Annotated in this window: 50 protein-coding genes, 1 tRNA gene and 1 other RNA gene; 46 read left to right on the top strand and 6 right to left on the bottom strand. The window is 35.4% G+C overall.

Annotated elements, in window-relative coordinates:
• Positions 1–227: 227 nt before the first annotated feature.
• The 8 genes from ACH6CY_RS10400 to ACH6CY_RS10365 all read left to right on the top strand — a co-directional run bounded on the left by ACH6CY_RS10400 (position 228) and on the right by ACH6CY_RS10365 (position 10,018).
• Positions 228–1,094 carry a YitT family protein gene (locus ACH6CY_RS10400; protein WP_374067271.1) on the top strand — a complete coding sequence of 289 codons (867 nt, stop codon included), beginning with the start codon at positions 228–230 and terminating at the stop codon, positions 1,092–1,094.
• Between the two features lie 847 nt (positions 1,095–1,941).
• Entirely contained in the window at positions 1,942–2,628 is a 687-nt protein-coding gene (gene ftsE / locus ACH6CY_RS10395; RefSeq protein ID WP_374067270.1) for a cell division ATP-binding protein FtsE, read from the top strand.
• The gene (gene ftsX, locus ACH6CY_RS10390; protein ID WP_374067269.1) at positions 2,618–3,511 is read left to right on the top strand and encodes a permease-like cell division protein FtsX; all 894 of its coding nucleotides are present in this window, start codon (positions 2,618–2,620) and stop codon (positions 3,509–3,511) included. Before ftsE ends, ftsX begins: the two co-directional genes overlap by 11 nt.
• 82 nt (positions 3,512–3,593) lie before the next feature.
• Positions 3,594–4,910, top strand: a complete 1,317-nt coding sequence (locus ACH6CY_RS10385) for a murein hydrolase activator EnvC family protein (protein WP_374067268.1) — start codon at positions 3,594–3,596, stop codon at positions 4,908–4,910.
• 135 nt (positions 4,911–5,045) lie between these two features.
• Positions 5,046–6,521 carry a S41 family peptidase gene (locus tag ACH6CY_RS10380; RefSeq protein WP_374067267.1) on the top strand — a complete coding sequence of 492 codons (1,476 nt, stop codon included), beginning with the start codon at positions 5,046–5,048 and terminating at the stop codon, positions 6,519–6,521.
• A gap of 98 nt (positions 6,522–6,619) precedes the next feature.
• Positions 6,620–7,837, top strand: coding sequence for a PDZ domain-containing protein (locus ACH6CY_RS10375; protein WP_374067266.1), 1,218 nt, complete (start codon positions 6,620–6,622; stop codon positions 7,835–7,837).
• 118 nt (positions 7,838–7,955) lie between these two features.
• Entirely contained in the window at positions 7,956–8,597 is a 642-nt protein-coding gene (locus ACH6CY_RS10370; protein ID WP_374067265.1) for a GTP pyrophosphokinase, read from the top strand.
• A 539-nt stretch (positions 8,598–9,136) separates the two neighbouring features.
• Positions 9,137–10,018: a diacylglycerol/lipid kinase family protein gene (locus ACH6CY_RS10365; RefSeq protein WP_374067264.1), complete on the top strand. Its 882-nt coding sequence runs from the start codon at positions 9,137–9,139 to the stop codon at positions 10,016–10,018.
• A 199-nt stretch (positions 10,019–10,217) separates the two neighbouring features.
• On the opposite strand, the gene ACH6CY_RS10360 is transcribed toward ACH6CY_RS10365, so the two are convergent.
• Entirely contained in the window at positions 10,218–13,427 is a 3,210-nt protein-coding gene (locus ACH6CY_RS10360; RefSeq protein WP_374067263.1) for an SNF2 helicase associated domain-containing protein, read from the bottom strand.
• Positions 13,428–13,715: 288 nt separating this feature from the next.
• On the opposite strand from ACH6CY_RS10360, the gene ACH6CY_RS10355 reads away from it, so the two are divergent.
• From ACH6CY_RS10355 to whiA, 19 genes are all read left to right on the top strand, one after another.
• A complete protein-coding gene (locus ACH6CY_RS10355; protein ID WP_374067262.1) occupies positions 13,716–15,302 on the top strand; it encodes a peptide chain release factor 3 in 1,587 nt (528 codons plus the stop codon).
• Positions 15,303–15,594: 292 nt separating this feature from the next.
• Entirely contained in the window at positions 15,595–17,574 is a 1,980-nt protein-coding gene (gene uvrB / locus ACH6CY_RS10350) for an excinuclease ABC subunit UvrB (protein ID WP_374067261.1), read from the top strand.
• A 6-nt stretch (positions 17,575–17,580) separates the two neighbouring features.
• On the top strand, positions 17,581–20,457 hold the full coding sequence (gene uvrA, locus ACH6CY_RS10345) for an excinuclease ABC subunit UvrA (protein WP_374067260.1): 2,877 nt from the start codon (positions 17,581–17,583) through the stop codon (positions 20,455–20,457).
• Positions 20,458–20,558: 101 nt separating this feature from the next.
• Positions 20,559–20,912, top strand: coding sequence for a YojF family protein (locus ACH6CY_RS10340; RefSeq protein ID WP_374067259.1), 354 nt, complete (start codon positions 20,559–20,561; stop codon positions 20,910–20,912).
• Between the two features lie 28 nt (positions 20,913–20,940).
• Positions 20,941–21,597, top strand: a complete 657-nt coding sequence (gene bshB2, locus ACH6CY_RS10335; RefSeq protein WP_374067258.1) for a bacillithiol biosynthesis deacetylase BshB2 — start codon at positions 20,941–20,943, stop codon at positions 21,595–21,597.
• Between the two features lie 100 nt (positions 21,598–21,697).
• Positions 21,698–21,898, top strand: a complete 201-nt coding sequence (locus ACH6CY_RS10330) for a PspC domain-containing protein (protein ID WP_374067257.1) — start codon at positions 21,698–21,700, stop codon at positions 21,896–21,898.
• Positions 21,898–22,251: a phage holin family protein gene (locus ACH6CY_RS10325; protein WP_374067256.1), complete on the top strand. Its 354-nt coding sequence runs from the start codon at positions 21,898–21,900 to the stop codon at positions 22,249–22,251. Before ACH6CY_RS10330 ends, ACH6CY_RS10325 begins: the two co-directional genes overlap by 1 nt.
• Before the next feature lie 145 nt (positions 22,252–22,396).
• Positions 22,397–24,133, top strand: coding sequence for an aminodeoxychorismate synthase component I (gene pabB, locus ACH6CY_RS10320; RefSeq protein WP_374067255.1), 1,737 nt, complete (start codon positions 22,397–22,399; stop codon positions 24,131–24,133).
• Positions 24,134–24,231: 98 nt separating this feature from the next.
• Positions 24,232–25,185: an HPr(Ser) kinase/phosphatase gene (gene hprK, locus ACH6CY_RS10315; protein ID WP_374067254.1), complete on the top strand. Its 954-nt coding sequence runs from the start codon at positions 24,232–24,234 to the stop codon at positions 25,183–25,185.
• 24 nt (positions 25,186–25,209) lie between these two features.
• On the top strand, positions 25,210–26,043 hold the full coding sequence (lgt, locus tag ACH6CY_RS10310; protein WP_374067253.1) for a prolipoprotein diacylglyceryl transferase: 834 nt from the start codon (positions 25,210–25,212) through the stop codon (positions 26,041–26,043).
• Between the two features lie 550 nt (positions 26,044–26,593).
• The gene (ppaX, locus tag ACH6CY_RS10305) at positions 26,594–27,232 is read left to right on the top strand and encodes a pyrophosphatase PpaX (RefSeq protein WP_374067252.1); all 639 of its coding nucleotides are present in this window, start codon (positions 26,594–26,596) and stop codon (positions 27,230–27,232) included.
• Between the two features lie 3 nt (positions 27,233–27,235).
• A complete protein-coding gene (locus tag ACH6CY_RS10300) occupies positions 27,236–27,748 on the top strand; it encodes an acyltransferase (protein ID WP_374067251.1) in 513 nt (170 codons plus the stop codon).
• A gap of 76 nt (positions 27,749–27,824) precedes the next feature.
• Positions 27,825–29,471 carry a glycerol-3-phosphate dehydrogenase/oxidase gene (locus ACH6CY_RS10295; protein ID WP_374067250.1) on the top strand — a complete coding sequence of 549 codons (1,647 nt, stop codon included), beginning with the start codon at positions 27,825–27,827 and terminating at the stop codon, positions 29,469–29,471.
• A 415-nt stretch (positions 29,472–29,886) separates the two neighbouring features.
• Positions 29,887–30,885 (top strand): tetratricopeptide repeat protein, encoded by a 999-nt coding sequence (locus ACH6CY_RS10290; protein ID WP_374067249.1) that lies wholly within the window; start codon positions 29,887–29,889, stop codon positions 30,883–30,885.
• 209 nt (positions 30,886–31,094) lie between these two features.
• The gene (gene trxB / locus ACH6CY_RS10285; RefSeq protein ID WP_374067248.1) at positions 31,095–32,045 is read left to right on the top strand and encodes a thioredoxin-disulfide reductase; all 951 of its coding nucleotides are present in this window, start codon (positions 31,095–31,097) and stop codon (positions 32,043–32,045) included.
• Positions 32,046–32,295: 250 nt separating this feature from the next.
• On the top strand, positions 32,296–32,745 hold the full coding sequence (locus ACH6CY_RS10280) for an 8-oxo-dGTP diphosphatase (RefSeq protein ID WP_374067247.1): 450 nt from the start codon (positions 32,296–32,298) through the stop codon (positions 32,743–32,745).
• 23 nt (positions 32,746–32,768) lie between these two features.
• Positions 32,769–33,650 carry an RNase adapter RapZ gene (gene rapZ / locus ACH6CY_RS10275; RefSeq protein ID WP_374067246.1) on the top strand — a complete coding sequence of 294 codons (882 nt, stop codon included), beginning with the start codon at positions 32,769–32,771 and terminating at the stop codon, positions 33,648–33,650.
• Positions 33,651–33,655: 5 nt separating this feature from the next.
• Complete coding sequence (locus ACH6CY_RS10270) at positions 33,656–34,603, top strand: gluconeogenesis factor YvcK family protein (RefSeq protein WP_374067245.1); 948 nt, start codon at positions 33,656–33,658, stop codon at positions 34,601–34,603.
• Between the two features lie 35 nt (positions 34,604–34,638).
• On the top strand, positions 34,639–35,583 hold the full coding sequence (gene whiA, locus ACH6CY_RS10265; RefSeq protein WP_374067244.1) for a DNA-binding protein WhiA: 945 nt from the start codon (positions 34,639–34,641) through the stop codon (positions 35,581–35,583).
• A gap of 285 nt (positions 35,584–35,868) precedes the next feature.
• On the opposite strand, the gene ACH6CY_RS10260 is transcribed toward whiA, so the two are convergent.
• Positions 35,869–35,941: transfer RNA gene (locus ACH6CY_RS10260), tRNA-Arg, on the bottom strand.
• Between the two features lie 365 nt (positions 35,942–36,306).
• Here ACH6CY_RS10260 and clpP point away from each other — a divergent pair.
• The 14 genes from clpP to eno all read left to right on the top strand — a co-directional run bounded on the left by clpP (position 36,307) and on the right by eno (position 48,444).
• Positions 36,307–36,897, top strand: a complete 591-nt coding sequence (gene clpP / locus ACH6CY_RS10255; RefSeq protein WP_374067243.1) for an ATP-dependent Clp endopeptidase proteolytic subunit ClpP — start codon at positions 36,307–36,309, stop codon at positions 36,895–36,897.
• Positions 36,898–37,609: 712 nt separating this feature from the next.
• On the top strand, positions 37,610–37,858 hold the full coding sequence (locus ACH6CY_RS10250; RefSeq protein WP_374067242.1) for a hypothetical protein: 249 nt from the start codon (positions 37,610–37,612) through the stop codon (positions 37,856–37,858).
• Positions 37,859–38,011: 153 nt separating this feature from the next.
• Entirely contained in the window at positions 38,012–38,572 is a 561-nt protein-coding gene (locus ACH6CY_RS10245) for a maltose acetyltransferase domain-containing protein (RefSeq protein WP_374067241.1), read from the top strand.
• A gap of 59 nt (positions 38,573–38,631) precedes the next feature.
• Entirely contained in the window at positions 38,632–38,973 is a 342-nt protein-coding gene (locus ACH6CY_RS10240; protein ID WP_374067240.1) for a hypothetical protein, read from the top strand.
• Positions 38,974–39,039: 66 nt separating this feature from the next.
• Positions 39,040–39,192 (top strand): small acid-soluble spore protein O, encoded by a 153-nt coding sequence (gene sspO / locus ACH6CY_RS10235; RefSeq protein WP_374067239.1) that lies wholly within the window; start codon positions 39,040–39,042, stop codon positions 39,190–39,192.
• Positions 39,193–39,365: 173 nt separating this feature from the next.
• The gene (locus ACH6CY_RS10230) at positions 39,366–39,554 is read left to right on the top strand and encodes a hypothetical protein (protein ID WP_374067238.1); all 189 of its coding nucleotides are present in this window, start codon (positions 39,366–39,368) and stop codon (positions 39,552–39,554) included.
• Positions 39,555–39,729: 175 nt separating this feature from the next.
• Positions 39,730–39,921 carry a hypothetical protein gene (locus ACH6CY_RS10225; protein ID WP_374067237.1) on the top strand — a complete coding sequence of 64 codons (192 nt, stop codon included), beginning with the start codon at positions 39,730–39,732 and terminating at the stop codon, positions 39,919–39,921.
• Between the two features lie 231 nt (positions 39,922–40,152).
• A complete protein-coding gene (locus tag ACH6CY_RS10220; RefSeq protein WP_374067236.1) occupies positions 40,153–41,115 on the top strand; it encodes an L-lactate dehydrogenase in 963 nt (320 codons plus the stop codon).
• A 243-nt stretch (positions 41,116–41,358) separates the two neighbouring features.
• Positions 41,359–42,387 carry a sugar-binding transcriptional regulator gene (locus tag ACH6CY_RS10215; protein WP_374067235.1) on the top strand — a complete coding sequence of 343 codons (1,029 nt, stop codon included), beginning with the start codon at positions 41,359–41,361 and terminating at the stop codon, positions 42,385–42,387.
• A 33-nt stretch (positions 42,388–42,420) separates the two neighbouring features.
• The gene (gap, locus tag ACH6CY_RS10210; protein WP_374067234.1) at positions 42,421–43,422 is read left to right on the top strand and encodes a type I glyceraldehyde-3-phosphate dehydrogenase; all 1,002 of its coding nucleotides are present in this window, start codon (positions 42,421–42,423) and stop codon (positions 43,420–43,422) included.
• Positions 43,423–43,602: 180 nt separating this feature from the next.
• Positions 43,603–44,793 carry a phosphoglycerate kinase gene (locus ACH6CY_RS10205; protein ID WP_374067233.1) on the top strand — a complete coding sequence of 397 codons (1,191 nt, stop codon included), beginning with the start codon at positions 43,603–43,605 and terminating at the stop codon, positions 44,791–44,793.
• Positions 44,794–44,829: 36 nt separating this feature from the next.
• Positions 44,830–45,588: a triose-phosphate isomerase gene (gene tpiA / locus ACH6CY_RS10200; protein ID WP_374067232.1), complete on the top strand. Its 759-nt coding sequence runs from the start codon at positions 44,830–44,832 to the stop codon at positions 45,586–45,588.
• Positions 45,585–47,123: a 2,3-bisphosphoglycerate-independent phosphoglycerate mutase gene (gene gpmI, locus ACH6CY_RS10195; RefSeq protein ID WP_374067231.1), complete on the top strand. Its 1,539-nt coding sequence runs from the start codon at positions 45,585–45,587 to the stop codon at positions 47,121–47,123. Before tpiA ends, gpmI begins: the two co-directional genes overlap by 4 nt.
• 34 nt (positions 47,124–47,157) lie before the next feature.
• A complete protein-coding gene (eno, locus tag ACH6CY_RS10190; RefSeq protein ID WP_374067230.1) occupies positions 47,158–48,444 on the top strand; it encodes a phosphopyruvate hydratase in 1,287 nt (428 codons plus the stop codon).
• A gap of 102 nt (positions 48,445–48,546) precedes the next feature.
• Here eno and ptsP read toward each other — a convergent pair whose 3' ends face one another.
• Together ptsP and ACH6CY_RS10180 are read right to left on the bottom strand one after the other, a co-directional pair.
• A complete protein-coding gene (gene ptsP, locus ACH6CY_RS10185) occupies positions 48,547–50,262 on the bottom strand; it encodes a phosphoenolpyruvate--protein phosphotransferase (protein ID WP_374067229.1) in 1,716 nt (571 codons plus the stop codon).
• A gap of 6 nt (positions 50,263–50,268) precedes the next feature.
• The gene (locus ACH6CY_RS10180) at positions 50,269–50,538 is read right to left on the bottom strand and encodes a phosphocarrier protein HPr (RefSeq protein ID WP_374067228.1); all 270 of its coding nucleotides are present in this window, start codon (positions 50,536–50,538) and stop codon (positions 50,269–50,271) included.
• Positions 50,539–51,026: 488 nt separating this feature from the next.
• Here ACH6CY_RS10180 and secG point away from each other — a divergent pair, with 488 nt between their 5' ends.
• The 3 genes from secG (at position 51,027) to rnr (ending at position 54,457) form a co-directional block, all read left to right on the top strand.
• Positions 51,027–51,257, top strand: coding sequence for a preprotein translocase subunit SecG (gene secG / locus ACH6CY_RS10175; RefSeq protein ID WP_374067227.1), 231 nt, complete (start codon positions 51,027–51,029; stop codon positions 51,255–51,257).
• A gap of 132 nt (positions 51,258–51,389) precedes the next feature.
• Positions 51,390–52,133: an alpha/beta hydrolase gene (locus ACH6CY_RS10170; protein ID WP_374067226.1), complete on the top strand. Its 744-nt coding sequence runs from the start codon at positions 51,390–51,392 to the stop codon at positions 52,131–52,133.
• A 44-nt stretch (positions 52,134–52,177) separates the two neighbouring features.
• Positions 52,178–54,457: a ribonuclease R gene (gene rnr / locus ACH6CY_RS10165; protein ID WP_374067225.1), complete on the top strand. Its 2,280-nt coding sequence runs from the start codon at positions 52,178–52,180 to the stop codon at positions 54,455–54,457.
• 51 nt (positions 54,458–54,508) lie between these two features.
• Here rnr and ACH6CY_RS10160 read toward each other — a convergent pair whose 3' ends face one another.
• Entirely contained in the window at positions 54,509–55,378 is an 870-nt protein-coding gene (locus ACH6CY_RS10160; RefSeq protein ID WP_374067224.1) for a GNAT family N-acetyltransferase, read from the bottom strand.
• Between the two features lie 145 nt (positions 55,379–55,523).
• Here ACH6CY_RS10160 and smpB point away from each other — a divergent pair, with 145 nt between their 5' ends.
• Positions 55,524–55,988, top strand: a complete 465-nt coding sequence (gene smpB / locus ACH6CY_RS10155; RefSeq protein WP_374067223.1) for an SsrA-binding protein SmpB — start codon at positions 55,524–55,526, stop codon at positions 55,986–55,988.
• Here smpB and ACH6CY_RS10150 read toward each other — a convergent pair.
• Positions 55,972–56,541, bottom strand: a complete 570-nt coding sequence (locus ACH6CY_RS10150; protein WP_374067222.1) for a DUF6944 family repetitive protein — start codon at positions 56,539–56,541, stop codon at positions 55,972–55,974. The genes smpB and ACH6CY_RS10150 overlap by 17 nt on opposite strands.
• A 212-nt stretch (positions 56,542–56,753) precedes the next feature.
• On the opposite strand from ACH6CY_RS10150, the gene ssrA reads away from it, so the two are divergent.
• Positions 56,754–57,115, top strand: a transfer-messenger RNA (tmRNA) gene (gene ssrA / locus ACH6CY_RS10145).
• The last annotated feature ends 170 nt before the right edge of the window (positions 57,116–57,285 follow it).

Raw genomic sequence — 57,285 nt, 5'->3', positions numbered from 1 at the left:
ATAGATATTCAAATAAAAACTATATCATCACTTAGAACATGAATTTAAAAATGACGTTTGTGAGTTTTTTTACTCACCAACGTCATTTATTGTACAACCAATTTTATAAGGAGATACAGGATTTTTTCACTGCACTGCAATACAGTGGTAAACACAGTTGTCGTAACTAGTCAAATAATGATATACTCCATAAGGTTGATACAGTACAATATTAGGAGTGTATAGCAATGATTGCAAAATACAGAAGACAACCTGCTCCAACAGGTTTAATCCTTACGATAGAATATAGTCTTGTTTTAATTGGTTCCTTTTTTGTAGCGATTGGATTTAATTTATTTTTATTACCGAATGAAGTCGCCTCAGGTGGCGCTTCAGGAATCAGTACAATTACAAAGGCTTTATTTGATTGGGAGCCTTCGGTTGTTCAGTGGGCATTAAACATTCCTTTATTCATTGCGGGTGTATTAATCCTCGGTCGAAAGTTTGGTGCGAAGACATTACTTGGAACGGTTGTCTTACCTTTTTATGTTTTTCTTACCAGTGATTGGGCGCCGCTAACTGCTGACCCATTATTAGGTTCTATATTCGGTGGGATGTGTACAGGACTTGGTATTGGCATTGTTTTTCGCGGGAAAGGTTCAACTGGTGGAATGGCTTTAGCGGCGCAAATATTACATAAATTTGTACCATTATCGTTAGGTGTATGTGTTGCTTTCTTTGATGGCTTGATTGTGTTAGCGGCTGCTTATGTCTTTTCTGTTGAACAAGGATTATATGCATTAATTGGCTTATTTGTTACAAGTCGAACAATTGATTTTGTTCAGGTCGGATTTAATCGTTCTAAAAATGTGATGATCATAACAGAATATGCTGACCAAGTGCAAAAGTCCTTATTAGAAGATGTGGATCGAGGAGTAACCGTTTGGAATGGTGAAGGTGGTTATACGAACGAACATCGACGGATTCTCATGTGTGTTGTGGCACAAAATGAATTTAATAAAGTTACACATATGGTAAAGCAGATAGACCCAGGCGCGTTCGTTGTTGCAATGAATGCTAGCGAAGTATTAGGTGAAGGATTTAAAAAAGCATAATTCAAAAAGACATTTCTCTGTAGAGAGTGTCTTTTTATTTGTAAGTACAACGCAAATCTATCAATGCTTCTTTTTCCTATTCTATGTGCTGTTGCATCTTTAATATAAACATCATAAAACGGAAACCTAGTTCTGTCGATATTTTAGCAAGACCAATAAAAAGTACCATGAGTGATAGCTTTGTTTCGAACGTTTTTCTATATATCTTAGTTCGAATGTACGATAAACACGGTTTAATGAACACTTCGATTGTATTTTATAGGATAAATGTACGGTGAAGATGACTTCATGTACACGTTAGGTTCGTTTTTTGTCAGATATGTACGATATATGCTTTTCAATGTACATTTCCGTTGTGTTTCCTTTGAAAAGTGGTTGATAAGCCTCACTCTAATTTCTATAATGACCTGAGTCAATCTAAGTATCAATTCCTGGTAACAAAGTAACGATGTTTAGCTGACCGAATTCATGTAAGCTGTCGTCTCGATACCAGAATTATTATTCTCCATAAGGAACAAAATTATATTTTTGAGCTACTTTGACATTATTATTTATACGAGGCCTACGCTTATTTTTAATACGTTAATATGTTTAGAATACGAACTTCCTAATATTAACAATTTTTCACATAATACTTACTATAAACTATAAAAATAGGACTTATATGCGCAATTTATCTTTTTTTGTAAAAATTAACAGGGATTGAAATATAAATGTAATATAATTTGTCTAAAAAAAATGAATTTAGATGTTATAATAAGTATGTTAATTGAAATATGTAAATAAATATCGAATACATGTTTTTTAAAAAAGAAAGATTAATAACTTGAGTAAAGGTGATCAGATTATGATAGAAATGCAAGATATATATAAAACTTACCCAAATGGCGTAACAGCTCTAAATGGCATTAATGTTAACATTGACCAAGGGGAGTTCGTCTATATAGTTGGACCAAGCGGAGCTGGGAAATCCACATTTATTAAATTAATCTTCCAAGAAGTAAAACCTTCAAAAGGAACAATAATGGTGAACAATAAAGATTTGACCACACTTAAATCAAAGAACATACCTTTTCTTCGAAGAGATATTGGCGTTGTCTATCAAGATTTTAAACTCCTACCTAAATTTACGGTCTATGAAAATGTTGCATTTGCATTAGAAGTGCTAGAAGAGACGCCGCGAACGATTCGTAAGCGGGTAATGGAAGTGTTAGACCAAGTAGGATTAAAAAATAAAGCACGATTCATACCGGATGAGCTTTCTGGCGGAGAGCAACAACGTGTGTCTATCGCACGAGCAATTGCAAATCACCCTAAGCTACTAATTGCAGATGAACCGACTGGAAACCTAGATCCTGAAACATCATGGGAAATTATGAGAGTGTTAGAAGGAATTAACGCAACGGGTACGACCATATTAATGGCGACTCACAGTAAAGAAATTGTTAACACGATAAAAAAACGAGTCATAGCAATTGAAGACGGATTAATTGTACGTGATGAACACCGAGGTGAATATGGCTATGAAATTTAGAACATTGAAACGACACTTTCGTGAAGGGTCAAAAAATATATGGCGTAATAGTTGGATGACGATTGCCTCAATTGGTGCTGTAACTACCACACTGATTTTAGTAGGTGCTTTTCTAGCATTGATGCTCAACTTAAACCATGTTGCTGATAATTTAGAAGAAGATGTTCAAATAAAAGCATTAGTCGAATTAACGGCGGCTGATAGTGAAGTAGAAGCTGTTGGTGAGCAAATTAAAGAAATATCCGAAGTAGAAACAGTAGAGTTTTCCACTAAAGAAGAAGAATTGAAAAGCTTAGTTGATAGCATGGGGGAAGAAGGCGGTGCTTGGGAACTTTACGAACAAGACAATCCACTAAACAATGCCTATATTGTAAAAACAACTGATCCCCAAGATACGATGGCAATTGCTTCTGAAATTGAGAAGATAGATAACATTGAAAAAGTAAATTATGGACAAGATGTTGTACAAAATCTATTTCAATTTAATGAATATGCTAGAAACATAGGTCTAGTCCTAATTTTTGCTCTTGTATTTACAGCGATTTTCTTAATCTCTAATACGATAAAAATTACGATTATGGCACGTAGTAAAGAAATTGGAATTATGAAACTAGTAGGTGCGACGAACTGGTTCATTCGATGGCCGTTTTTCGTTGAAGGATTGTTATTAGGGGTATTGGGAAGTATTCTACCAATCATTATTCTATTAACAGGCTATTACTATTTAGTTAATAACACAACCGCATTGGATCAATTTAGTTTTATGACATTGCTAGATTTTCATCCATTCGCATGGCAATTAGCAGCGATTGTACTTCTCATTGGTGCAGCCATTGGTGTATGGGGAAGCGTGATGAGTGTTCGGAAGTTTTTAAAAGTATAAGTCTTATTTACAAGACTTATACTTTTACATACTATGATAGCTATACTTTAAAAATTTATTAAAACGGGGAGGATTTTCAACTATGAAAAAAGTTATTTCTTACATAACGATTGTAACCGTCATAATGGGGATTATGTTATCAAGTCTATCATCTGTAACTGCAGAAAGCCTTGCCGATTTGGAGAAAAGATTAGATGAAGTTGAACAGAAGAAAAACAACGCCTCGAGTAAGAAAAAGTCTACCGATAAAAAAATTGCTGAAAATGAGGCCGAGCAAGCAGAAACAGCAGATGATATTGACGGTATCACGGCTCAATTAGAAGATACACAAGCAAAATTAAATGGTAAGAAAGCAGAAATTGCTCAAAACAATAATAAAATAACGGAAACAGAAAACCACATTAAAAAAACAGAAGCTGAAATTAAACAGTTGAAAACAGAAATTAAAGAATTAGAGGAACAGATTAAAGAACGGGAAAAACTATTAAAAAACAGATTGCGTTCGATTCAACAAAACGGTGGCGATATTAATTATTTATCTGTTTTAATGGGCGCACAAAATTTTGGCGATTTTATTAATCGCGCTACAGTAGTTACAAAGATTATGGATCAAGATAAAGGGATCATGGAAGCTCATCAACAGGATAAGGTAGATTTAGAAGAAAAGAAAACAGCAGTCGAAGATAAACAAAAACAATTGGAAGATGATAAAGCATCATTAGAAGAAACAAAAGCAACTTTAATTATCCAAAAAGAAGAGTTGGATGCGATCCAAGGACAGCTAGATAAACAGATGGCTAAAAAAGAAGAATTGTTAGAAGAGTTAGAAGAAGAGCATAATCATTTAGAAGAATATAAAATGAGTTTAGCAGAACAGCAAGAAACCTTGGCAAACCAAGCAGCAGTGATTGAGAAAGCAAAGAGAGAGGCAGAAGCAAGCAAGAATCAATCGAATGGAGGAAATGGTAGTTCTGCAAATAATAATAAACCTGCTTCTGGAGGAGGAAATGGTAAATTAATTTGGCCAGCAAACGGAAGGTTTTCCTCTGGATATGGTTATCGCACATTTAATGGCGGTAGTTTTCATTACGGAATAGATATTGCAAACGGTACTGGCACACCAATAAAGGCGGCAGCAAGTGGTGTGGTGACTCGCTCTAATTATTCAGATAGCTATGGTAATGTTGTATACATTTATCACCCTTCATTAAACATAACTACTGTTTATGCACATATGAATAGCTTAGGTGTTTCTCGCGAACAAAATGTAAGCCAAGGCCAAACAATTGGAACGATGGGTAACACAGGGGATTCATATGGAAGTCACTTGCATTTTGAAGTTCATAATGGTGGATGGAGTCATAAAGGTGGAATTAATCCGATGGGTTATCTTCCATAAGCAAGCATTATTTTTTAAAAACAACATATAATAATAAAAACAAAGGCATCGCACGTTACGTTGTGGTGCCTTTTTGTGCCATACATATGATACACTATAACAAGATAAAAGATAATTGGGGTGGAATACGTGCAAATGAAAAAAAGTTATCTCGCAATGATACTTGTTGCGACATTATTAATTGGTGCTGCGTCTACCTATCTAACGATGCATTGGCTTATGTCAGAAGAAACAGAACAATCAGATCAAGATGTGAAGAACTTTGCTGATTTGTCTGAAGAAGAAAAAGAAGCGATCATGAATGATGCTAGTAATTCATCAACTTTATCAAAAGTGATGCAAGCATATAGTTTGATTCAAGATAATTATTTAGAAGATGTGGACAAGCATACATTGATTGACGGTGCTGTTCAAGGAATGCTTGATACATTAGAAGATCCGTATAGTGTCTATATGGATGCGGAAACAGTTGAGGAATTTAATCAACAGATTGAGTCTTCTTTTGAGGGGATTGGTGCAGAGGTCAGTATGGTTGATGGGAAAGTGACCATTGTTGCTCCGATCAAAGATTCTCCAGCAGAACGCGCAGGGTTAAAACCAAATGACCAAATCTTAAAAATAGATGGCAATAGCATTGAAGGGCTAGATTTATATGAAGCTGTCTCGAAAATCCGTGGCAAGCAAGGGACAACAGTGACGTTAGAAATTGATCGTCCTGGTGTATCAACATCATTATCAGTAGATCTTGTACGAGATGATATTCCGCTGGAAACCGTTTATAGTGAAATAAAAGAAGTAAAAGGAAAGAAGCAAGGCATTATTGAAATTACTTCATTCTCTGAAGATACGGCAGACCGTTTTCAAGAAGAGTTAACAACTCTAGAGGATCAAGGCATTCAAGGATTACTTATTGATGTGAGGGGAAATCCGGGTGGTTTGCTAGATTCAATCGAAGGCATTCTCAAGCACTTTGTTACCAAGGATAAACCGTATTTACAAATTGAATATGGTGATGGAAAAAAAGAACGCCATGTGTCTAGCTTGAAAAAAGGAAAAGATTATCCGATTGCAGTCCTTATTAATGAAGGAAGTGCTTCCGCATCAGAAATATTGGCGGTAGCATTAAAGGAAGCTGCTAACGCAGAAGTGGTTGGTGTGACAAGCTACGGAAAAGGTACTGTTCAACAAACAATTCCGATGGGGGATGGAAGCACAATAAAGCTAACATTGTATAAATGGCTGTCTCCTGAGGGGAACTGGATTCATGAAAAAGGGGTTGAACCAACAATTAAAGTGGAGCAACCTGATTACTTTTATGCTAATCCGATTCAAGTAGAAGAAACGTTTACGTATAATGATAGTGATGAAAATATCAAAAATGCTCAAGTCATTTTAAAAGGATTAGGTTATGATCCCGGACGAGTAGATGGTTATTTCAATGAACAAACGAAGGTAGCCATCAAGAATTATCAAAATGACAATGACTTAAAAGCTTCGGGAGAATTGACCAATGAAACGGCAGAAAAATTGCAAGCAAGTGTGATTGAAAAAATTCGAAGCGGAAAAGATGATCATCAAAAAGATGCTGCACTTCAATCATTGGTAGATTAAGGGGAAACACAAATTGATCCACAACCTGCTGTGGATCAATTTGTTTAGTCCTGTCATATAAGCAGGAAATGTTGTTAAAGAGATCGAATATAGTATTTATGTATGAAATAGAAGGCGAGTGGATGAAAATGGATATGTGGTTAACAGAAATAGTCAATGGAATCGGAAGGTTTTTTTTAAATCCACTTTTTTATCTGTTTTTTATTATTGTATTTTTTTCATCATTAAAGCGAATAAAAAAAGAGCGAAACATGTTCGGTTCAAAAATATATGATGTATTGGATGAAATTCGATATACATGGAAATCTTCCTTACTTTTTAGTTTAATCATTTCCTTAGTATCAGTTGGGTTTGGGGTTTCTTTTTCTTATATCATTGTTGGGGCATTGTCAGTTACTACGCTTTTGTTATTGTTAACAAATAAATTCAGTTGGTTATCTGCCCCCTATACTTTTGGCTTTTCATATTTGCTTTTATTATTAGCACCTTATTATATTGACTATCTTCCTTTTCAAGTAGATGTAGCAATAACAACTAACGAAAGGGTTGCATTTACGATACTTATGGGGATTTTCCTATTGTATGAATCATACATGCTATTAAAGGTACAGCAAAATGAAACTTTTCCAGAACGTATGCAAGGAACACGGGGGAAAGTTATTGGCCAACATCGCTTGAAAAAAGTATCTTTGATTCCAATAGTTACCTTATTTCCAATTGGTGAACTAACCTCTTTTGCAGAGTGGTGGCCAGTTATACCAATAGGTGATCAAAAATTTGGGTTGATCTTTTTCCCAATAATTATTGGTGTTGAACAAGTTATACGTGGGGCGTTACCTAAAAAAGCATTAAATAGTTTAGCTCAATCTTTACTCATATTAAGCTTTGTTGTCATTGGAGCCGCAATTACTGGCTATTTTTTACCTGTTTTCACACTACTTAGTGTTGTTATCGCATTGATTGGTCGAGAGTGGCTGGCGATACGTTTTAAAATGAAAGATCGTCAAAAACGCCCTTTTTTCAGTCTAGAGCAAGATGGTCTCAGAATCTTAGCAATTATACCAGCTACACCTGCTGCTGAAATCGGCTTACAAGTAGGTGAAAAAATCGTTAAAGTAAATGGTTGTATAGTTCATTCAGAACAAACATTTTATGAAGCACTGCAATTAAATCGTGCCTATTGTAAGCTAGATGTTATAGACGATCGTGGCGAAATTAGATTCGTGCAACGAGCGTTATATGAAGGTGAACACCATGAACTTGGTATCGTTTTCTGCACACAATCACCTCAGATTGATTTATCTGAGGCAAAATAGTTACATAGCTAAAGGTAATATATTACTTTACAATAATTACACATAACTGCCAAACATTTATTCTTTGATCATGATATACTTAGTATAAGTTATTAGCTATATCAGAAAGGTGAAGCAGATGAACTTACTTGAAAAAGAGTTTCATGAGTGGAAAAAAGAATTTGTTGTCTATAAATTTGCACTAGATGAAATGAATACGAAGTTAAATATTTTGAATGAAGAATTTGAGTTCATTCACAATCATAATCCAATGGAGCATATAAAATCGAGATTAAAAGACCCCAATAGTGTAATCAAGAAATTGAAACGAAAAGGCTTAGATATAACAATAGAAAATGCAAAACGCTATGTCCGTGACATAGCTGGTGTTCGAGTAACATGCTCGTTTGTTGCTGACATATATAAAATACATGCGATGCTCTGCCAACAAGATGACATTCATGTGCTAAAGGTAAAAGATTATATTGTAACCCCTAAACCAAATGGATATCGTAGTTTTCACTTAATCATCGAAGTACCTGTATTCTTAGCTAATCAGACTGTAAATGTCCCTGTAGAGATACAGATTCGAACGATTGCAATGGATACATGGGCTAGCTTAGAGCATAAAATTTATTATAAATTTGAGCAGGAAATTCCCGAAGCATTTTTAGTTGAACTAAAACAAGCAGCAGATACAGTAAAAGCACTAGACGATAAGATGGCGTACATTCATCAAGCAGTAGAAAAAGTTAAAGATCGAAAAAAACTAAGTGTTTAGAACAACAGCCAAGGTATTCGCCTTGGCTGATTATTTTTTTGTGTAAAAAATAAATTTTGTTTTAGCATTCCATTCAATAAGCAAGCGATGCATATGATTTAGTTATGGACAATTATATATTAATTTCTAATTGTATAGATTAGTTTAGCAACTTGTCGATTTGGTGTACGTGAATACATGCAATTTAAAGTGAGTGTATTAGCTTTTCAAAATCGAACATTCATCAGTACAGTTAAATAAAATGATTCAAGTTAGTGTGCCTATGATTATGAAGAGATTCTATAGTCAAAGGCGTTTTTTGTGTAGCTAATTAAAGCTTATCATGCAATTAACTTGTGAAAAATCGATTGTCAAGCAGTCTAATGTTGACGGTTTTCGGATTATTTCCCCGGAAATAATCGACTGGTTTATTTAATAATAATTAGGGGAATGTTTGATAACATAACAATAATTGCATCATCAAGAAGACTAAAGAAATACGTGTAGGTGAATATTTTTTCTCCATTCAAAAAATATATAATGGAAATGAGGTAGTGGAGATGGAACGTGTTGCTGTTATTTTTAACCCTGCAGCCGGTAACGGAAAATTAGGTGAATTGCAAAATGAAATACAAGAAACACTTGAAACAACCTTCTCTACAGTCATGATCTATCAAACAAATCGACCAGGTGATGGAGCTGATTTAGTTCAACGGGTAGCTAATGACGTTGATTTAATTATTGCGGCAGGTGGAGATGGAACAGTGCACGAAGTTATTAATGCATTGGCTCCTCTTACTTCAAGACCGGCTTTTGCAATTATACCAGGTGGGACAAGTAATGACTTTTCTAGAGAAATTGGAATGATACAAGATTCATTAAAGGCAGCAGAACAAATTTCTTGTAAAAAGACAAAATGGATTGATATCGGCCAGAGTGATCAGCATTATTTTCTTAATTTTTGGGGGATAGGATTGATTACACAGGTGTCAGAAACTGTTGATCTCGAATCAAAACAAAATATAGGGAGATTAGCGTATTATCTAAAAACGATTCAATCTATTGGAAAAGTTAATGCGTTTCATTTTAAAATAGAAACGGAAAAAGAAACAATAACAGACAATGCAGTAATGGTCATTATTGGGAACGGAACATATATTGGTGGCATTCGAGCATTTTTTCCTGAAGGTGACATTCAAGATGGATTATTTGATATTTTAATTATTAAAGAAGCATCTGTACAAGCCTTCTTTTCTATGTTTCAATCGAAAGTTGGAATACAAACTCAAAATATGGAAGGAATTATTCCTTTACAAGCAAAAAATGTTAAAATAGAAACAATGCCATATCAGAAAATTGATTGTGATGGAGAAAGAAAAAGTGAAACACCATCAACGATAAAAGTTTTACCTAAACATATCGAGATAGTAATTGGTTTATAATAAGTGGAATGGTTTTAAATATGGAGTTGCTTGTATTAAATGGGACAGAAAAGCACCGTTCTATCGAATGGTGTATTGATAGCAAGTCTATGTTGTAGGTGTCACGTGAAAAATGGATAGCGTTATATAGAAATTTCAACGAATCCATTTAAAAAATCACTAAATAAAAAGTGCCGAGATGCTTCGGCACTTTTCTTCTTTATCGATCGAACTTTAATAATTCCTGTATTTCTGATTCGGATAGCTTGGATAACATTGTTTCGCCAGGTTGGATAATTTGATCAACTAGCGCTCGTTTTTCCTTTTGTAATTGAAATATCCGTTCCTCAATAGTTCCTTCTGTAATTAATCGAATGACTTGCACAACATTTTTTTGACCAATGCGATGTGCTCTACCTGCTGCCTGCGATTCAATTGCAGGGTTCCACCATAAATCAAATAGAATTACTGTATCTGCACCGGTTAAATTCAAACCAGTGCCGCCCGCTTTTAAAGAGATTAGGAAAATATCTTTATCTCCTTCATTAAAGGCATCCGCCATGTTGACTCGTTCCTCAGATGGGGTGGTTCCATCTAGATAGTGAAAGGAATAGCCATCTTTTTTCAATCTTTCACCGATTAGCTGAAGCATACTAGAAAATTGGGAAAAGATTAATAAACGCTTTCCTGTAGCTCTTAAATCGTTGACTAATTCACTTAAGTACTCTAGCTTTCCAGATTTACCATGATAATTGTCTAAAAATAAGCTTGGATGGCAGCAAATTTGCCGTAAGCGAGTTATACCAGCTAATATTTCTAACTTTCCTTTTTTAAATCCTTTTGTTGCAATTGTTTCAGAAATTTTTGTTTGCATCTTTTCTACATATACTAAGTATACTTGTTTTTGTAATTTTGTTAACTCGGCATATTGTTCTGTCTCAATCTTTTCTGGTAACTCACTTAACACATCTTGCTTTAATCGACGCAAAATAAATGGTCGTGTAATGGAAGCAATGTAGTCTGTATCTAATTGTGAAAATTGCTTTTTTGACCCAAGAAATCCAGGTGTTAATGTTGCGAAAATAGACCATAATTCATCAAGTGCATTTTCAATTGGTGTACCACTTAACGCAAATCGATTGCTGGCCTTAATCGCACGAGTTGCTTTCGCAGTTAAAGTTAAGTGATTTTTAATTGCTTGCGCCTCATCAAGAATTAAAGCATCAAACTCGACTTGTTCGTATAATTCAATATCTTTTCTAATTAGTGGATAAGAAGTAATGTAAACATCTGTATTATCTCGTTCCTCTACTAGAATTCTCCGTTCCTCTTTAGAGCCTATAATAATTTTTGACCGAAGTGTAGGTGCGAATTTATCTATTTCTTTTTTCCAATTGTATACTAATGAGGCAGGAGCAATAACTAACGATTGGTAATTAGTTTCCTTTTCTTCTTTCTCACTTAGTAAATAGCTAATTGTTTGAACGGTTTTACCAAGGCCCATATCATCTGCTAAAATGCCGCCAAGCTTGTAATAGGATAGTGTTTTGAACCATTGAAAACCGATATATTGATAATCCCGTAATTCAGCTTGTAACGTATTAGGCAGTGAAAATTGAAGTTTTTCTGGTTGTTTCAATGCTTCAAGCAATTGATGGAATGTTTCATCATAATGAACTAATTGTTTGTGAAAAGCTTCTTCTAGTTGAAAACTTTTCGCTGCTGAAACTTGCACATGTCGATGATGTATATCTTTTTTTGAAAGTTGTAATCGATCAACAAATGATTGAAAAGAAAGGAACGACTCTTTTTCTAAAGAAACGAGCGGTCCATCAGGTAATCGCACATAGCGTTTTTTTTCCACCATTGCATCTAATAATAATGTAATATCTTTTTCCGAGATTCCTTCGATATCAAAAGAAATATCGAGCATTCCAAGTCGTTTGTTTAATGCAATATTTGTAGTGATGTGCGGTTCTTTTTCAATAAATAATGCTTTACTTACATCAGAAAATGTGATAGTTGCATATTTTTGTAATTCTAATACTTTTTCATTTAAAAATTGATATATTCGCTCAGTATTAAAAAGTTTAAACAAGCCATTCATAAAGTAAAATCCAGCATGTTCTAACAATTTTAGTATGTGCTGCTCTTTTTCAATATCCCGTTTAATTACTAGATCATTACTAGCATATTTTTCGTATGGATATAATTTATACTTACCATAGTAAAAAGCAACACTAGCATGTAACACATCTTTTGCTTCATCTATATGTATTGTTGCTTGAAGCGGATGATCCTCTAGCATTGCTGTTGCTTTTGTTGAGTAATTGATGGTACCTATTTCAGCTAACTGTGGTAATACATAAGATACGAAAGATTCCATGTGTTCTTGTGCAATACGATACACATATTGCTTTCGGTATGGTAATAAAGTATAGATTTGATCAATGATTTGTTGTTGTTCTATTGTTAAAGGATAGAAGCAATGCCTGTTAACTAATAGTCCATATTGTTTCATATATGTATATTGAAACAATGCTTTCATATTGATTGAAAAACTAATTTCACTATCGATATCAATTGGAAAATCAAGCTTTGGTAAGTTATCTTTTATCATATAATGTGTTACTTGTTCTTTTGATTCTGTAACAAAAACGTGGTTACGCTCACTAATTTTTTGTAAAAGAGCTAATGAAAGATTAGGTGCTATTTTAATCGCACGTTTGTCAAACATGGAATAATCAGTTTCAAATAGGCTTTCGTTTCGTTGGCACAATATTAATTGTTGCAAAATGTGTAAATCATGATGATCAAAATAATGTGATGACGGTTCATATTTGAAAGTGCTTGTAATTGAATAAGATTGTTGATTTTTTACGTGTGTTAAAAATTCGCGAATGTCTTTAATAATAAATGGTTTTTTTGTTCCAACACGTAATTCAACATCTAGAAAATCTGGTTTATTTGATAGATGTTTTTTATGACTAACTGTATATTCTATTTGTATCATTTCTTGTTCTAATGCATGTGCTTTATTTGTTTGATTAAATGTATGAATTAATCGTAATGTAAACGGATCACTAAGAATAGGCTCTTCCATACTTTTATGATGAAATTGTCCATTTACATGTGTTTGCTGACTCCCGTTTTGTGAAATAGATAATAACACAGCAGCAATATGTTTACAGGTGAAATGTGTATGATATGCTGGGCAATTACATTTTCCTTCTAATTCAGCATTCTCAAAGAAAAAAATTCGTACGGAATAAGTATTGGCACCTCGTACTTGAGCAGTCCATGTATCAATGGTTTGATTATAAGTTAACCCAACGACTTTTCCTCTTCTAAAGTAATCATATCCTCTTTTATAAAATCGTTGGCCAGTAATCTTGATAATATCTTGCTTGTCTAAAAAAAAGGTTTGCATATGGGATACCTCGCATTTTGCTAATAAAATAATGATATCTTTCCATTATACCAAAAAAATGTATATAAAAAACATTACATTTTATTGTTTTTATCATCATGCTTGTAGGTAAATAGCCCAAAGATTATGCGAATAGTAGTTGACTTCCTGTGAATAATCATGCTATTTTTACTATCGTAACTATAGAAAATTTGATGCTAATCTATTAAAGGAGCTTCATGCCGATGTAAAAGATCCCTTATAACAATTGAATGAAATGAAACTTTTACAAAGAAAGGGATTTATCTAATGACTATTTTAGAAGAAGTAAATAAAAGAAAAACGTTTGCAATTATTTCGCACCCGGATGCTGGTAAGACGACATTAACAGAAAAACTTTTGTTGTCTGGAAATCTTATTCGATCAGCAGGAACGGTTAAAGGAAAGAAATCAGGGAAATTCGCTACATCAGATTGGATGGAAATTGAGAAACAACGGGGTATATCTGTTACATCTAGTGTAATGAACTTTCCGTATAAAGATTATAAAGTTAATATTTTAGATACACCGGGTCACGAAGATTTTAGTGAAGATACGTATCGTACGTTAACCGCTGTAGATAGTGTTGTCATGATTATCGATGCTACTAAAGGTATTGAAGCTCAGACAATTAAACTGTTTAAAGTATGTAAAATGCGAGGGATTCCTATTTTCACTTTCATTAATAAAATGGATCGTGAAGGACGTGAACCATTAGCCTTATTGGAGCAAATTGAAGAAGTATTGGATATCGAGACATATCCAATGAATTGGCCAGTAGGTATGGGAAAACGTTTCTTAGGTATTTTTGATCGATTCCATAAACAATTCGTTAGGTTTAACGGTAATGAAGAGGAAACATATATCCCTTACGATCAATTAGAAGATGAAGCACATGCATCGCTTGTGCAAAATCCAACTTTTCAAGAAACAGAAGAAGAACTCGAATTATTAGATGAAGCAGGAGATGCCTTTTCTTTAGAGACAGTATTGCAAGGAGATCAAACACCAGTGTTCTTTGGAAGTGCATTGGCTCCATTCGGTGTGCAGACGTTTTTTGACACGTTTATTGAAATGGCACCGAGTCCAAATCCGAGAAAGTCCACGGAAGGTTTAGTTCAACCAGACAAAGAAACATTTTCAGGTTTTATTTTTAAAATACAAGCCAACATGAACCCAGCACATCGTGATCGTGTAGCGTTCTTGCGTGTCTGTTCCGGAAAATTCGAACGTGGAATGAGTGTTACTTTGGAGCGGACAGGGAAAACAATTAAGCTTTCACAAACCCAGCAATTTGTTGCATCATCAAGAGATACGATTGAGGAAGCCTACCCTGGTGATATCGTCGGTATTTATGATCCGAATGTATACCGTATTGGTGATACGTTAATTCAAGGAAAAGATATGTTTGCTTATGAAGAACTTCCGCAGTTTCCACCTGAGTTATTTAAAAGAGTGACTGCGAAGAATGTGATGAAATCAAAACAGTTCAAAAAAGGGTTAGAACAGTTAGTACAAGAAGGTGCAATTCAACTGTTTACAACTTATCCGATGGAAAGCTATATCATCGGGGCAGTCGGAGAATTACAGTATCAAGTATTTGAACATCGCATGAAAAATGAGTACAATGTTGATGTTGTTCTTGAATCTATGGGTGAACGAATCCCTAGATGGTTAGAAGAAGAAAAGGTTGATACGACTTTGTTTGATGAGCGAAATTTACTTGTGAAGGATCGAGAAGGGTCATCCTTAGTGTTATTTAAAAATGATTTTGCGCTTCGCTGGTTCCAAGATAAGCATAAAGAGATTAAATTGATAGATTTATTAGAAGTAAACAAATACGATCAAACATATTAAATAATGAAGTAATTTATAAGGTTTGGGAATGATAATTCAGGTTCTACGTTAAACGACGTTGGTGAGTCAGAATAGTCAACTGAATTATTATTCGTTCACGTCCTAAAGCAGTCAAGCTGCTTTAGGACGTGTTTTGTTTTTTATTCGTTTACTTGTTGTTTGTTCTATTGGTTTGTATTTAAAGTGTATGTGAATAAAAAAACACAAACAACGAATATTTGTTCGCTTTTTGTTTGATTTGTAGTATAATGTGGTAAACTAGATTAGGTGAAAGAAGAACGGAGGATCGATCATGGCTGAAACCTTTGACTTAGTTTCTAAATATAGTCCTCAAGGGGACCAACCACAAGCAATCAAAGAGTTAGTGAACGGAATTACATCAGGCAGACGCGCACAGACATTGCTAGGGGCTACTGGTACAGGTAAGACATTCACCATGTCCAATGTAATTAAAGAAGTGAATAAGCCAACATTAGTAATTGCCCATAACAAAACCTTAGCAGGGCAATTATATAGTGAATTTAAAGAGTTTTTCCCAAATAATGCTGTAGAGTATTTTGTTAGTTATTATGACTATTATCAACCAGAAGCTTATGTTCCCTCTACAGATACATTTATTGAAAAGGATGCAAGTATAAATGATGAAATAGATAAATTACGACACTCAGCAACCTCATCTTTGTTTGAAAGAAATGATGTGCTTATTGTTGCTAGTGTGTCATGTATATACGGTTTAGGATCACCAGAAGAATATCGGAATCAAGTATTATCTGTTCGTGTCGGAATGGAAAAAGATCGAGATGCATTATTGCGTGAGTTAGTGAGCATTCAATATGCTCGAAATGACATCGATTTTCAACGCGGTACATTCCGTGTTCGAGGCGATTCTGTAGAAATTATCCCAGCATCAAGAGAGGAACATTGTGTACGAGTGGAATTCTTTGGAGATGAAATTGATCGGATTCGTGAAGTAGACGCTTTAACAGGTGAAATTATAGGTGAGCGTGAGCATATTGCTATTTTCCCTGCTTCACACTTTGTTACTGGAGAAGAAAAATTAAAGATCGCCATGAAAAATATTGAAAAAGAATTAGAAGAACAGCTGAACTATTTTCGTGAAAATAATAAATTATTAGAAGCACAACGAATTGAACAACGAACACGTTATGATCTAGAAATGATGGGAGAAATGGGTTTTTGTTCAGGAATTGAGAACTATTCTAGACATTTGACATTAAGAGAGCCTGGATCAACACCTTATACGCTTATCGATTATTTTCCTGATGACTTCATGATCGTTATAGATGAATCACACGTAACACTCCCGCAAGTACGTGGGATGTTTAATGGAGATAAAGCCCGTAAGCAAGTATTAGTAGATCACGGTTTTCGTTTACCTTCTGCACTTGATAACCGTCCACTTACATTTGAAGAGTTTGAACAAAAAGCGAATCAATTTGTTTTTGTATCAGCGACACCAGGACCTTATGAATTAGAGCATACACCACAAATGACTGAGCAAATTATTAGACCAACTGGCTTGCTTGATCCGAAAGTAGAAGTTCGTCCAATTGATGGTCAAATTGATGATCTCATTGGTCAAATTAATAAGCGGATTGAACGAAAGGAACGTGTATTAGTCACAACATTAACGAAAAAAATGTCAGAGGATTTAACGGATTATTTAAAAGAAATTGGTATGAAAGTGGCTTATCTACATTCTGAGATAAAAACGTTAGAACGTATTGAAATTATTCGAGATTTACGTGTAGGAAAGTATGATGTACTTATTGGAATTAACTTATTGAGAGAAGGATTAGATATTCCAGAAGTGTCACTTGTAGCTATATTGGATGCAGATAAAGAAGGGTTTTTACGCTCTGATCGTTCCCTAATTCAAACGATGGGACGAGCTGCACGGAATGAAAGTGGACAAGTAATAATGTATGCCGACCGCATCACTGATTCAATGCGACGAGCGATAGATGAAACCGAAAGGCGACGTGAAAAACAACAGGCATATAATGAAAAGCATGGTATAACACCTACGACAATTAAAAAGGATGTACGTGATGTCATACGAGCAACAATGGCAGCAGAGACAACTGAAACGTATGCCGAAGCACCTAAGCTAAGTAAGATGACGAAGAAAGAGAAAGACAAGATGATTGAACAAATGGAGAAAGAAATGAAACAGGCAGCTCGGGAATTGAATTTCGAAAAAGCTGCCGAATTACGTGATTTAGTATTGGAACTTAAGGCGGAAGGATGAAGGTGAATGGTGAAAAAAGCAATAATGATTCAAGGTGCTCGTGCACATAATTTAAAAAATGTGGACATTGATATACCGAAAGAGAAATTAGTCGTGTTAACCGGTTTATCAGGTTCAGGGAAATCTTCACTTGCATTTGACACCATTTATGCTGAAGGGCAACGAAGATATGTGGAATCACTTTCTGCTTATGCTCGCCAGTTTTTAGGACAAATGGATAAACCAGATGTTGATGCAATTGAAGGGTTGTCACCGGCGATTTCTATTGATCAAAAAACGACTAGTAAAAATCCTCGGTCAACGGTTGGAACTGTAACAGAGATTTATGATTATATGCGTTTGTTATTTGCAAGAATAGGTCATCCTACATGCCCCAAGCACGGGATTGAAATCACTTCACAAACCGTGCAACAAATGGTTGATCGTATTTTAGAATATCCTGAACGCACGAAGCTTCAAATATTAGCACCAGTAATTAGCGGTCGAAAAGGTGAACATACAAAAGTGTTAGAGAATCTACAGCAAGAAGGCTATGTTCGACTTCGCGTCGATGGTGACATGCGAGAAGTAAGTGAAGACATTAAATTAGAAAAAAACAAAAAACATAATATTGAAGTAGTGATCGATCGAATTGTTGTAAAAGATGGAATTTCTGGTCGTTTGACAGATTCATTAGAAACAGCACTTCGCCTGGGTGAGGGCAAAGTAATCGTTGACGTAATAGGTGAAGAAGAGTTGTTATTCAGTGAACACCATGCGTGTCCAATCTGTGGCTTTTCCATTGGCGAATTAGAGCCAAGATTGTTTTCCTTTAATAGTCCGTTTGGCGCATGTGAACGGTGTGACGGTTTGGGCACGCAATTAGAGGTGGATGTTGATTTAGTCATTCCAAATAAAGAACTTTCATTAAAAGAAGGAGCGATCATCGCTTGGGAGCCGACTAGTTCACAATACTATCCGAAATTACTCAAAAGTGTTTGTGAGCATTATGGGATAGATATGGAAATTCCGGTAAGTCAATTACCTAATGATCAATTAGATAAAATATTACATGGAAGTGGAAAAGAGCACATACGCTTCAAATATGAAAATGATTATGGCATGACAAGAGATACTGATATTCTGTTTGAAGGAGTTTTATCAAATATTGCTCGTCGATATCGAGAAACTTCGTCAGATTATATACGAGAGCAAATGGAGAAATATATGGCGCAGAATAACTGCCCAACTTGTAAAGGATATCGATTGAAGAAAGAAGCAATGTCTGTATTAATTAATGGGTATCATGTAGGTCAAGTGACGGAACAATCCGTAACAGAAGTAAATCAATTTATTTCTGTATTAACACTTAGTGAAAAAGAAGCACAAATTGCAAAGATGATTGTCAAAGAAATTCAAGATCGTTTAACATTTTTAACAAACGTAGGATTGGATTATCTTACATTATCTCGCTCAGCTGGGACATTGTCTGGTGGAGAAGCACAACGTATTCGTTTAGCTACGCAAATTGGCTCAGCTTTAACAGGTGTACTATATGTGCTTGATGAACCTTCTATTGGCTTACATCAACGAGATAATGATCGGTTAATTTCAACGTTACAACAAATGCGTGATTTAGGGAATACATTGATTGTAGTAGAGCATGATGAAGACACGATGCTTGCTGCCGATTGGTTAATTGATATTGGGCCAGGAGCTGGAGAACATGGTGGTTCGATTGTTGCAAGCGGTACGCCAAAGCAAGTGATGAGGAAGAAGCAATCGCTAACAGGACAATATCTTTCTGGACAAAAGTTTATTCCATTGCCAATAGAACGTAGAAAACCTGATGGACGATTTATCGAAATAATTGGTGCGAAAGAAAATAACTTAAAAGACGTGAACGTTACGATTCCAGTTGGGTTATTAACGACTGTCACAGGTGTATCCGGATCTGGAAAAAGTACGTTAATTAATGAAATTTTACACAAAAGCTTGGCAATGACATTAAATCGCGCAAAACAAAAGCCAGGAAAACATAAGGCAATCAAAGGCAGTGACTATTTAGAAAAAGTAATTGATATTGATCAGTCGCCGATAGGTAGAACACCTCGATCAAATCCTGCTACATATACAGGTGTATTTGATGATATTCGTGATGTGTTTGCTCAAACAAATGAAGCGAAAGTACGTGGTTATAAAAAAGGCAGGTTTAGTTTTAACGTAAAAGGTGGTCGTTGCGAGGCTTGTCGTGGTGATGGAATTATAAAAATAGAAATGCATTTCTTACCAGATGTTTATGTCCCTTGCGAGATTTGTCATGGTAAACGATATAACCGTGAAACATTAGAAGTAAAATATAAAGGGAAAAACATTGCTGATATTCTTAATATGACGATTGAAAATGCACTACACTTTTTTGAAAATATCCCTAAAATTAAACGAAAGCTACAAACAGTATACGATGTAGGGCTTGGTTATATCCGTCTTGGACAACCAGCAACTACGTTATCTGGTGGAGAAGCACAACGAGTGAAATTAGCTAGTGAATTGCATCGTCGCTCTAATGGAAAATCATTATATATTTTAGATGAACCAACAACTGGACTTCATGTCGATGATATATATCGACTCTTAGAGGTGCTACAGAGATTGGTGGAGAATGGTGATTCTGTTTTAATAATTGAACATAACCTAGATGTAATTAAAACAGCTGATTACATTATTGACTTAGGTCCAGAAGGTGGTGATCGAGGTGGTCAAATTGTTGCTACTGGATCACCTGAAGAAGTTGCAGAATATGAGCAATCTTATACTGGAAAGTATTTAAAGCCAATCTTAGAACGTGACCGAGAACGAATGAACGAAAGATTAAAAGCACAAGAGACAGTCAGTCAATCTTAGTGCATTAAATATAAAAATAAGCTGTGACGGTACTTCATTTTGACGGATAAACCAAAATGAAGTACCGTGTAATAGAAAAAATGAGAGGGGGAGCTTATCAATTGAAGGCCATAGATATTTTAACTGTGCAATCTAAGTTAGAACAATTAGCTAACCAGGACGTTTATGTGCACATAGAAACAACCAATGGAGCGTATGCTAGCCATCATAATGCTGATGCATATAATGTTGGTATATTTATGCGTAACGCTAACATTCGCTATCACCAAGCAAAGATCATTGGCGACGATACCGGCTATCGTGTAGGATTGAAAACAGAAAAAGGATGGATTTATGCTGAAGGTGTACGCGAATATGAGATAGATACTGTTGATCGATTATTACTAGCAGGCCATGATCGAGAAGGACGTTTGATGGTTGCCTTGCAGATCAGTAAAACACCATTTAAAGAATAAGTTCGGATGCAAAGGAGCTAAAGAATAAATGGAAAGTCATGTAGTCGTTATATTTCCTCACCCTGATGATGAAGCATTTGGTGCAGCAGGTACAATTGCACATTTTAGAGAGCAAGGTGTTCCAGTTACTTATTTGTGTGGAACATTAGGTGAAATGGGAAGAAATATGGGGAATCCTATTTTTGCAACACGAGAAAGTTTGCCGAATCACCGTAAAAAAGAGCTTATTGCAGCGTGTAAAGTATTAGATATTAATTTACACATGCTCGGTTATCGTGACAAAACACTAGAATTTGAATCAAGAAATGAAATAGCGGAGCATCTACTTACTTACTTAGAAGATATACAACCCAGTTTAATAATCACCCATTATCCTGGTCATGCCGTGCATCCAGACCATAATGCATTTGGTGCTGCAGCAATTGAAGCAGTTCAACGTATGAAACATTTAAAACGCCCAAAAGTCTGGGCGCAAGCTATTACGAATACTCGTATACAAGATTTAGGTGAGCCCGATATTTCATTAGACATCACGCCTCATTTTGCGAAAAAATTTGACACCATTTTAGCGCATCAATCTCAAGCTGCAGGTGTATTAGGGGATATGGATCCATCGTTAGAAAAGTTGGCTGACATTGTTAAAAATAAGTTATCGACTGAACAATTCTATCTGTGGAATTTTTGAGCTCATCTGTTTTAAAAATGAATATTGAGGAATACAAAGTATAGATTAAATGATGATAAGGTGAATTAATTACAGCATAATATATTTGAGGAGGTACTCCATGAAAAAAAGATTATATCGATCAAGTAATAATAAAATGGTATCTGGTGTGATTGGGGGAATTGCAGCATACTTTAATATAGACGCAACGATTTTACGCCTGATTTTTGTTGTTGCACTTCCATTTTCCGCATTTTTCCCACTGTTATTTATTTATATTGCGGCCTCAATCATTATGCCAATTGACAACGGTATAGATTAATGACGCGTTGGTTTGTATCTTTATTATTAAATGCGCTTGCGTTAACGCTCGTTTCACAGCTTTTTGATGCCTTCTATTTAGACGGGGTAGGCACTGCGTTATTTGCAAGTGTTATTTTGTCCGTTTTAAATGTGATCGTAAAACCGATTCTTGTAATACTAACATTACCAATCACAATCGTATCGTTGGGGCTCTTTCTGTTTGTCATTAATGCAATTACTTTAATGCTGACGCAAGCACTGTTAGGTAATTCATTTGTGATTGATGGCTTTGGAGTTGCGATAATCGCTGCCATTGTACTAGCATTAATCAACTTGATTCTTAATCGTTTGATTAAAGACCGTATCACTTAAATGCATTCATTGGATAGAAGTACCTAGTAGATACTAAAGCATTACCTACTAGGTATTTTTATGTATAATTAAGCTATTCTGTTTTTAGCTATAGCACTTTTACGTTATAATGTGATCAATCAGCAAAGAAGGAGTAATGAAAAGCATGAATCAGCCGTTTTTTCAATTTTCTTTTCAAACCGATCGAGAGAATCAGCAGCCCATTACTTTTACTAATCCTGTAGCGGTCTATCAAACGACAGACATGAATCAAGTGATCCCTATGCTAGAAAAAGTAGAGAAAGCATTAAATAATGGATATTATGCAGCAGGTTTTTTATCCTATGAAGCTGCACCAGCTTTTGATTCTAATTACAAAATCATTCATACAAACACAGCGTTTCCGTTAATATATTTTGCTATATTCCATGAGCCAAACCAATTACTTCCTGTTAGTGAAAAGGGTGTTTATAATATTTCAGACTGGTCATTTGTTACTAATTATACTGATTATCAAACTGGAATGAAGGCAATCAAACAAGCGATTAAAAATGGTGATACGTATCAAGTAAATTATACAACGCAAATGCAAGCAGAGTTTTCTGGTGATCCCTATGCGTTGTATCAACAATTAAAAGCAAATCAAAAGTCTTCTTATAGTGCATATATACAAATTGAAAACTATCAAATATTATCTGCTTCCCCTGAATTATTTTTTCAAGTAAGTAATGGGAAAATAACAACGAAACCGATGAAAGGAACTTCTCATAGAGGAAGATCTTTTCAAGAGGATCAACAGTTGAAGCAGCAATTATACAACTCAGAAAAAGAGCGAGCAGAAAATTTAATGATAGTGGATTTACTTCGCAATGATTTAGGGAAAATAGCCAAGCTGGGATCTGTAAAAGTGACGAAACAATTAGAGATTGAAACTTATCCAACCGTTCATCAAATGACCTCAACAATAACGGCTGATCTAACGACGAATCGCGTGATTGACTGGTTTCAAGCGCTATTTCCGTGTGGCTCAATCACTGGTGCTCCAAAAATCAAAACGATGGAATATATTGCTTCACTAGAGCAGGCACCTCGAGGGGTGTATTGTGGTGCGATTGGTTATTTCACACCTAGAAAGGAAGCGATTTTCAATGTTCCAATACGCACGGTCGTTATAAATAAAACTAATCATAAAGCAACATATGGTGTTGGAAGTGGTGTAACCTGGGATTCTAAAGTGAAAAATGAGTATGAGGAATTGAAAACGAAAGCTAAGTTATTGACAGACAAAAAACCACCATTTCAATTAATTGAAACGATATTATTAGACCGAGGTAATTACCCATTGAAAACCTATCACATCAAGCGCTTAGCTGAATCTGCAGCATATTTTCAAATCCCTTTTTCAAAAGAAAAGGTTGATCAAGCATTAAAAGAAGTAGAGCATCAAGAAGAAGAAGGAAGATTCAAAGTAAGGATATTGTTAGATGAAACTGGCGCAATACATAAATCAATTGAGCAGTTAGGCGATACGCCAACGTATGCGGTATGTGTTTTAGCTAACTCTCCAATAGATAAAACAAATGTATTCCATTATCATAAAACAACGAATCGTTCGATTTATCAAAAACATGTTTCTGCTAGTTCCGGAGCTTTTTCTACATTACTTTGGAATGAAAAAGGTGAGATTACAGAATTTACATTTGGTAATATTGTTGTTGAAATAGACGGGGATTTCTTTACCCCTCCAATAACATCTGGTGTATTGCCTGGTACCTATCGTGAATATTTATTGAAACATAATAGGATTAAAGAACGTATTATTATGAAAAATGAGTTAATAGATGCTGATAAACTTTGGTTTATCAATGGGTTACGAGGATGGGTTTCGGTGCAACTAAAATGATCACTGCATGATTAAATTGGTGATTATCCAAACAAAAAATGCTACAATAAACATACATCTTATTATAGAAAGTAATAAGTTAATGGCGTGATGGAGGGATGAAGTTGACGAAAGTTTATACACAAGATTTACTAGAACAGTTTAAATTTGATTTAGTTGCTGGTAGTAACGGGGTTAATAGAGAAATTATTATGAGCGATATTTCACGACCAGGTATTGAGTTAACAGGATATTTCCGCTATTATCCGAAAAAAAGATTACAATTATTAGGGAAGACAGAACTTTCTTATTATAAAGATTTGACTTCTGACCAACGAACTGATCGTGCTAAAAAAATGTGTACGAATGTAACGCCTGGAATTGTCATTTCAAGAGGGATGGATATTCCGAATGAATTAATTCAAGCATGTGACGAGGCCGATGTCCCATTACTTCGATCTCCCTATAAAACAACACGTGTAGTCAGCAGGTTAACTAATTTCTTAGAAGCAAGATTTGCACCACTTACTGCTATGCATGGTGTACTAGTGGACATATACGGTGTAGGTGTATTGATTACAGGGCAAAGTGGTGTAGGTAAAAGTGAAACTGCACTTGAATTAGTTAAGAGAGGGCATCGTCTTGTTGCAGATGATAGTGTTGAAATTAGACAAGAAGATTATGATCGCTTAATCGGTTCTTCCCCACCACTAATTGAGCATCTGTTAGAAATTCGAGGATTAGGTATTATTAATGTGATGACATTGTTTGGTGCTGGATCTGTACGCTCACATAAAAAAATATCGTATGTGATCAATTTAGAATCATGGGATGAGAAAAAACAATATGACCGGCTAGGTCTAGAAGAAGAGACGATGAAAATTATTGACGTAGAAATACCAAAAGCAACATTACCTGTACGACCAGGTCGAAATTTGGCAGTTATCATTGAAGTAGCTGCAATGAATTTCCGACTAAAACAGATGGGGGTCAACGCTGCTGAAGAATTTTCCACACGATTAACTACGATGATAGATGAAGAAAAGACGAACTTGGGAATTGATTACGATTAGGAGTAGGAAAGGGAGTTTGCGATTTTGTTATATAATGTATCACCACCAATTGATCGTATTTTTCTAGAAATAGGGCCATTAACGATTTATTGGTATGCAGTTATTATTGTTAGTGGTGTTTTTGTTGGATTGTGGTTAGCAACGAGAGAATCAAATCGACTAGGATTAAAAAAAGATTTATTTACAGATTTAATCATGTTCGCTTTGCCGATAGCAATTATTTCGGCTCGTTTTTATTATGTTATTTTTGAATGGGAAAAATATCGAGATGGACCATGGTGGGGTGTTTTTGCGGTATGGGAAGGTGGCATCGCCATTCACGGTGCATTAATCGGCTCAGTTATTACTGCGATTATTTTTGCTCGGGTGAGAAAGGTATCTTTTTGGCAACTCGCTGATATTGCAGCCCCAAGTATTATTTTAGGTCAAGCAATTGGTAGATGGGGTAATTTTGTCAACCAAGAAGCTTACGGCGAAGCAGTTTCAAATGCTTTTTTCAATAACTTCATGCAATATTTGCCTGATTTTATTGTTAATCAGATGTACATAGATGGAGCATATCATCATCCAACATTTTTATATGAATCGGTGTGGAATATAATTATCTTTATTTTACTTTTAGTTTTACGACGAAAAGTAAATCCAAGAAGAGGAGAAATATTCCTAACTTATGTGATTGGTTATTCGATTGGAAGATATTTCATCGAAGGTATGCGTACCGACAGTTTATATATTATTGGTTCACTAAGAACAGCACAAGTGATATCAATTATCTTAGTTATTGTCTGTGTAGGTATCATGATTTATCGTCGAAAAACAAATATGGTAAACCGTAGATATAACGGTAAAAAAATATAATGAAGTAATAGATCGTCAAGGGAAGAAGAGAAAGCGGTATAAAACAAAGTTTATGAATCGAATGGATATTAGGTAAAGTTATTTTTCCGTTCATGGTGTTTGAATCGGCTGTGCAATATCTATTAGTAGTTAGAATTGCTTAGCTAGTTAGTTACGTGATTAATAAATGATGTAGCGTTATCTTGTTAATGGTCATGCTGTCATTTTTCTGTGAATGTAGGTTGGGTGGAGCGAACATCGAGTAGATTAGCTCCATCCACTTGTTTGTTAATAATGAATAACAATGTCTCGATGATTTTAGTTTGTCGGTCTTTTTATTGGCTTAGCAGTGATGGATACAATAAATAAAAAGAAGATAGGGTTTTAAGAAAACATGTATTCAGTATTTATATTTTTAATTCATCATACAGAGTTATGAAACACGCTGATTTTTATACTATTAGGTATACCTGCTTGATCACTTTTATTACTACAATTATTTTTACGATAATACTCAGATATATTTAGAATAGGAAATAACAATTACAAGTTAGAAAGGAAGTTATGGAACGTGAGCATATGTACAATTCTTTTTGATTTAGATGGAACATTGATTGATACGAATGAGCTAATTATTACTTCATTTAAACATACGTTAGAAAAACATACAGGAAAAGTTTATGAGCGAGAAGACATCCTTCCATTTATTGGACCTCCGCTACTGGAAAGTCTGCAGCAAGTGGACCCTGAGCAGGCCGAAGCAATGATGGCTACCTATCGAGTACATAATATTGAAAATCATAAAAAATATGTTGCTGCTTATCCAACCGTGATAGAAACGATAGAAACATTGAAGCGCAACGGATATCAATTAGGAATTGTGACGACAAAAATACGAGATACAGCTGAATTAGGTTTGAAAATAACAGGTTTATATGATGCATTTGATTGTGTGATTGGGTTAGATGATGTGACAAATGCAAAGCCACACCCTGAACCAATTATCAAGGCATTAACAAAGCTGAATGCCAATCCAGAGCATGCGCTAATGGTTGGTGACAATTATCATGATATTGAAGCTGGACAAAATGCAGGAGTTAAAACAGCTGGTGTTGCTTGGTCGATTAAAGGAGAAACCACGTTAGCTGAATATCAGCCTGATTATATGCTTAAGGAAATGAAAGATTTATTAACAATACTTGAGGTGTGATACATGCGGAAAACATATCGTTACAAAGTTGATGGTGCAAACTCTTTATGGCACGTTTATCAAACAGTTCCGTTCTTAAAAGTAATAAAAAACTTTATGATTATTCAACTTGCACGATATACCCCTTTCCTATCAGTGAAAAATTGGTTATATCGAAAATGTTTACGAATGAAAGTAGGAGAGCGAACTGCTTTTGCTTTAATGGTGATGCTCGATATTATGTTTCCAGAACGAATTACGGTTGGGGAAAACACAGTGATTGGCTATAACACAACAATTCTAGCACATGAATATTTAATTAAAGAATACCGATTAGGTGATGTGAGAATCGGAAATGAAGTAATGATAGGTGCTAACTGTACCATTTTACCTGGTGTCACCATCGGTAATCGAGCGATTGTGGCAGCAGGAACGATTGTACATAAAGATGTCCCATCCGGTGAATTTGTTGCTGGAAATCCAATGCGTACAGTTTATACAGCTGAACAAATGCAAGAACGAGTGGAACAAGATTAGTTGCTGTATTGTTAAAACATACTTCATGTGTCTTAACTAGACAAATGAGATGACAATATAAAGAGGTGTAAAAGAGATGGCGTTCTCAAATGTTGATCGTGATAAAACAACAAGCTTTCTTTCAAGTGAAAGATTTGATGTATTAGTAATTGGTGGCGGCATTACAGGTGCTAGTATTGCTTTAGATGCAGCGTCTCGAGGGATGAAAACAGCTGTGGTGGATATGCAAGATTTTGCTGCGGGCACATCTAGTCAACCGATTACATTAACTGATGATGGGCTGCATTATCTTCAGTACCGTGAAGCAAAAGTAGCATCGGAGATCAATAGGGAGAGAGCAATTCTATGTAAAAATGCACCACATGTTGTAAAGCCAGAAAATATATTGCTACCAATATATCAATATGGACATTTAAATAAGTGGCACACTGGTATTGGATTAACGATATACGACCGTTTAACAGGTGTTAAAAAGAAAAAACGGCATAAAATGCTTTCTAAACTAGAAACATTAGAAAAAGAACCAATGCTTTCTAAAAATCAATTAGTAGGAGCAGGTTATTATATTGAATACAACATAGATCATGCTCGCTTAACGATTGAAGTGTTAAAAAAAGCGGTACAACTTGGTGCAACTGCTTTGAATTATATGAAAGTTGTTCAATTCATTTACAATGAACAAGGACAAGTGATTGGTGTAGAAACAGAAGATCAAATCACAGGCGAAAACGTCACTATATATGCAACGAAAATAGTTAATGCAACAGGACCATGGCACGATGTTGTAAAGGAACTAGATCAGTCCCAGCAAGAAAAGCCACTTAATTTGATGAAGCGTCTGTATCTCGTAATTGATCAAAGTAAACTGCCATTAAAACAAGCACTATATTTTGAACATACGGATGGCAGAATGATTTTGGTTATACCAAAGGAAAATAAAATACATATAGAAACAACAGACATTCCCTATAATGATGATGTTGCTAATCTTGTTTTGGAAGAAGCGGATTGTCTTTATTTGTTAGATGCCATAAACCAGGCATTTCCTAAAGTAAAACTTTCCATCAATGATGTCGTATCCAGTTGGGCACGTGTAAGTACCTTATACCCTGCTAGGGGAAAGACTGCTAATAAATCATCGAATAAAGATGGAATCACGTGTACGAAGTCAGGGCTTATTTCGGTTACAGGTGGTAAACTTACATCCTATCGAAATATAGCAGAAAAGGTCATCGATCGTATCGCTAGACAATTTAAAAAGGAAAACGGCATTCTTTATTCTTCATCTGAAACGAAGTCGATCGCTATAGCTGGTGGAGAAGTGGATGGATCGATAGGTTTTGATCGCTTTAAGCAACAGCAGTTACATCAAACAGATCTCCCTATTAGTCATGATAAAAAAGCATTATATATTGACCGTTATGGAAAAAACGTAGAGAAAATTTGGGTGAATTATACAAAATATTATGAAGAAGCTAATCACTTCCAAGTTGATCCGCTTGTCTTTGCTGAGTTAAAGTATTCTTTAGAAGAAGAATCTATTTATATGCCGCTAGACTTTTTTGATCGACGTACCGGAACTGTTTATTTTGATTCGAAGGCTGTTATGGAAAATGGGATAGGTGTATTAGATTTTTTAAGTGAACAACTGTATTGGAACAAGGAAGAAATCGCCTATTATAAACGAGAATTACAACTTGCTTGCCAACAAATTAAACGATAGTCAAAGCCTCTACGACTATGTGATTTGATTAAATTCCTAGAAGTAATATAAACGATAAATAGAAATGACCGAACTGTATCAATCATGGTTCGGTTATTTTTGTTAAGGAGAAGAAATGTGATCGTTCCACTGTTCTAACAAGGCATCAATAAAAGTAAACAAATCTACGCTATCCCTATAAAAAAGATGTAATGACCTTGAATCGCATTCAAATTTACTAAAAGCTTAGACATTGCTCTTGTTTTGTTGTTAGGAAGAATCAAATAATGCTCATGACTTAGCTTTCGGTTGAAATCGTACATGGAACAGATAGAAACGTGTAGGAAGATAGTAGAATATGTGGTATACTTCAAACGGTATGATTGGTCCTTAAATCAAGAGGGAGGCATATAAAATTACACAAGATAATAATAGCATGGAATCATCCGTAAATAATGTCATTCCTTTTATTCCTGAGGGCGATTTTTATTTTTCTAAAGGTGTTCAAGCTTTTCAAAAAAGAAAATTCGATATTGCTTTAAAATGGTTTAAAAAAGCGACAGAGGCTGATCCAACAGAACCGTTGTATTCGTGTCAAATGTCGGTTGTATATACAGAGATTGGTGCATACCATGCTGCCAACCAAATTTTAACAGAGGTAATTAAAAAACAAGGAGAAGCATATCTAGATTGCTATTATTTGATTGCAAATAATTACGCACATTTAGGTTTATTGCGCGATGCAAAAAAGTACGCAACCATTTATTTGGAAAAAGACCCTGAAGGTGAATTTAAAGAAGAAACAGAACAATTGCTCTCAGTTTTAGAATTAAGCGAAGAAGATATAGAAGATGATGATTGGTTAGTTGAGGAAGAAGATGAGTTATTGATTTATCAAGAAACTGCATTTTATCATTTGGAACGAAAAGACTGGAAAAAAGCTTTACCACTCCTACAAGAGATGATGACTCTTTTTCCTGACCATATGACTGCTAAGCATGAATATGCCTATGCCTTATTCTTTTCTGGTGAGCGTAAGGAAGCAGTACGCTTAGAGGAACAATGGTTGAAAAAACAGCCCACTTCTATCTTTATTCTAACAAACTTAATGATGTTTTATTACGAACAAGATGAACAAGAAAGGCTTAATCAAATAAAGCAGTCATTAATTAATCTTTTTCCTATTCATGAACAACAAAAGCTACGTATAGCTATTGCTTTTGCGCATGTTGGCTGTGACGCGATCGCATATTCTCGTTTTCTTTTATTGTCTAAAAAACAGTTAAGAGGACACATTAATTATTATAGATATTTTTCTAAAGTAGCTTATTTTGTTGGAGATGAACAAAGAGCTCGACGTATATGGGAAGAAGGAAGTATGCTTTATTCGATCTTAAAAATAGAGCCAGCTCCTTGGCACCAACCGAAAAAATAGCTACGGCTATATAACTGAGCATATTGTTGGACGTTCGGATATAAAAATACGATAATGGGTATATTAGTTAGTTGATTTTACACAAGGAAATAGCTTATGGTGCAAGCATTGTGATCGATTCATAACAATATGTGTGTATCGAAATGCCTATTCTTTTAAGTTTTTAAAATGAAATCAAGTTTTACTATTATCGAAAGGATGAAAAAATAATGTCAGAAGAAAGAATTTATGATGTGATCATAGCAGGGGCGGGACCTGCAGGAATGACTGCTGCTGTTTATACTTCACGTGCCAATCTAGACACATTGATGTTAGAACGAGGAATTCCAGGTGGGCAAATGGCTAATACAGAAGATGTAGAAAACTACCCTGGATATGAAAGCATTCTTGGCCCAGATTTATCGAACAAAATGTTCGAGCACTCTAAAAAATTTGGGGCAGCATATGCTTACGGGGATATTAAAGAAGTGATTGATGGAAAAGAATACAAAACGGTTGTGACAAGTTCAAAAGAATATAAAACGAGATCACTTATCATTACAACGGGTGCTCAATACAAAAAATTAGGTGTGCCTGGTGAAGAGGAATTAAGTGGTCGAGGTGTGTCTTACTGTGCGGTTTGTGATGGTGCCTTTTTCAAAGATAAAGAGTTATTGGTTATTGGTGGAGGTGATTCCGCTGTCGAAGAAGGTGTTTATTTAACACGTTTCGCTAGTAAAGTAACTATTGTCCATCGTCGTGATGAACTTCGGGCACAAAACATTCTTCAAGAACGTGCATTTGCTAATGAAAAAGTAGATTTTATTTGGGATACAGTCGTTAAAAAGATTAATGAAAAAGATGGAAAAGTTGGTAGCTTAACGCTGTACAATAAAAAAACAGGTGAAGCCTATGATCACCCAACTGATGGTACTTTTATTTATATCGGAATGAACCCGTTGAGTGAGCCATTCAAATCACTAGGTATTACAAACGAAGAGGGATATATTCCAACAAATGAGCAAATGGAGACATCTGTTCCAGGCGTATTTGCTGCAGGAGATATTCGAGAGAAAGAGCTTCGTCAAATTGTTACTGCAACAGGGGATGGAAGTATTGCAGCACAAGCAGCGCAATCTTATATTGAAGATTTAAAAGAATCATTAAAAGCTGTTCAATAGATTGTAAATAAGATGAAACTAGAACGTAATTGCATCTTAATGCCCCTGTAACACCGACGAAACATAAAAGCGGTATAATACAATCAATTAATTATTTAATTAATTGACCCCCTTTTTTTAAAATAAATTGTTGCACAGGCGAATGAGCCTGTGTATTTTTTTTGTTAATAATGATCAGTAAATCAAGTTAGATAGAAAAGCTTATATATAGTATAATGATTACATATTGTTTAGAAATGAGTGAATAGTATTGCAACGTGTAACAAATTGTATTTTGAGACATAAAAATCACATATTGTTATTACAAAAGCCGAGTAAAGGTTGGTACGCAATGCCTGGTGGAAAGATGGAACAAGGTGAAAATATTAAAGAATCTGTTACAAGAGAATTTAATGAAGAGACAGGTTTGTATCTAATTGAGCCACAATTAAGAGGGGTTTTTACTATGGTAAAAACGGAATCAAATACAGTAAAAGAATGGATGATGTATACTTTTCTTTGCGATCGCTTTGAAGGTGAATTGTTGGAGCAATCGAAAGAAGGTAAATTAGAGTGGGTACCTATCGAGGAAGTGTCAAAACTACCGACTGCTCCAAGTGATAAGTTTATTCATCATCATTTGTTGCAAGACGAAACTATATTATATGGCTCATTTGAATATGGATCGGATTATCAATTAACTGATTATAGATTTAATTAATCCGTTATAAGAGGAGAGGGATCATGTCAAACAAGCAAGAAACAAAACTGGTTATTATAACAGGAATGTCAGGTGCTGGTAAAACAGTAGTAGTGCAGAGTTTTGAAGATTTAGGCTATTATTGTGTTGATAATTTGCCGCCCGCATTATTGCCTAAATTTCTAGAGTTAATGAAAGATGCAAGTAACAACATTCGTCAAGTTGCATTAGTGATTGACTTACGTGGAAGAGAGTTTTTTGATAAACTATTTGATGCACTAGATCACTTGGCAAATGCAGATTGGCTGGAAGAACAAATTTTATTTTTAGATGCTGAAGATGAAACATTAGTGTCACGCTATAAAGAAACAAGACGTTCTCATCCGCTTGCACAGGATGGATTGCCATTGAACGGTATTTTACAAGAGCGAGCGATGTTAGATGAATTAAGAGGTCGTGCACAACATTTTATTAATACAACTAATTTAAAACCGAAACAGCTTCGAGAGCAAATTGTAGAAAAATATAGTGAGTCAGAACAAGAAATTTTTTCAATTCATGCTTTATCTTTTGGATTTAAATATGGGTTACCGATAGATGCAGATTTAGTGTTTGATATTCGATTTTTACCAAATCCTCATTATGTTGAGGTGTTACAGCCATTAACAGGATTAAATTCAGAAGTATCCTCATATGTTTTAAAATGGACAGAGACACAGAAGTTTTTAGATAAAGTAACTGATTTGTTAAGCTTTATGCTCCCACAGTATAAAAGAGAAGGGAAAAGTCAATTGGTCATTGCGATTGGTTGTACTGGGGGGCAACATCGATCAGTAACAATTGCAGAATATCTGAAAAACTATTTCTCTGGTCAGTACGTGACACATGTGACACATAGGGATATTGACAAAAGGAAGGGTCATTAACCAAGATGGATAAGCAGAAAAATATTGTAGTGCTAGGTGGAGGAACTGGAATGCCGGTGCTGTTACGTGGATTAAAGGAATATCCGATTAATTTATCGGCTATTGTCACGGTGGCAGATGATGGTGGAAGCTCTGGGCGTTTGCGGACAGAGATGTCAATTCCAGCGCCAGGAGATATACGTAATGTCATTGCTGCAATGTCTGAAGTAGAGCCGATGTTGTTAAAGTTATTTCAACATCGATTCAAAAATGGGAATGGTTTATCTGGGCATTCAATGGGTAACTTATTGTTAGCTGCTATGACTTCTGTAACAGGTGATTTTTATAATGGAATAAAAGAGATATCGCGTGTATTAAATGTTAAAGGTAATATTTATCCCATTGCAAATCAAAATATGTTTTTACATGCAGAAATGGAAGATGGAGAAATCATTGCTGGTGAATCCAATATTCCTCTTGCAAATAAGCCAATTAAACGAGTGTTTTTACAGCCGGATCCAGTGTTACCACTACCTGAAGCAATCTATGCAATTAAACAAGCGGATTTAGTCGTAATTGCTCCGGGTAGTCTGTATACTTCAACGATGCCTAATTTAGTAGTACCTGAAATTGGTGATGCTTTACGTCAAGCAAAAGGAAAAGTAGTTTATGTATGTAATGTGATGACTCAAGCGGGTGAAACAACACATTATACTGCTGCAGATCATATTCAAGCGATAGAGGATCATGTTGGAACAGGATGTATCGATTCTGTTTTAGTACATAACAAGCCAATAGAAGATGAATATCGTAAAAAGTATGCTGAAGAAAATGCATTACCAGTTGTTTATGACACGGATCGTTTAATTGAGATGAACTTAGAAATCATTGAAGCGAATATCATTGATCATTCAAAAAAAATGCTCCGCCATGATACCGGTAAAGTAGCCAAATTACTTTATTCTTTGGTATGAGGAGAAGATATAAGTAAGACGGGAAGGTGAAAATCATGTCTTTTGCATCCGAAATAAAAAAAGAATTGACCCAAATTGAGAACAAGAAATGTTGTGATGAAGCTGAACTTGCAGCATTAATTCGGATGAATGGAGCAATCTCAGTGTCTAAACAAGCATACGTTTTAGATGTTCAAACAGAGAATGCCGCTATTGCTCGTCGAATCTATACTATATTAAAAGCATTGTATGATTATCCAGTAAAATTACTTGTTCGTAAAAAAATGAAATTGAAAAAAAACAACGTATATATTGTACGAATTACTGAAGGCTCCCGTAAAATATTGGCTGAGTTAGGAATTCTTGAAGAGACCTTCTCATTAGTTCGCACCATTTCATCGAAGTATTTGAAAAAGAAATGCTGTAAGCGTGCTTATTTAAGAGGAGCGTTTCTAGCGGGAGGTTCTGTTAATAATCCTGAAACCTCATCGTATCATTTAGAAATTGCAAATGCTTATCAGGAGCACAATGACTCATTATGTGAGTTAATGAATTCTTTTCAATTACATGCTAGAAAATTAGAGCGAAGAAATGGTTATATTTCATACATTAAAGAAGCAGAAAAAATTACAGAGTTTTTAAATTATGTTGGTGCACATCAAGCGTTACTGAAATTTGAAGATGTTCGTATTATGCGAGATATGCGTAATTCTGTTAATCGACTTGTTAACTGTGAAACAGCGAATTTGAATAAAACAATTGGTGCAGCTTTTCGACAAGTAGAAAATATTAAATTTATTGACCGGACCGTTGGCTTAGAAGCGCTACCTGATAAATTACAAGAAATTGCAAGATTACGTGTCCAACACCAAGATGTGTCACTGAAAGAATTGGGTGAACTGATTAGTGGAGGAAAGATAAGTAAATCTGGCATCAATCATCGTTTGAAAAAAATTGACCAATTTGCGGAAAAACTAAAGAAGGAACAAATAATTCAATAAAATTAGGCTCGGGGCAACCTGGGTCTATTTTTTATACATTGCAAATATCAGCGAACATGTCAAATGTATTTACCTGTGTAGATTTTTTGAAAAATAATCGTTAAATATGTATTGATTAAATATCCAATTAGACATGCAGATATGCGCTCATTTATCATCAAAGTTGTGTAAGTTTTAGTGATAAATGTTAGAAACAGAGTGTGATTTAACCAAAAAAGAGACGATCTAAAAGGATTGATAGAAAAATTATAAAAAGCCTAAACTTTACAAAAAGATTTAGGCTAGCGCGCCCGGAGGGATTCGAACCCCCGACTCATGGTACCGGAAACCATTGCTCTATCCCCTGAGCTACGGGCGCATTTATTTTTATAGAAAGTTAAGCGAACAAGAACTATTATAACGGATATGCTGTATTAATTCAATTGTTTCGTTATTTATGAAAAAAGTGACAGATTAACAAATAAGTAAGGGAATGAACAAGTTGATCATCAAAATAAAATAAAATTCTCCTCATATCGATTCATATATTGACTTCTTATCTGTTATAATAAGGAGTAAGGTTTATTTCCCTAACGACATGGGTACGATACAAATAGTAATGATTTAATAAAAGTCAACAACATATGTGTTTTGTTTGACCTTTATTGACCAATTAGGTACTATGTACATAGAAACATTATTTCACTAGATAAAGTGATGATTTTGAAGGAGGCAGATGTTCAAATGAATTTAATACCAACAGTAATTGAACAAACCAATCGTGGAGAACGTGCATATGATATTTATTCTCGCTTATTAAAAGATCGTATTATTATGTTAGGTAGTGCGATTGATGACAACGTAGCAAACAGCATTGTTGCACAACTACTTTTCTTAGAAGCAGAAAGCCCAGATAAAGATATTTCTATTTACATCAATTCACCGGGTGGTTCCATCACTGCAGGAATGGCAATTTATGATACGATGCAGTTTATTAAGCCAAATGTATCGACCATCTGTGTAGGAATGGCGGCATCGATGGGTGCATTCTTGCTAGCAGCTGGCGAACCTGGAAAACGTTATGCGTTACCAAACAGTGAGGTAATGATCCACCAACCATTGGGGGGGACACAAGGGCAAGCTTCTGATATTCAAATTCATGCGAATCGAATTATTGAAATGCGTAAGAAGTTAAATCAAATCCTTTCTGAACGAACTGGGCAACCACTTGAAGTGATTGAAAAAGATACAGATCGTGATAATTTCATGATTGCAGAAAAGGCGAAAGAATATGGTTTAATTGATAAAGTGATGGAAAAAAAGCCTACTGAATAGTAAGGTATAAAAAAGAGGCTAGGACATAACACTATTTCTTATTTAAAAATCTGAACGATTAATTTCCTTGCAACAGAATAAACACCGCTGTGGAAATATACTCGCTTTCCGCAGGCACGGCTTCAGCTTGCGCTATTCCTGCAGGAGTCTCGTATATTTCCACAGCTAATTTATTTGCTCGAAAAAAAGACGGATAATAATCCTTGAACAAGGAATTATTATCCGTTTTCTACTGCCTCTTATTTAGTTTTGTCCCGGCCCCTTTTAATATGAATTAATTCTGTGAGTATCTTTTCTTTTTTTTGAAAATGCAACTAATGTTTCAATTGCCTCTTGATCTTCATTTTCGTTAGCAATTAAATAAATTGTCACACCTTTTTTTATTCACTATAATAATCCCATCATACTTTTATCATTCACACGAAGTTTATCTTGTTATGTAAAGAAATCAGACGCGAATACATTTACTTTGTGCACAAATAATGTGATTGATTCATCATTTAACCTTGGTGCAATACCAACTAGCACTTTTATCTCCTTTCAGTTAGAAAAGCTAACATATACAATACTTTGGTTGATGAACCGTACAAGAAAATGATAGTAGCTGACGTTTCCATCCGAAATGATATTGCACACTTTCCGCAAATTAATGTATAGCTCGCTAATTAAATTGGAATAACTAAAGAATAGAAGAAAAGAAAGGTGTGTCACGATGGAGAAACAAAATTTTCAAGCAGAGCTTGATAAGATAAGTCATATGTTGCAACATGCGCAGCAGATGATCATAGAAGCACAAGGGAAAAAAACGGAACTAAGTGGGTCAGTTATACAATTGGAAGAAATAGAAACACAACTAGAGCAAACCAAGCATAGTGAAGAGATGCAATCTAACTCACAGTATCAACAAGCTTGGGAACAATTGCATGATCTTAGAAGAAGTATTAATCATTATCTTCAATAAATGTAAAAAGCAAAGCTAACGTCGATAGATAACGCTAACTTTGCTTTTATTTATGTGGGATATATAGTATGAAAGTTGTTTGCATGCCTATTTTGATTCCAATTTTATGATAAAATTAATGAAAAAATAGATATTAAAGTGGAGTGGATAAACTTGAAAACAGAAAAAGAAAAAATGATTGATGGAGAACTATATAACCCAGCAGACCCTGTTCTTGTAGCGGATAGATTATTTGCCCGCAAACAAATGCAAGCGTTTAACAATGCTCCGTTCAATGAACACGAAAAACGAATCAATATATTAAAAAATATGCTAGGCTATACAGGGGAGCAGATTAACATTGAACCATCCTTTAAGGTTGATTACGGATATAATATCTATGTAGGTGAGAATTTTTACGCAAATTTTGATTGTACGATACTTGATGTAAGTGAAGTAAGGATTGGGGATAATTGTATGCTAGCGCCTGGGGTGCATATGTACACTGCCACCCATCCACTTGATCCGATTGAGCGTAATTCTGGTAAAGAATTAGCGAAACCAATATTAATCGGTAACAATGTTTGGATTGGTGGAAGAGCAGTGATAAATCCTGGAGTCGTCATTGGTGACAATGTTGTTATTGGTTCAGGATCTGTTGTAACAAAAGATATACCTGATGATGTCGTTGTCGCCGGGAATCCTGCGGGAATTGTTAAAAATATATTTAATTAAAAAATCAGTACATAGCATGAATCGCTCAAACGAATCATATGATAGCTGTTGGCAAGATAATGCAGCAACAGATACGTAAAAAAAGTTTAGGGAGTGATAGCTTGTATATAGACGAAATGAAGCATTTACAATTGTATAGCACACTTTCTTTAAAAATGGTGGAAGACCGCTTGTTAATCAATGCTGATTTTTCAGATGAGTTTATGAAAGAGAATAGACTAATACAACCTTTCTTTTATGTAACCATTTATGCTCGTGGTGGAGAGAGAGTTAGATTAATAGATGAACAAACAACAGCCATATACAATTTGTTCAAATCGAACTTTTCCACATCTAGTTACCAACAGTTAATTCAATTTGCTATGAGGCATTCTAAACAATTTCGTCATAAAGCTAATTAAATATTTCTAATGTAACCTGCATTTTTAAAAATCATCTACACATAATATTAGTGGAGGTGATTTATTTTGACTAAACATAGTAAAAATAAGCCGGTCGATATAAGTGATGAACAAGCGATTAAAGGAACATTACCCAATCAGTTTGATCATGAGTTTGCAAACGAGCCGCTCACAGAAAATGAAAAACAACATAATAAAAAAACAAAAAAGAGACAATAACATTTTGTACAAATTTATCAATTGAACAAATAAATGATATTAAATTAAATAAAACACATGATAAAATGAATGTTTTCTCACTATTATGAAAGGTTATTCCTAGCTTTCTGTCATTTGCTAAGTGACATGTTTTATCATATAACTAAAGTATCACATCATTTGGAGGCGTATGTATGGTATTAGAAAATGATCAATCTGTTTTGGAACTGCATATAAAAATGCAACAGCAAGAACAGACAATTGCTCAATTAGTTTCTATCATTGCATCATCCAATCGACGTTTAGATGAACTAGAGAAAAAGCAAAATATAATGGAGCGTTCCGTTTTACCTCCTTGCTCCACTTCATCTTATTTTGCATAATGATACATTTCATACGTCTTCGAGCAAGCATCATTTATCCCCTGAATGGTGCTTGTTTTTGAGTGAGAATTCAAGAAAAAGATTTCGTTTTGTGATATTTAGGTATATAATGGGGTGGAGGTTGTTTACTTCTAGATTATAACTTCAAAAAGTATTGATTTATGGGGGTGAGTGGATGAAATACGTTTACTGGGTATTAATTTCACTTCTAATTCTTTGGGAAACAAATGCATTGCAAGACATTTTTGAGTTTTCGTATTTTTGGCAATATACAGCCAATGTTTTATTCATCGGATATTTTGCTTATCTTTTACAGATTGATATGCCAATAACTATCAAACAAAAATATCAGCTTTTTAAAAACTAAAAATAGAATTAGCAGATGATATTCTTCTTTAAAGTAGACAGGCTTATACTTTAAAAGAAGAATATTTTTACATACTTTGTGTACTTTTTAGGTGTAAAAGTGTAACATCAAAGTAACAATTTCTTTAGAACTTAAGACATATTTTCTTAAGCAATAGGGTATTGTAAAAGTACTTAAAAAAATTACTACTGTTATAGTGGGAAAATATATGCAAGGTGGAGGGATGATGGAATGACATTTGGTCAATCAAAGACGAGAAAAGTAGTTATTATCGGTGCGGGTTTCGTTGGATCAAGCTATGCTTATTCATTAGTCAATCAAGGAATTGTTAATGAGTTAGTATTAGTTGATCTAAATAAAGAACGTGCAGAAGGCGAAGCTCGTGATTTAAATCATGGAATGCCATTTGGTTTCCCGATGAGAATTCGTTCAGGTGACTATGAAGAATGCAAGAATGCAGATTTAGTTGTTATTACAGCGGGTGCGAATCAAGGGCCTGGAGAAACACGATTAGACCTAGCACACAAAAACGCAAAAATTATGCAAGGTATTGTTAATAGTATTATGGATAGTGGCTTTAATGGTATCTTACTTGTTGCAACGAATCCAGTCGATCTACTGAGTCATGTGGCATTAGAAGTATCAGGCTTGCCACAAGAACGTGTAATAGGATCCGGTACAATTTTAGACACAGCGAGATTTCGCTATCTATTAAGTGAATATTATCAAGTCGATTCTCGTAATGTCCAAGCATATATAATAGGTGAGCACGGTGACTCAGAGCTACCAGTTTGGAGTCATGTGCAAATTGGAGGAGTACCACTGAAGGATTACGGTAATATAGAAAATATTGAGAAAGATAAGGATATGACACAACTCTTTGAAAATGTTCGAGATGCGGCTTATCATATTATTGAGCGAAAAGGAGCAACATATTATGGTATCGGACTTGGACTCGCAAGGTTAACAAGGGCCATACTATATAACGAAAATTCGATTGTTACAGTCTCAACATTATTTGAAGGCCAATATGGTATTGAGAATGTATACTTAGGCATGCCAGCAATTGTTAATGAGTATGGCATAAGAGAAGTGTTAGACCTTGACCTAAGCAAAACAGAACTAGAGCAACTTTATCATTCTGCTAAAGTGTTAAAAGAAATTACTGAGAAAATCATACCGACTGTAAACTGACAATCTATAAAAATGTAAAGATGCTAAAATATCCGATTCTTTTTAAGGTTGAGTCGGATATTTCGGCTACTAATGATTTAAATATGTTTCAATTTTATAAAATTAATTTACATAGAAATTAGTTGAGTAAATGGAATGCATCTGCTACAATAAAAGTTGTAGAGATTTTTTTGCTGTAAGTGGGACAAAAATTGGCTAGAAGGGACGTTTTAATCCCGGTTGACTGTATAAAGGAGTTAAAACATGAAGAATTGGATCGACGTTCAAAAAAAATTGTTCCCAGATTTGCTTGAAGTGATGCAGCGAAGATATAAAATTCTACATTTTATTCATGTATTAGAGCCTATTGGTCGTCGAAGCCTAGCAGAACATGTTCATATGAAAGAGCGGATTGTTCGAACTGAAATTGATTTTCTTAATCGTCAAGCATTACTTGAGATTACAACAAAAGGAATGAAAGTTACTAATGCTGGTTATCAAGTTTTGCAAAAACTGGAAGTGTTTATGAATGATCTTTTTGGTTTTGATGTGTTAGAAAAGCAAATAAAGGACACATTAAGCTTAGAACATGTTTTCATTGTTCCTGGAAATAGTGACGAAGATAAATTGGTCAAGCAAGAGTTGGGCAAAGCTACAGTAGACTATTTAAAGTCGATCTTACAGTCTAGTCAAACGATTGCAGTCACAGGTGGGACAACAATGGCGACTGTAGCAGAAATGTTACGCCCATCAAATGATATCCTTGATTGCTTATTTGTTCCTGCACGTGGTGGACTTGGTGAACGAGTAGAAAACCAGGCAAATACGATTTGTTCAGAAATGGCAAAGAAAGTAAATGGTGAGTATCGTCTATTATATGTACCAGATCCATTAAGTGAAGAAACATATCAATCGATTATAGAAGAACCGTCTGTAAAAGAAATATTACAAGTTATTCGTCAAGCGGACATTGTGGTTCATAGTATTGGTGATGCAGATACGATGGCGAAACGTCGAAAGGCATCTAAAGAGGTTTTACATAAGATTCAATCGGGTAATGCAGTTAGTGAGGCTTTTGGTTATTATCTCAATGATAATGGGGAAGTAATTCATAAAGTTCGAACAGTAGGAATGCAATTAGAAGATTTGTCTAAAATAAAAGATGTCATCGCAGTTGCAGGTGGCAAATCTAAAGCAAAGGCAATTCATTCCTATTGTAAGCAAGAGAAGAGTAACGTGCTCATCACAGATGAAGCTGCAGCAAAAGAGTTAATAAAGGGTTTTTCCCTTTAAATATAATAAGCATTATACAAGGAGGAACTAAGAATGACTGTAAAAGTAGGTATTAATGGTTTTGGTCGCATCGGCCGTTTAGCATTTCGTCGTATCCAAGAGGTAGAAGGTATTGAAGTGGTAGCTATCAATGATTTAACAGATGCTGATATGCTAGCTCATTTATTAAAATATGATACTACACAAGGACCTTTTAAAGGTGATGTAGCTGTTAATGATGGTTACTTCACTGTGAATGGTAAAGATGTAAAAATTCTTTCTAACCGTAATCCTGAAGAATTACCTTGGGGAGACTTAGGTGTAGAAATCGTTCTAGAATGTACTGGTTTCTTTGCTACAAAAGAAAAAGCTGAACTACACCTTAAAGGTGGAGCAAAACGTGTTGTTATTTCTGCACCAGGTGGAAATGATGTACCAACTGTAGTATACAACGTTAACCACGATATCCTTAAAGGCGATGAAACAGTAATTTCTGCTGCTTCTTGTACAACAAACTGTTTAGCTCCAATGGCTAAAGTTTTAAATGATCAATTTGGTGTTGTAGAAGGTTTAATGACAACTATTCACGCATACACTGGTGACCAAAATACACTTGATGCACCACATGCAAAAGGTGACTATCGTCGTGCACGTACAGCAGCTGGTAACGTTGTTCCAAATACAACAGGTGCTGCGAAAGCAATTGGCCTAGTAATTCCTGAATTACAAGGGAAATTAGATGGTGCTGCACAACGTGTTCCGGTACCAACAGGTTCACTTACTGAGTTAGTTTCTGTTTTAGACAAAAATGTAACAGTTGATGAAGTAAATGCTGCGATGGAAAAAGCAGCGGACGAATCATATGGTTACAACGAAGATATGATTGTTTCTTCTGATATTATTGGAAGCACTTTTGGTTCCATTTTCGATGCTACACAAACAAAAGTAATGGATGTTGATGGTAAGCAATTAGTGAAAACAGTAGCTTGGTATGACAATGAAATGTCTTACACTGCACAACTTGTTCGTACATTAGAGTACTTTGCTAACTTGTAATCACAAAATCAATATTGCTTAGATCCTATTAAGAAGATCGAAAAGCGGGAAGCCATCGCGCTTCCCGTTTTCTATTTATATACTTAAATGTATATTCTATTTAGAAAATAGAAAATCGATTTACTTGCAGTACGTATTAAACGTATAGCTTAGTGTTTTTGAAAATGGAGGATTAAAAAAATGGCAAAGAAAATTGTTACAGATTTAGCTGTTCAAGGTAAAAAAGTTCTAGTCAGAGCTGATTTTAACGTGCCAATGAAAGACAATAATATAACGAACGATAACCGCATTGTTCAAGCGTTGCCTACGATTAAACATTTAATTAATCAAGGTGCAAAAGTCATCGTTTTCTCTCATTTAGGTAAAGTGAAAGAAGAAGCTGATAAAGAAGGTAAATCTTTAAAACCTGTTGCTGTTCGTTTAGGTGAACTATTAGGCAAAGAAGTTGCTTTTGTTCCTGAGACGCGTGGCGAAAAATTAGAAAATGCAATTGATACATTACAAGATGGTGATGTACTCGTGTTTGAAAACACACGTTTTGAAGATGTTGACGGAAAAAAAGAAAGTAAAAACGATCCTGAGTTAGGTAAATATTGGGCTAGTTTAGGCGATCTATTTGTTAACGATGCATTTGGTACAGCGCATCGCTCACATGCTTCTAATGTAGGGATTGCGTCAAATATTGAAACAGCTGCTGGGTTTTTGATGGAAAAAGAAATTAAGTTCATCGGTGAAGCAGTTGATAATCCGAAGCGTCCATTTGTTGCAATATTAGGTGGAGCAAAAGTTAGTGACAAAATTGGTGTCATTGAGAATCTACTTGATAAGGCAGATAAAGTACTTATTGGTGGTGGAATGGCTTATACATTCTTCAAAGCACAAGGAAAAGAGATTGGTAAATCATTACTTGAAGCAGATAAAGTTGATTTAGCAAAAGATCTACTTGAAAGAGCAAATGGAAAAATTATTTTACCAGTTGATACAAAAGCTGCAGATGATTTTTCTAATGATGCAAACATTTCGACAGTACCATCTAATGCGATTCCTGCTGAATTAGAAGGGCTAGATATTGGTCCGAAAACAGTTGAATTGTTTGAAAAAGAATTAGAAGGCGCACATACCGTTGTCTGGAATGGACCAATGGGTGTATTTGAAATGCCAAACTTCGCTGTTGGTACAGTCGGTGTTTGTGAAGCAATTGCTTCACTAGAAGAAGCGACAACGATTATTGGTGGCGGAGACTCTGCTGCTGCGGCAATGGACTTAGGCTATGCAGATAGATTTTCTCATATTTCTACTGGTGGTGGGGCATCCTTAGAATATTTAGAAGGCAAAGAACTACCAGGCCTAGCAGCAATCAATGATAAATAATATTTGTATAGGCAAATAATAGAGAGGGAGCATATTATGCGAAGAAAAGTAATTGCAGGAAACTGGAAAATGAATAAAGTATCAGCTGAAGCAGAACAATTTGTAGCTGATACAAAAAACAAAATACCACGCTCTGATAAAGTGGAATCTGTTGTATGTGCACCTTTTCCATACCTACAAACATTAGTAAAAGAAAGTGCTGATACTGATTTAGCAATTGCAGCACAAAACATGCACTATGAAGACAATGGTGCATTTACTGGTGAAGTAAGCCCAGCAATGTTGAAAGATATTGGTGTAACTTACGTTGTTTTAGGTCACTCAGAACGTCGTGAATACTTTGCTGAAACAGATGAAACAGTTAACAAAAAAACGCACGCAGCATTCAATCATGGTTTAACACCAATTGTTTGTGTAGGTGAGACTCTAGAGCAACGTGAAAGTAACCAAACAATGGATTTAGTTGCTGATCAAGTGAAAAAAGCATTGGCGAACCTTTCTGAAGACCAAGTAAAAGCAACAATTATTGCTTATGAGCCAATTTGGGCTATTGGAACTGGTAAAACAGCTACTTCAGAGCAAGCTAACGAAGTGTGTGCGCATATCCGTAAAGTAGTTGCAGAAGCTGTATCCTCAGATGCTGCAGAAGCAGTACGTATTCAATACGGTGGTAGTGTAAAACCAGCAAATGTTGATGAACTGCTAGCACAGTCAGACATTGATGGAGCATTAGTAGGTGGCGCAAGCTTAGAAGCTGATTCTTTCTTGAAATTAGTGGAGGCTGGTGCAAAATGAGTCAAGATAAATTAGCGGCTCTAATTATTCTTGATGGATATGCCATCCGTGATGAAGTAAAAGGAAATGCTGTAAAGCAAGCAAACACACCTAATTTCGATCGCTTTTGGAATCAATTCCCACATAATCAATTGACAGCAAGTGGAGAAGCTGTTGGCTTACCAGAAGGTCAGATGGGTAATTCAGAAGTAGGTCATTTAAATATTGGTGCTGGACGTATTGTCTACCAAAGTTTAACACGAGTTAACTTATCTATTCGTGAAGGTGATTTTTTTGAAAATCAAATAATGATAAAAGCGATTAATCACGCAAAAGACAATGATAAAGCACTACATGTGTTTGGGTTATTATCTGATGGCGGTGTACACAGTCATATCGAACATTTATACGCTGTTCTTAAGCTAGCAGCTGATAAAGGCTTGAAAAAAGTGTATGTACACGGGTTTTTAGATGGCCGTGACGTTGGTCAAAAGTCAGCGAAGAAATATATTCAAGCAGCACAGGAAAAGATGAATGAGTATGGTGTGGGTGAATTTGCAACGATCTCAGGCCGTTATTATTCAATGGATAGAGATAAACGTTGGGATCGTGTGAAGAAGGCTTATGACGCCATGGTTTATGGTGAAGGACCGAAATATACAGATCCTTTACAAGTTGTTGAAGATTCTTATGCCAACGAAATTTATGACGAGTTCGTTATTCCTTCTGTTATTACAGGTGAAGATGGGCAACCTAAAGCAACCATTGAAGATAATGATTCAATTATTTTCTATAATTTCCGCCCTGACCGTGCAATACAAATTTCTCGTACATTTGCAAATGAAGATTTCCGAGATTTTGATCGCGGAGATAAAGCACCAAAAGATATTAAATTTGTATGCTTAACACAATTTAGTGAGACAGTAGATGGAATGGTTGCATATGAACCAGTAAATCTTGATAACACGATTGGAGAAGTATTATCACAAAATAGTTTAAATCAATTACGCATTGCAGAGACAGAGAAATATCCGCATGTCACATTCTTTATGAGTGGTGGACGTGAAAAGGAATTCCCTGGAGAAAAACGAATTTTAATTGATTCGCCTAAAGTTGCAACGTATGATTTAAAACCAGAAATGAGCGCTTATGAAGTGACTGATGCGCTATTGAAGGAGTTGGATGAAGGGAATCAAAATGCAATCATTTTGAACTTCGCTAATCCTGATATGGTTGGACATTCTGGTATGCTTGAACCAACTGTGAAAGCAATTGAGACAGTTGATGAATGCTTAGGTAAGATTGTAGATAAAATCCTTGAAAAAGGTGGTCAAGCTATCATTACGGCTGACCATGGTAACTCTGATGAAGTAGTTTCTTTAGATGGTACACCGATGACTGCTCATACAACCAATCCTGTTCCAGTTATCGTAACAAAAGAAGGTATTGAGTTGCGTGAAGGTGGAATTCTTGGTGATTTGGCTCCAACGATGCTAGATTTATTAGATGTAGCACAGCCAAAAGAAATGACAGGTCAATCATTAATTAAAAAATAATCAATTTAAACAAGAAAAAGGAGAGTTAAACATTATGCCATACATTACAGACGTTTATGCACGTGAAGTATTAGATTCCCGCGGTAACCCAACAATAGAAGTAGAAGTTTATACAGAATCAGGAGCTTTCGGATCAGCTTTAGTACCAAGTGGTGCTTCTACTGGTGAACATGAAGCAGTAGAACTACGTGATGGAGATAAAGACCGTTACTTAGGTAAAGGCGTATTAAAAGCTGTAGAAAACGTAAACGAAGCAATTGCTCCAGAACTACTTGGTTTAGACGTTACTCGTCAAGTGGTTATTGATCATTTATTACTTGAATTAGATGGTACAGAAAACAAAGGTAAATTAGGTGCTAACGCAATTCTTGGTGTTTCAATGGCAGTAGCGCACGCAGCAGCAGATCACCTAGGTATGCCATTATACACTTACTTAGGCGGATTCAATGCAACTACACTTCCAACACCAATGATGAACATCTTAAACGGTGGAGAGCATGCGGATAATAACGTAGATATTCAAGAATTCATGGTTATGCCAGTAGGTGCTCCAACATTCCGTGAAGCATTACGTATGGGTGCTGAAATCTTCCATAGCCTGAAAAAAGTACTTAGCTCAAAAGGCTACAACACTGGTGTAGGTGATGAAGGTGGATTTGCTCCTAACTTGAAATCAAATGAAGAAGCACTTTCTACAATCATTGAAGCAATTGAAGCTGCTGGATATAAGCCAGGTGAAGAAGTAAAACTTGCAATGGACGTAGCTTCTTCTGAATTTTACGAAGATGGTAAATACAACCTTAAAGGCGAAGGTGTTGTTCGTACTTCTGCTGAAATGTGTGATTGGTACGAAGAAATGGTTAATAAATATCCAATCATCTCAATTGAAGATGGTTTAGATGAAAATGACTGGGATGGTCATAAATTGCTTCAAGATCGTATTGGAGACCGTGTTCAGTTAGTTGGTGACGATCTATTCGTTACAAACACAAAACGTCTTGCACAAGGTATTGAGCAAGGTGTAGGTAACTCTATTCTTGTAAAAGTGAACCAAATTGGTACACTAACTGAAACTTTCGAAGCAATTGAAATGGCAAAGCGTGCTGGCTACACAGCAGTTATCTCACACCGTTCCGGTGAAACAGAAGATGCTACAATTGCTGATATTGCTGTTGCGACTAACGCTGGTCAAATCAAAACAGGTGCACCGTCTCGTACGGACCGTGTAGCAAAATATAACCAATTACTTCGCATTGAAGACGAATTAGTTGGTACAGCAAAATATGCTGGAAAAAATGCATTTTACAACCTTAACAAATAAGGATTAAATTTAAAAAGATGTACTCTAATCATTAGAGTGCATCTTTTTTTATGCAAACAAAACAAAAAGCTTCAATTCGAATTTGAATTGAAGCTTCTTACATTATTGATTTGTTTTTTCGCGAATAAATGCTTCTACTTCATCAGCTGTATTCATACTTAGTAATTGATCTTTATATGATGCAAGTTCCTTCTTTGAAAGTTCCTTGATTTGTGTACGTGCTGGTAAAATAGATGTCGCACTCATACTGAATTCATCTAAACCAAGTCCAAGAAGGATTGGAATAGCTATAGAGTCTCCAGCCATTTCTCCACACATACCAGCCCATTTACCTTCAGCGTGTGCTGCTTCAATTACATTGTTTACGAGATTTAAAATAGCAGGGTGGTATGGCTGATACAAGTATGATACTCGTTCATTCATACGGTCAGCTGCCATTGTGTATTGAATTAAATCATTTGTACCAATGCTAAAGAAGTCAACTTCCTTAGCAAATTGACGAGCAATTACCGCAGTAGATGGAATTTCTACCATGATCCCTACTTCAATGTCATCAGAAACTTTAACCCCTTCTTTTTGAAGATTTTCTTTTTCTTCAAGTAAAAGTTGCTTCGCTTCACGGAATTCATTCAATGTTGCAATCATTGGGAACATGATTTTTAAATTCCCATAGGTACTTGCTCTTAGCAATGCGCGTAATTGAACACGGAAAATGTCGTCACGCTCTAAGCAAAGACGAATCGCACGGAATCCTAAAAATGGATTCATTTCTTTTGGTAGGTCAAGATAGTTTAATTCTTTATCTCCACCGATATCTAATGTACGAACAACAACCGGTTTATCTCCCATTTGCTCTAGAACAGACTTATATGCTTCAAATTGTTCATCTTCTGTAGGAAGTTCGCTTTTACCCATGTAAAGAAACTCTGTACGATATAGACCGACACCTTCGCCACCATTATTAATAATACCAGTAACATCTTCAGGTGTACCAATGTTAGCAACTAACTCTACATGTGAACCATCAGCGGAAATTGTAGGCTCATCTTTTAATTTGGCCCAGATTTCTTTTTGCTGTTCAAAGTCAGCTTGTTTTTGCTCATACTGTTTAATTGCTTCATCAGATGGATTGATAATAACTTGTCCATCGATTCCATCTACAATAACAATGTCGCCTTCTTTTGCATCATTAGTAATTGTTTTTGTTCCTACCACTGCAGGAATTTCAAGCGACCGAGCCATAATAGCAGAGTGCGAAGTCCGGCCACCAATATTCGTAGTAAACCCTTTAACAAATTGCTTATTCAATTGTGCTGTATCAGAAGGTGTTAAATCTTCTGCAATAACGACAACTTCTTCATCAATAAGTGCTGGATCTGGGAATGATACATTTAAAAGGTGTGCCATAACTCGCTTCGTTACATCTTGAATATCAGCGGCACGTTCACGCATATATTCATTATCCATTGCTTTAAACATATTAATAAACATCGTAGCTGTCTCATCCAAAGCAGATTCAGCATTTACTTTATTTGTTCTAATATTATCTTCCATTGGATTAATTAATTCTGGATCTCCTAATACTAGCAAGTGAGCTGAGAAGATTTCAGCATGTTCATCACCCAAAGTTTTGCGCGCATTTTCTTTAATTATCTCTAATTCTCTCTTAGAAATGTCAAGCGCATCATTTAAGCGTTTTACTTCTGCTTCTACATCATCAATGATCTTTTTTTCAAAAGAAAGATCAGGAGCTTCTAGCTTATAAACTTTAGCAATAGCAACTCCATTTGATGCTGCAATCCCTTTTATAGTAGTCATTAAAAATTACTCCCCTAGTCCTTCTTTTTTAATTAACTCATAAATAGCATCGATAGCTTCTTTTTCATCAGAACCTTCAGCAATAAACTTAACTTCTGCATCCTTAGGAATGCCAAGTGACATAACACCCATAATTGATTTCAAATTAACTGATTTACCATTGTATTCTAGGTTAATATCAGATGAAAAACTGCCCGCCTTATTAACTAACACTGTCGCTGGACGTGCGTGAACTCCTGTTGAATCTGTAATTGTAACAACTTTTTCTGCTGCCATGAAAAAAACCCTCCTGAATAAATAATATTTTATAGGTATACTTCAGTACAATTTTACTCTGTTTTGAGGTGAAATTTCAACAATTACACGAAAAACGATACATAATTGTACTATTTTATAAAAAAGAACGCTTTCATTGTGCCTTTCTTTACATTATACCGCTACTACAATACCATTATATTAAGTTAAAGTCTACTTACATTTTGCGGTAGCGTTCGTCTATTTACTTGTCTATTTATTTGCTCGTGTCAATGTACTGGTACAATAGTTTGTCCAACTTCATTTACTTCTTTTTCAGTTTTTGCTTCTATTTCATTTTTATTCTAATAATTCCTTTAATATTAATAAAATCTGTAGTTGTCGCTTCTAAATCAATTTTTTCTAAGTGTTTCTATTCTAAGTCTTTTTAACAATTAACTTGCTAAACACTGGGAGTTTATGCTACATTATCTTTATGTATTAGTGCGTTATAGGAGGTGTGCGCAACCATGCAAGGAGTTGCGATTACGTTATTAATTGTTGATGCTATAGCACTCATTGTTTTAGTTTTATTACAGTCAGGAAAAAGTGCCGGTTTATCAGGTGCAATTTCTGGTGGTGCAGAACAACTATTCGGAAAACAAAAAGCACGTGGTATTGATGCAGTATTACACCGTGCAACAGTTATTGCAGGAGTATTGTTATTCGTATTAACTTTTTCGGTTGCTTATATTTTATAGTGCATATTAAACCCTCTTATTGTTTTAAGCAATAAGAGGGTTTTTGAATAGAATCAGTTCAGATATTAGGAGAGTAACTTTTTCTTTGCTAAAATATAATGATACAACAAAGTTAGAAAGGAAGAATTTTTGATGAATATAAAAAAACCTCAAGCCTTTACGTTTGAAGAAGGTGATAGAGCGGTATTATTATTACATGGGTTCACAGGACATACTGCAGATGTGCGAATGCTAGCAAGATTTTTACAAAAAAAAGGTTATACAACACATGCACCAATTTACCGTGGACACGGTGGGTCTCCTGATGACTTAATTGGTGTAGGAGCTGCTGAGTGGTGGGAAGATGTGAAAGTAGCATATCAACATTTAAAAGATTTGGGTTATGAAAAGATTGCGGTTGCTGGTCTTTCATTAGGTGGTGTGCTCGGTCTTAAACTTTCTTATTCAGAACGAATCACTGGTGTTGTTCCTATGTGTGCCCCAATGTTTTTTAATCATAGTTCACAGCTCACGAAAGGATTTCAAATTTATGCAAGACAGTACAAACAAGCAGAAGGAAAAGATCGAGACACAATAGATGAGGAAATTAAACAATTGTTGGATCAATCCAATCCATTGTTTCAAGAGCTCGGTGGAATCATTACAGATGTACAGAAGCACGTAGATCAAATCTACACACCGACATTTGTTGTGCAAGCAGAAGATGACCAAATGATTGATATAGCTAGTGCAACATACATTTACGATAATGTTGAATGTGACCTGAAAACAATTAAATGGTATGAAGACGCTGGACATGCGATTACATTAGGCCCGAAAAAAGATGACGTTCATGAAGATATTTATCAATTTTTAGAATCATTAGATTGGTCTTAACCCATAATATAGCTAGACCTGTCTAGTAGAAAGAAGGTGAAAGAATGGAATTTAAACAAATGCAACAATCATTAATGAATTATTTTAAAACAGAAGCGACCAAACCATTAAACGTACAGGAAATTGAAGAAGCTTTATCATTAGAGAACGCTGATGAGTTTAGAATGTTAATGAAGCTACTAAATGAATTAGAGGAAAAAGGAGAATTAGTGCGTACACGAAAAAATCGTTATGGCTTACCAGAGCGAATGAATTTAATTCGTGGACGTATTCAAATGCATGCAAAAGGTTTTGCGTTTTTAATCCCTGATGATGAAAATCAAAGTGATGTGTATATTAATCATTCAGATTTACAATCTGCGATGAATAATGACATTGTGCTTGTACGTGTTGATAATAAAGGTGAGCTTGACCGTCGTTCAGAAGGTGTGGTTATTCGTATTGTTGAACGTGCAACTACACGCATTATTGGTACGTATGAAGATAACGGTAACTTTGGATTTGTTATCGCAGATGATAAACGTATTCCTAACGATATTTTTATACCGAAAAATGCATCGAATGGTGCCGTTACAGGACATAAAGTTATTGTTGATATAACAAGATTCCCAGAAGAAAGAATGAGCGCTGAAGGCGTAGTTGTAGAAATACTTGGTCATAAGAACGATCCAGGTATGGATATTATATCAATCATATACAAACATGGGATTCAGGTCGATTTTCCAGAAGAGGTGTTAGCACATGCAAAGCAAGTACCTGAGGAAATCCAGTCTTCTGAACTGGAAAACAGACGTGATTTGCGTGATGAAACGATTGTGACAATTGATGGTGCAGATGCTAAAGACTTAGATGATGCTGTTACAGTAAAAAAATTATCTAATGGAAATTACAAGCTTGGTGTGTACATTGCAGATGTTTCTTATTATGTCGAAGAGAATTCTCCGATCGACAAGGAAGCTTTTGATCGAGCAACAAGTGTCTATCTAGTAGATCGTGTGATCCCGATGATTCCCCATCGTTTATCCAATGGGATTTGTTCCTTAAATCCACAAGTAGATCGTTTAACATTAAGTTGTGAAATGGAAATTAATCGAAGTGGCGAAGTGGTCAAACATGATATCTTCCAAAGTGTGATTCGAACAAATGAACGAATGACTTACTCCGATGTAAATAGTATCCTTGTTGATCAAGATAGCGAATTAAGGCAACGTTATCGTGAACTTGTTCCAATGTTTGAGGACATGGAGGAATTAGCAGAAATATTACGTAGAAAACGTTTTGGACGTGGAGCGATTGATTTTGATTTTAAAGAAGCCCAAGTCTTAGTGGATTCTAACGGGAAAGCGGAAGATGTGGTGATTAGAGAACGATCTGTTGCTGAACGATTAATCGAAGAATTTATGTTGGCTGCAAATGAAACGGTAGCAGAACATTTTCATTGGATGGATGTACCATTTATCCATCGTATTCACGAAGACCCAGATCCGGATAAGCTCCAAAAGTTCTTTGAATTCATTGGACAGTTAGGTTATTCAGTGAAAGGGACAGCAAATGAAATTCATCCACAATCCCTGCAAAAAGTACTTGATATGGTTCAGGGTGAGCAAGAAGAGATGATTATCTCTAAACTGATGTTACGTTCGATGAAGCAAGCAAAATATGATCCGCAAAGCATTGGGCATTTTGGATTGGCGACAGATTTTTATACACACTTCACCTCTCCAATACGACGTTATCCTGATTTGATTGTACATCGACTAATACGTACTTATTTAGTTAACAATCAAATTGATCAGAAAACACGACAACAATGGAAAGACCGCATGCCAGAAATTGCAAAGCATGCTTCTGAGAAGGAACGAGCAGCAGTCGATGCAGAACGTGAAACAGATGATTTGAAAAAAGCAGAATATATGCAGGATAAAGTTGGAGAAGCATTTGATGGTGTGATTAGTTCTGTTACTAACTTCGGCTTATTCGTAGAACTGCCAAACACAGTAGAAGGTCTTGTTCATGTTAGCTACTTAACTGATGACTATTATCACTTTGATGAAAGATCATTTGCAATGATTGGTGAAAGAACAGGGAACATCTTCCGTATTGGTGATGAGATAACGGTCAAAGTAGCAAATGTAAATCTTGAAGAACGTGCAGTGGACTTTGAAATTGTTGGAATGAAGCCTAGACGCGTTCGTTCAACCGTAAATAATGAAACGAACAACCGAAAAGAAAGAAGAAAAAAAGACAAGTCTTCTTCTAAGGGAAAAAAGAACAAAGGAAAGATGAAGCCACCGAAATCATCTAAGAAGAAAAAGAAAAAATAGTAGTAGAAGAATGCACAATAAGCGTTTTGTGCATTCTTTTCATGTAACTCATTAAGCTTTTTTTACCCATCTACCATAGAGTATCCATCCATCTGAGACATCAAAAAGTTTTATATTTGGAATGTTAGCTAAACCTTCTTCAGAAAAATCTAACCAAGGTCGTGGGCTTAGACAATCATTTTTTACTTGGTGATTGACTGTATTCCAAAAGCCAGCTTGCTCAAAGTGATCATTCCAAAAATACTTTATTTGGGCAAACCGTTCTCTTTTTTGATCATTTTTAATAATTAGGAAGCGATCATTTGTTGGATTAAGAAAAAAGTAAGATTGTTCTAGTTCTTCATCCGTAATCAGAGTGTCAGTATATGGCAGCGGATAATAACATTCAAACGGATAAACATTTAGGGCGTTTTCCTTTTTTAATCGCTTCAGTAATGTACGTTTGTCTGAAGAAGAGGTTATTTTCCTCCAAATCTCTCCGTCTGTACCCTTTACAAAGGCATTAGGTTTCACAGGAAAAGAATAAAGGGAGGTAATTTCATCTAACCCCAGTTTTTCTATCACTTTTTTAGCTGCAGAATTATGTATATTTGTATTTGCGCCAATCCAACGCACATTAGGATCACGCACAAGCATGTCAACCATATGTGACAGAAGATTTGCTGCATGTCCCTTTTTACGAAAACGCTGATCACTACGGAGACGACCTAACATAGCATATCCACCGGGGAATAACGTATAGCCAGCAATCGATGCTAAATGATTGTTTACAAACCAACCAAATAAAGCTTGTGTTTCTGATTGAACTAAATGGGGGAAAATATGTAATACATAATCATCCTGCATCTCTGTATGCATCTGTTTGACTAATACATGGTCATTGATTGTTAATTGGCGAACAGTGAATAATCGTTGGTTCACTTGAAAAACTCCCTTAGTAAAAACATGAGTGAAACAACTATTATATCATCGCATTTAGAAAACTTCATTGTCTATGAATAAGCGTTGTTTATGCACGTTGAAACTGTTAAAATAAATGTCATGTAGGAAGAGGAGGAAGCAGCTTATGCCAAAAGGTCAAGGGCAACTGATAGCCCAAAATAAAAAAGCAAATCATGATTATTTGATTGAAGATACATTTGAAGCTGGTCTTGTTTTACAGGGAACAGAAATAAAATCAATTCGTGCCAGGCGTGTCAATATGAAGGATAGTTTTGCCCGGATTGATTATAAGGGAGAAGCTTACCTGCATAATATGCACATTTCTCCTTATGAACAAGGGAATCGTTACAATCATGAACCAACAAGAGCAAGAAAATTATTATTACATCGAAAAGAAATTGATCGATTGATTGGCGAAACACAACAGGCAGGTTACTCGCTTGTACCATTGAAAATCTATATTAAAAATGGGGTAGCAAAAGTTTTAATTGGATTAGGTAAAGGAAAGAAAAAATATGATAAACGAGAAGACTTGAAACGGAAACAAGCAAAGCGTGACATGGATCGAGCAATTAAAAATAACTATTAGATATGTCGTTGGGGGAGACAAATATATCATTACCCATACTACCACCAATTGCAGTCATAACAGCTCCAATTGCTTGGATCCAACTTCCAAGTGTATTTATTAAAGTAGCATTGGTTTTACTTTGTGAAGAAAGGGCTTGTAGGCTGTTACCAATTACTTGTAATACATTTCCGATCCCGTTATATAATACATCTAGACTATTTTTCTCTTTCAAATTTTCTGAGAAACTAACGGTTCCTCCAAGTGCTTGCAGTAGATTTCCTTTTGTATCTAATCGTTCTTTAGTCATTTGATCAGCAGGTAGGAGGAAGGATGCAACCACTGTCGTGTTTCCTATTGCTTGTATTTCGTTTCCGATACTATAAAGGTCTTCAAGGGTGAATTCTTTAACTTGAATGGCGTTTCCAGTTGCTTGTAGGGTATTTCCAATCAAATCAAAATCTTTCTTTATTTCTGACGAGATTGAGATGTTTGGAGTGTTGCCCAACGCTGATAGGACTGTACCAATTGCCTGCACCCATCCACCAAAAACGATATTCTCTTGATTGTCCATACACGGATCACATCCATCAACCATATTAATTAGTATAGTGTATGATGTGACCACATATCGTGCGTTGGTATTTGTACTATGGGATGAATTGACAGGGATCCTTTACTTGAAATTAGTTATAGATTTGTTATAATAATAATGGATTAAGAAAACAAACAATTTAATATGATATAGGCTTTTTCTAGCCATATCCGTTTGTTCCTTTATTTTATGGGGACGTTACGGATTCGACAGGGGTAGATCGAGCTCAGGCTGCGTGTCGAGGTTACGTCTCGTAAAACGTTACACGCCAATAATAACTGGCAAAGAAAACAATTTCTCTTTAGCAGCTGCGTAAGTAGCACTAAAGGATCCTTCCTACCATCGCCCGTGTGGTAGATTGAAGGGTCTCAACTGAAGCGGGATACGCTGACATCCACCGTCTGAGGATGCTCAGAAGAGACTAATCAGACTAGTTACTAGGAAGCCTGTTGATAGGCCGAATAGTTAGCGAATGACAATATATCAACTACACATGTAGACGCCTGAGTGGCGATATCTCTGGACGTGGGTTCGATTCCCACCGTCTCCACCAATCAACTTTAAACGTTGATATGGTGGCTTTTTTATTTTAGTGGTAACATTTGTGGTAACATTTTTATTTGAATTGGTATATTTGAGTGGGTTTAAAAGGTTCTACGTCAAATCACGTTGGTGAGTCAGAATAGTCAACTGAATTATTTTATGTTCGCGTCCTAAAGTAGC

Origin of the sequence: Paraliobacillus sp. JSM ZJ581 (assembly GCF_044383835.1) — a bacterium.
In the GTDB taxonomy this organism is placed as follows: domain Bacteria; phylum Bacillota; class Bacilli; order Bacillales; family Amphibacillaceae; genus Paraliobacillus.
This window is presented reverse-complemented; position numbering and strand designations above follow the sequence as displayed.

Coding starts and splice junctions, on each gene's coding strand:
- ACH6CY_RS10240 (WP_374067240.1), top strand. CDS start 38,632: ATGCAGCAACAGATACGTAAAAAAAGTTTAGGGAGTGATAGCTTGTAT.
- ACH6CY_RS10375 (WP_374067266.1), top strand. CDS start 6,620: ATGTATGAAATAGAAGGCGAGTGGATGAAAATGGATATGTGGTTAACA.
- rnr (WP_374067225.1), top strand. CDS start 52,178: ATGGAATTTAAACAAATGCAACAATCATTAATGAATTATTTTAAAACA.
- ACH6CY_RS10330 (WP_374067257.1), top strand. CDS start 21,698: ATGAAAAAAAGATTATATCGATCAAGTAATAATAAAATGGTATCTGGT.
- ACH6CY_RS10205 (WP_374067233.1), top strand. CDS start 43,603: ATGGCAAAGAAAATTGTTACAGATTTAGCTGTTCAAGGTAAAAAAGTT.
- uvrA (WP_374067260.1), top strand. CDS start 17,581: ATGGTGAAAAAAGCAATAATGATTCAAGGTGCTCGTGCACATAATTTA.
- ACH6CY_RS10370 (WP_374067265.1), top strand. CDS start 7,956: ATGAACTTACTTGAAAAAGAGTTTCATGAGTGGAAAAAAGAATTTGTT.
- clpP (WP_374067243.1), top strand. CDS start 36,307: ATGAATTTAATACCAACAGTAATTGAACAAACCAATCGTGGAGAACGT.
- ACH6CY_RS10225 (WP_374067237.1), top strand. CDS start 39,730: ATGAAATACGTTTACTGGGTATTAATTTCACTTCTAATTCTTTGGGAA.
- ftsE (WP_374067270.1), top strand. CDS start 1,942: ATGATAGAAATGCAAGATATATATAAAACTTACCCAAATGGCGTAACA.
- ACH6CY_RS10250 (WP_374067242.1), top strand. CDS start 37,610: ATGGAGAAACAAAATTTTCAAGCAGAGCTTGATAAGATAAGTCATATG.
- pabB (WP_374067255.1), top strand. CDS start 22,397: ATGAATCAGCCGTTTTTTCAATTTTCTTTTCAAACCGATCGAGAGAAT.
- secG (WP_374067227.1), top strand. CDS start 51,027: ATGCAAGGAGTTGCGATTACGTTATTAATTGTTGATGCTATAGCACTC.
- smpB (WP_374067223.1), top strand. CDS start 55,524: ATGCCAAAAGGTCAAGGGCAACTGATAGCCCAAAATAAAAAAGCAAAT.
- tpiA (WP_374067232.1), top strand. CDS start 44,830: ATGCGAAGAAAAGTAATTGCAGGAAACTGGAAAATGAATAAAGTATCA.
- ACH6CY_RS10380 (WP_374067267.1), top strand. CDS start 5,046: ATGAAAAAAAGTTATCTCGCAATGATACTTGTTGCGACATTATTAATT.
- hprK (WP_374067254.1), top strand. CDS start 24,232: ATGAAGTTGACGAAAGTTTATACACAAGATTTACTAGAACAGTTTAAA.
- ACH6CY_RS10355 (WP_374067262.1), top strand. CDS start 13,716: ATGACTATTTTAGAAGAAGTAAATAAAAGAAAAACGTTTGCAATTATT.
- ACH6CY_RS10270 (WP_374067245.1), top strand. CDS start 33,656: ATGGATAAGCAGAAAAATATTGTAGTGCTAGGTGGAGGAACTGGAATG.
- rapZ (WP_374067246.1), top strand. CDS start 32,769: ATGTCAAACAAGCAAGAAACAAAACTGGTTATTATAACAGGAATGTCA.
- ftsX (WP_374067269.1), top strand. CDS start 2,618: ATGAAATTTAGAACATTGAAACGACACTTTCGTGAAGGGTCAAAAAAT.
- ACH6CY_RS10385 (WP_374067268.1), top strand. CDS start 3,594: ATGAAAAAAGTTATTTCTTACATAACGATTGTAACCGTCATAATGGGG.
- ACH6CY_RS10400 (WP_374067271.1), top strand. CDS start 228: ATGATTGCAAAATACAGAAGACAACCTGCTCCAACAGGTTTAATCCTT.
- ACH6CY_RS10220 (WP_374067236.1), top strand. CDS start 40,153: ATGACATTTGGTCAATCAAAGACGAGAAAAGTAGTTATTATCGGTGCG.
- whiA (WP_374067244.1), top strand. CDS start 34,639: ATGTCTTTTGCATCCGAAATAAAAAAAGAATTGACCCAAATTGAGAAC.
- uvrB (WP_374067261.1), top strand. CDS start 15,595: ATGGCTGAAACCTTTGACTTAGTTTCTAAATATAGTCCTCAAGGGGAC.
- eno (WP_374067230.1), top strand. CDS start 47,158: ATGCCATACATTACAGACGTTTATGCACGTGAAGTATTAGATTCCCGC.
- ACH6CY_RS10365 (WP_374067264.1), top strand. CDS start 9,137: ATGGAACGTGTTGCTGTTATTTTTAACCCTGCAGCCGGTAACGGAAAA.
- ACH6CY_RS10215 (WP_374067235.1), top strand. CDS start 41,359: ATGAAGAATTGGATCGACGTTCAAAAAAAATTGTTCCCAGATTTGCTT.
- gpmI (WP_374067231.1), top strand. CDS start 45,585: ATGAGTCAAGATAAATTAGCGGCTCTAATTATTCTTGATGGATATGCC.
- trxB (WP_374067248.1), top strand. CDS start 31,095: ATGTCAGAAGAAAGAATTTATGATGTGATCATAGCAGGGGCGGGACCT.
- bshB2 (WP_374067258.1), top strand. CDS start 20,941: ATGGAAAGTCATGTAGTCGTTATATTTCCTCACCCTGATGATGAAGCA.
- ACH6CY_RS10290 (WP_374067249.1), top strand. CDS start 29,887: ATGGAATCATCCGTAAATAATGTCATTCCTTTTATTCCTGAGGGCGAT.
- ACH6CY_RS10325 (WP_374067256.1), top strand. CDS start 21,898: ATGACGCGTTGGTTTGTATCTTTATTATTAAATGCGCTTGCGTTAACG.
- ACH6CY_RS10150 (WP_374067222.1), bottom strand. CDS start 56,541: ATGGACAATCAAGAGAATATCGTTTTTGGTGGATGGGTGCAGGCAATT.
- ACH6CY_RS10300 (WP_374067251.1), top strand. CDS start 27,236: ATGCGGAAAACATATCGTTACAAAGTTGATGGTGCAAACTCTTTATGG.
- ACH6CY_RS10230 (WP_374067238.1), top strand. CDS start 39,366: ATGGTATTAGAAAATGATCAATCTGTTTTGGAACTGCATATAAAAATG.
- gap (WP_374067234.1), top strand. CDS start 42,421: ATGACTGTAAAAGTAGGTATTAATGGTTTTGGTCGCATCGGCCGTTTA.
- ACH6CY_RS10170 (WP_374067226.1), top strand. CDS start 51,390: ATGAATATAAAAAAACCTCAAGCCTTTACGTTTGAAGAAGGTGATAGA.
- ptsP (WP_374067229.1), bottom strand. CDS start 50,262: ATGACTACTATAAAAGGGATTGCAGCATCAAATGGAGTTGCTATTGCT.
- ACH6CY_RS10295 (WP_374067250.1), top strand. CDS start 27,825: ATGGCGTTCTCAAATGTTGATCGTGATAAAACAACAAGCTTTCTTTCA.
- ACH6CY_RS10360 (WP_374067263.1), bottom strand. CDS start 13,427: ATGCAAACCTTTTTTTTAGACAAGCAAGATATTATCAAGATTACTGGC.
- ACH6CY_RS10180 (WP_374067228.1), bottom strand. CDS start 50,538: ATGGCAGCAGAAAAAGTTGTTACAATTACAGATTCAACAGGAGTTCAC.